The sequence below is a fragment of the Roseibium sp. genome (assembly GCF_048260565.1).
GTDB lineage: Bacteria > Pseudomonadota > Alphaproteobacteria > Rhizobiales > Stappiaceae > Roseibium.
In genome coordinates this window covers 975155-1016766 of sequence record NZ_JBLXGP010000001.1, presented here as the reverse complement: position 1 = coordinate 1016766, position 41612 = coordinate 975155, and the positions used below count along the sequence as shown (strand labels likewise).

The window sequence follows — 41612 nt, the reverse complement described above, 5'->3', positions numbered from 1 at the left end:
CCAAAGCCCCGAAACAAGCACCCGCGTAATGGGAATATGCGCGTTAAAGACCAAACTCTGAAACGCCGACAATCGCCACAAAACCTAATCCAAAATAACAAACCCGCCGAAATCGACGGGTTTGTCAGCGGTCTGAAGGGCGCCGTGGGGCGCCCTCTTTCGTATCTTGCGCGTTTGCGTGCTTAGCGCTGATCGATCGGCACGTAGTCGCGCTGGGTTGCTCCGGTGTAGAGCTGGCGCGGGCGGCCGATGCGCTGGGACGGATCTTCCACCATTTCCTTCCACTGGGCGATCCAGCCGACGGTGCGGGCCAGAGCGAACAGCACGGTGAACATGGTGGTCGGGAAACCGAGCGCACGCAGGGTGATACCCGAATAGAAGTCGATGTTCGGATAGAGCTTCTTCTCGATGAAATATTCGTCGTGAAGGGCGATCTTCTCCAGTTCCATCGCCACGTCGAGCAGCGGATCGTCCTTGATGCCGAGCTCGCCGAGCACTTCGTGGGTGGTCTTCTGCATGATCCGGGCGCGCGGATCGTAGTTCTTGTAGACCCGGTGACCGAAGCCCATCAGACGGAACGGATCGTTCTTGTCCTTGGCGCGTTCGATGAACTCCGGAATGCGGTCCACAGAACCGATTTCCGTCAGCATGTTCAGCGCGGCTTCGTTGGCGCCGCCGTGTGCCGGGCCCCAGAGGCAAGCAATACCGGCGGCGATGCAGGCGAACGGATTTGCCCCGGACGAGCCGGCCAGACGCACCGTCGAGGTCGACGCGTTCTGTTCGTGGTCGGCGTGCAAAATGAAAATCCGGTCCATGGCGCGCGCCAGAACCGGATTGACCTTGTACTCCTCGCAAGGCACTGCGAAGCACATGTGCAGGAAGTTCGCGGAATAATCCAGGTCGTTGCGCGGATAAACGAACGGCTGGCCAACGTGATACTTGTAGGCCATGGCTGCGATCGTCGGCATCTTCGCGATCATGCGCAGGGAGGCGACCATGCGCTGGTGCGGATCGGAAATATCCGTCGAGTCGTGATAGAACGCGGCAAGCGCGCCGACCGTGCCGCACATGACGGCCATGGGGTGCGCATCCCGGCGATAGCCGGAGAAGAACCGGTTCATCTGCTCGTGGATCATCGTGTGATAGGTCACACGCTGAACGAAGTCGTCCTTTTGCACCTTCGTCGGCAACTCGCCGTAAAGCAGCAGGTAGCAGGATTCCAGGAAGTCGCCATGGTTCGCGAGCTGGTCGATCGGGTAGCCGCGATAAAGCAACGTTCCTTCGTCACCGTCGATATAGGTGATCTTGGATTCGCACGAGGCTGTTGACGTGAAACCCGGATCGTAGGTGAACATGCCCGTTTCTTTGTAGAGCGAGGAAATGTTCACCACAGACGGGCCAATCGATCCGTCAAGAACGTCAAAGGCGTAATCGTTACCGCCCACGTTGAGCTTGGCGTTGTTATCAGCCATTCAGGAAACCCCCTTTGTTGAGAAGCCTAAGCACCGTCTGTTTTGCAGTTTCCTGCCTGTTTTCAAGGCATTGGAAAGGCCGGCGGACGGTACCGGAGGAATGGTCGCGTTCTGCGTATCCCATTTGTCGCACTGCCGCAAGCGGCGCTGACCTCGCGCTTTGGTCAAATAGTCTGAAAATTTAACCTGACGTTTAGCCGGACTGTTTTTAACCAATTGAATTCACGCCTTAATTGGCTTGATCCTTGATCCTGTTCAGGGATTCTTCCCGTCCCAGCGCAACAAGCACATCGTAGATACCAGGAGACGTTCCGCGGCCCGTAAGTGCAGCGCGCAATGGCTGTGCCACCTTGCCGAGCTTGAGTTCCTGTGCCTCGGCAAACGCCTTGACTGCGACTACCAGGGGTTCTGCTTCCCATGCCGGTACGGAGGCCAGGGTTTCATGCAGACCGGCCAACAGCCCGCGAGCCTCGTCGTTGAGAATATTCGCGGCCTTTTCATCGCAGTCCAGCGGGCGCTGACGCCACAGATAGGACGCGCTTTCCGTCAGTTCGACCAGTGTCTTTGCCCGCTCTTTGAGCCCCGGCAGCGCGGCCAGCGCAGTTGCCTCGTGTTCCGGAGCGTTGAGCCAGGTCAGGACGTCGGGACCGCCGTCGATGTGCTCCAGACAGGCTTTCCAGTGCTGCAACAATTCGGCGTCCGCCGTGGCGCGCATATAGTGGCCATTGAGGTTTTCCAGCTTCTTGAAGTCGAAGCGCGCCGGCGACTTGCCTACGGCCTCCATGCCGAACCATTTGATCATGTCTTCGGTGGACATGATTTCCTCATCGCCATGGCTCCAGCCGAGGCGGGCGAGGTAATTGCGCATGGCTTCGGGCAGATACCCCATGGCGCGATAGGCTTCAGCGCCCAGGGCGCCATGGCGTTTGGACAGCTTGGCGCCGTCGGGACCATGGATCAGCGGTATATGTGCCATGACCGGCACATCCCAGCCCATGGCCTGGAAAATCAGTGTCTGGCGGGCAGCATTGGTCAGGTGATCGTCACCGCGGATGATATGGGTGATACCCATGTCATGATCATCGACGACGACGGCCAGCATATAGGTCGGCGTGCCGTCGGAACGCATCAGGACAAGATCGTCCAGATCCTTGTTGGGAAACGTGACCCGGCCCTGAACCAGATCGTCGACGATGGTTTCACCTTCCAGCGGCGCCTTCAGCCGGATAGCCGGGGCGACGCCTTCCGGGGCTTCGGACGGATCCCGATCGCGCCACGTGCCGTCGTAGCGGGGAGGGCGACCCTCGGCCCGTGCCTTTTCGCGCATTTCGGCAAGGTCTTCCTGCGTCGCATAGCAGCGGTAGGCCTTGCCTTGCGCCAGCATCTGCTCAACCACTTCCTTGTGGCGGTCGACCCGGGAGGCCTGCGAGATCGGTTCGCCGTCCCAGTTGAGACCGAGCCAGTTCAGACCGTCCAGGATCGCATCGACCGCCTCCTGGGTGGATCTGGCCTTGTCGGTATCTTCAATCCGCAGCAGCATCTTGCCGCCGTGGTGCTTGGAAAACAGCCAGTTGAAAAGTGCGGTGCGCGCGCCGCCGATATGCAGGAAACCGGTCGGGGAGGGAGCGAAACGGGTGACGACGTCTTGGGCCATGGTGTTCTTTGCAGGTCTCTGCCAATATGGAGAAAAGGGGTTGGCATAAAGCCGGATTGCGCGGGTCTTAGCATAGCCGGGCGGCAGGCAAAACTGTTCCGTAAGATCCATTGCGCAAAGACTGCTTGAATGTGATGCATGAAGGGGCAGGTCTTGAGCGGTGGAGCGGGGCATTATCCGCTAAAGGATGACGTCGGCTCTTCGAGGCCGGATCAGCCGCAAGCTCTTTCTCATAAACGCATTTTTAGACGCTTACGCTGGCCTGCCGCTGGCTTTCCGTATCGGGGAGGAAAAGCCGACGCGGCCCTATCGGATTTTTCGCAGCGAAGACAAGTCCGCGCTGAATGGAGACGGAAGCTCGCGGAACAGAAGCTGCTTTGGGCTACGTTCGCTTTCGCGGCGGGGATCGCCCTGTACACGCTCCTGCCGGAGGAACCGGATTTTATTGTCGTTTCGGCCTTGTTCGCCGCAAGCGGCCTTTTCGTCCTTCAAGCATTTCTCAAGGCTCGCCTGAGGCCGGCCGGAATGCTGGTGTTTGCCGTTATCACCGGCGTCTTCGTTGCCGATCTTCGCACCATCATCGTGGATGCTCCCCGTCTTCAGGAAGCACGTACATTCACGCTCGTCGGTCGGGTCACCGATCGTGAAAACACGCAGCGGGGAATGCGCCTTACGATTGGTGTCGACAAGGTCGTGGATCTGCCCCGAAATAAATCGGGAGATGCATTTCCTCAACGTGTCCGGATAAGCGTGCCGGAAACGACGGCCTCAGGAATTGGCGATGCGGTTACGGTTCGTGCACGTCTGTTTCCGCCATCAGGCCCGGTTCGGCCGGGAGGGTACGATTTTTCCTTTCGCGCCTATTTTGACCGGATCGGGGCAACCGGGTTTTCGTACGGGGTACCTCAGGCGGCAGAGCTTGATGAACCTTCCCTGCTTTTGAAGGCCAAACGGCAACTCGGAGATCTGAGACGGGGAATTTCAGACAGGATCTCCGGGATCCTGGGTACTGGACATCGTTCGGCGCTGGCGGCCGCCCTGCTGGTCGGGGACCGGAGCGGCCTTTCTCCGGAAAGCGAAGAGGCGCTGCGCCAGTCGGGGCTGGCGCATATTCTGGCGATCTCCGGCCTGCACATGGCGCTTTTCGCCGGTGGGACCTATGCGGTGTTGCTGATGATCCTGTCCCTGAGCCAGGCCGCCACTCTGTATTATCCGACCCACCGCATGGCGGCTGCCGCTGCTCTCGTGGCGGCGGCCTGCTATCTCGGGCTTTCAGGCGCTTCGGTCGCGACTCAGCGCTCTTTCATCATGGTCTTTCTGGTGTTTCTCGGGGTACTGACCGGCCGGCGCGGCCTGACATTGCGCAGTGTGGCTCTCGCGGGACTGGTTCTGTTGTTGCTGGCGCCGGAGCGGCTTTTTTATCCCGGCTTCCAGATGTCGTTCGCTGCGGTGATCTGCCTTGTTGCAGCTTATGATTCTCTGAGGAATGTTCAGCGGGTGAACCTGCCGAAAGAGCGAAGCGCAGTCCCCGTTTTCCGGGGGATGCGGATCGTTTTGCGCTGGACGTTCGGTCTTTTCCTGACCGCGCTTATCGCGGGAACGGCGACCGGGTTGATCGGTGCCTATCACTTCGGTCGCATCGCGCCTTACGGGCTCATCGGCAATATGCTCGGCATGCCGGTATTCTCGCTCATTGTCATGCCCATGGGGGTTCTGGCCCTGATCCTCATGCCTTTCGGGTTGGCGAGCCTCCCATTGCAGATCATGGCCATTGGCCTCGATTTGCTTTTGGCGATCGCGGAGTGGACGGCCGGACTTGGAGCGCATAGCGGGGCTGTGCCGGTGCCGGATGCGATCACCACATTCCTTGCCACCGCAGGGCTCTTCGTTCTGCTGCTTCTGCCGGGAAAGTTGAAAGGCTTCAGCGCAATTCCTTTTGTGGCGGCTGTCGTTGCAGCCAACCTGTCGCGCCCGCCTGACGTTCAGATTGCCGAAAAAGGGGGATTGATCGCTGCACGTGATGATGGCGGCACCTTGCGCATTCATGCGGGCAGAGCAGGATTTGCGACCGACAACTGGCTTCAAATGGAAGGCCTTCCGGAAAGGGCCTTTCAGGAGCACAAGATGGTTGAGGGGCAATATGCCTGTGACGGGACCAGCTGCCTCTATCGGGCTTACCCCGATAGCGCCCGCGCCGCCTACAAGACTTTGTTCGGGTTATCCGATGCCGGCGAACAGGACATGGAGGCCGTAAGACGCGCGCCGCTTTTGATTGCGATGCCCAAGACTGCCGATGCGCTCCATCTGGACTGCCGTTTTGCGGATGTTATCGTCACGACACTCACCGTGCCGGCTGATTGCCGTGCAAGACTGGTGATCGATGGCCGAAACAGACATGCCCTTGGCGCAATCTCGATCTGGTTGGCGCTGCCGGAACAGAATCCGGAGTTGCATCATGCACAGATCGCTTATTGGCGGGCGGCGAAAACCTCACCGCCACGCCCATGGCACAAATAGCATTTTGGGCTTCAATACTGACGGAACAGAGCCACCAGGCGCCCTTGGACACGGACACGGCCAGGTCCGAAAATTCGCGTTTCATATACGGGGTTTGCGGCTTCGAGCGCAATCGAGTCGCCTTTCTTGCGCAGCCGTTTCAGCGTTGCTTCTTCGTCGTCCACCAAAGCGACGACGATATCGCCGCTGTCGGCCGTATCGCTCTTGCGGATCAGCACCGTGTCACCGTCGAGAATTCCGGCTTCGATCATGGAGTCGCCGCGTACTTCCAGTGCGTAATGCTCCCCCTTTCCAAGCAGATCCGCGGGGACGCTGATTGAGTGGCTATGCGTCTGGATTGCCTCGATCGGGACACCGGCGGCAATCCGGCCCATGACGGGCACTTCAACGCCGGCGTGATGATCATGAACAGCTGGAGCAGGTGCCGGTTCGGCCGGCGCAGACGGTTTGCCAAGAGATCCCTCGATGACCTCGGGAGAGAAGCTGCCGCGGGGTCGCGGAACACCGAGGCCGGGGGCAATGGAATCAGGCAGCCGGATCACTTCCATGGCGCGCGCCCGGTTGGGCAGGCGCCGGATGAAGCCACGCTCTTCCAGAGCAGTAATCAGGCGGTGAATACCGGATTTCGACCTCAGATCGAGCGCGTCTTTCATTTCGTCGAAGGACGGCGGTACGCCGGTTTCCTTCAGTCTTTCGTGGATGAACATCAGAAGTTCATATTGCTTGCGCGTCAACATCAGTCGGTCTCCCGTGCGAACCTGCGCCGGTACAAATCATGAACGTACCATACCTGTTCTCATTGTGTTCTGCAAGCATTAAGGACGCGTTAGCGGCGTAACCATCCGCAGTAGAGGCGCAAAAGCTAACTGAGTGGATGGCACCAACCAGGGCCGGGGTGGCAGGAATGTTCTAAAACGGCAAGGAGAAGGCAGCGCGTGCGCCTTGGTTCAGGGCTTTGGAACCGAACTCGCCCTGATAGCTGAAGGTGAACCTAGCACCGTTATCCAGATCGAAGTTCAGGCCCGCCTCGAACAGGGCCGTGTCGCGGTCGATCGGGCTGCCTGCGACGGTGAAGGCATTGCCGCCGGCAAAGCGCATTCTCGCGCCCGGAGTGACATCGCCGAAGGCATGACGCCAGCCGAGCATGCCGTGCAAGGAGGCCGAGAGGCTTTCTGTGGCGGCAAATTGCCGGTCCGCCCGCAGCCCCAGGGTCGTCAGCCCAAGCGTCTGCGATGACGACGACACGGTGAGCGCCGCCGCGCCGCCGGTCTCGGTAAAGCCATCGCTGTGCTGATGGATGAGGGCGGCAGCGGCGAAGGGCTCGAACCGGGCATAGACCGTGTCGATTTTATAGCCCAACTCGCCGAAGGCTTGCGCGGTCGCCGCAGCATAGTTGGCCTTCAGTGTATTGTTGAGTGCGCCGGCAGTGACGTTGCGCGTGGTAGACACGTCGTGCCAGGTCAATGACGTGCCGAGGTGCACGCCGAACGCGCCGGACTGACGGCCTGCGTAGGCGCCAATCGTATAGTTATCGGCATCACCGGAAGAGGTACGGGCATCGCTGTCGAACTGGGATGTGCCGAAGCCTGCGACGACACCGGCGCGCCAGCCGCTGAAGACATCCGCGTCCAGGCCGAGGAAGAAGCCGCCGCTGTTATAGTCCAGGGCCGCTGCATTGCCGTCGCTGCCGGTCCGGCCCCAGCTGCCATAGGCCTGGCCCCAAGCGACAGCCCCCTTGGCCGTCTCTAGTGCGCCGCCGTCTCCGTGAAAGGCAACCATCGGCATGTCGCTTGCTGCCAGCCCGTCGAAGGCCGAGCGGATCCGAGCGTTTACGGCATCACGGCCAAAGCGGCTTTCCTGAAGCAGCAGGCCGCTGGCGGACGGATGGATCTCGCCGGAAAGACTGTCGAAGGCAGCGCGTGCGCTGGCCTCGCCGAGCACGACGACCGCGTCATAGAGGCTGTTGCCACTGCCGAGACTGTCGAAGGCACCGGCCGTCGCACTCTGGTTCGATGTGCTTGCGACGGAGGCAAAGGTGTAGTCATTGCGCAGGAGTGTCAGATAGGCGTTTTGGGCGTCATAGCCAAGGGAAGCATCAAGAAAGGCGAAGCTGTCGGAGACCGAGTCAAAGGTGCCGGTCACGCCGCCAGCTGCGGTGAGGATCGTGTAGGTGGTGGACGTAGCATAGGTCGAGCCGTCGTCGGTGCCGTTTTCCGGCGAGACGCTGACCGTGGCGCCGCTGTCGATGGTCACGGCTCCTGTTGCGCTCAGCAGGTCGGAATTGCCGGCGTCGTCGACCTCGACCGCATAGGTGCTGCCGGAGGCAAAGTCGGCATTGCCGGCGACGTTGAGCGTGCCGATGGAATTACCCGGGGCAATGGTGCTGCCGGAAGTCGTGGTCACCGCGCCGACCGTGCCGGAGCCGCCGAGTGTGCCGCCGGAGAGGAGGTTGACGCTGCCGGCAAGGCTGCCGTTGACCGAGAGCGTTCCGGCAGAAACCGTCGTGGTCCCGGTATAGGTGTTGGTGCCCGTCAGGATCAGGTTGCCGGCTCCGGATTTGGTGAATGTGCCGGTGCCGGAGATCACACCGCCGTAGGTCAGCGCGTCTGAGCGGTTAAAGATCAGGGCGCTGTTGTTGGTGATGTCGCCGGTGAGGCTGCCACTGGTGCCGCCATCGCCGATCTGCAGTGTTCCGCTTGAGATCGTCGTGCCGCCGGAATAACTGTTGCTGCCCGTCAGTGTGAGCGTGCTGCTACCGGCCTTGGTCAGGCTGCCGGTGCCGGAAATGACACCGGCATAAGTCACGGCGTCGGAGCGATTGAAAGCGAGAACGCCGTTATTGGTGACGTCGCTAGAGATGCTGCCGGTTGTCCCGCCATCGCCGATCTGCAGTGTGCCGACTGAAATGGTCGTGCTGCCGGAATAGGTATTGGACCCTGTTAGCATCAGCGTCCCGGTGCCGGCCTTGGTCAGGCTGCCGGTGCCGGAGATATTGCCCGAGATAGCCGCGTTCGCCGAGTTGGTGATCGTCGCGTTGTCGCTGAGGACCATGGCGTTGTCGATGGTCGTGGCGCCGGTGATGGCAAGGTTGCCGCCGTTCAGGGTCAGTGTTCCTGTGCCCAGATTTCCGTCCGAACTGAGGGAGAGCGTGCCGCCGGTGATGGTCGTGGTGCCACTAAACGTATTGTTGCCCGAGAGCGTCAGCGTGCCGGAACCGGCCTTTGTCAGTCCGCCGCTGCCGGAGATCACATTGGAAAGGGTAACAGCCGCGCTGTTCGTGACCGTGGCGTCGGAGTTGAGCACGAAAGTCTTGTTAATGGTTGTAGCGCCGCCGATCTCCAGGTTACCGCCATTGAACGTGAGGCCGCTGGTCCCGTCGATGCTGCCACTATAAATCAGGAGGGTTCCGCCGCTGATGGTGGTGGCGCCCAAATATAAATTCGTGTTGGCCAGCTCCAGCGTTCCAGCCCCGGATTTGGTCAGTCCGCCGGCACCTGAAATGCTGCTTGCAACCCTGACAGTTTTCCCGCTGGCAACGTCGATGGTGCTTGAGGAACTCGTCGTCGAGATCGGGTTTGCGAAGGTCGTGGCGCTGGTTCCTGTCAGTGCCAGAGTGCCCCCCGCGAGCGTTAAGCCGCCGGATCCAAGTCTCTGTGCAAGATCTATGGATACGGTTCCGGAGGAAATCGTCGTTGTTCCGCTATAAGACGTGTTGTTGCCCGTCAGCGTCAGTGTACTTGAGCCGGACTTGGTCAGATTGCCGGAACCGGAGATCGCGCCCGAAAGGGTGGCATCCGCGCTGTTTGTAAGCGTCGCGTTGGAAGAGAGCGAGAGTGCATTGTATATGGTCGTGGCGCCGGTGATGGCGAGGTTGCCGCCATTAAGGGTAACAGCGCCAAAACCGAGATTGCTGTCGGAACTGACAGACAGGGTTCCGCCGGTAACGGTCGTGCCGTCGGAATAGGTGTTGTTGCCGGTCAGGGTCAGGATGCCGGCACCGGATTTGGTGAGGCCGTCAAAGCCGGAGATAACACCAGAGAGCGTGACGTCGGCGCTGTTGTTGATCGTGCCGCCGCCGTTGTCGAGGTTGATCTGATTGCTGATTGTGGTGGCCCCGGTGACGACAAGCGTGCCGTCTGAAAGGCTCAGTTTCCCGCTGCTAAGGGCAGCACCATTGCCAATCGATACAGTGTCCCCGCTTGTCACCCGTATGGATACCGGCGCCGGGGTATTACCGATGCCTACCGTTGTCTTGACCATCGTGTTGGTGCCGCCGAGCGTGACCGTGAGGTCGGAGTCCGAGTCGCCGATAAGCAGCGCCCCGCTGCCGGTAATGTTCGAGTTGATGGTCAGAGACAGCGGGGTCCCAGTTCCGGAGATGTTCAAAGTACTGTTGCTGATGTCGAGTGCTATGTCATCGCCTTCGATGGTCAGATCGTCCGTGCCGCCGGACAGCAAAAGACTAGTTGTCCCTGTGTTGGTAAGCGTGACCGCACCCGATGTCAGTGTAATCGTCTGGGCTCCGGTCAGTCCGGTGAAATTCAGGGCGTTCGAGCCCGCAGCCGCCCGGAACGAGCCAGTTCCGCTATCATTGGTATTTGTGATGCTATCGGCCAGGGCAGGGGCCATCATCAGCGGTACAAAAGAAAGGCTGCCGCCGGTCAGGGCCGTCGCCAGCAGCGCGGCACGGCGGACCGCTCGGGCGCTCGGAAACGACATTTGATGGCGAACGAGGAAGTCCCGCGAATTTAAAACCTGTAATGGATGCATTATTCTCCGTCAGCACTTAAAAATTCGGCTTGGATGCTGTGGTCCCGGGATCGGGCGCAGCTGAACTAGCCCCAAGGAATCAACACCTTGGCGCAAGCTAAAACGAGATTGGGAAGCCAGCTATCCGATTTCCGCAAAGCCGGAAAAATTTGGCCGGTTTGCACGAGTTTCAGGACGTCAGCGTTTCCGAAGGCGTGACGCCAAACATCCGCTTGAAGTCGCCGGCAAAGCGGCCGAGATGGAGAAATCCGAAGCGCATCGCCACCTGGGTGATCGTCGTGCTATGCGGATCTGCGGCCGCGAGCGCTGCGCGGACACGGTTCAATCGGCACCTGCGCAAATAGGCCAGCGGAGACAATCCGACATATTCGCGAAAGGCATATTGCAGCGTACGTTCCGACACGCGCAGCGCCTGGCAGATCTCAACGACCGTAGGCAACGTGTCCGCGTCCGGTCGATCATCGACGAAGCTGCGCGCCTCGCGGCCTATCTGCAGCGCCCGCACACGTTCGTTGAACGATGGTGCGATGTTGTCTTGCGAAACTGCCGCGATCTGCAGAACGGTCTGCAGGAGATGATTGCGCAGGATGGCCGGATCTAGGCTTTCGCCACGCAAGGCGACGTCCTGAGCGGTCTTCAGCCAGAGATCAACTGCCTCCTGGAAGTCGCTGCGCCGGCGGGAAATGAGCGGTACGACACCTTGTGGGGGGCGTTCCCAGAAGGCTGGATTGAGTGCCCGCGCGCTGCACAGGAACTCTTCCTGGCTGAGCCCGACATAGGCGGTCTCGCAACCGGCGGGAATATGGATATCGAACTCGACGTTGGCGGGCAGGAAGAAAACCGTATCGTCTTGCTCGCCGCAGTGTTCGGAGAAGCGGGCGGTCGGAATTTGGGTGCAGACAGAAACGGTACAGAAGTCCGCAGGCGTAATGCCCAGTTTCTGCACCGAGGTATCCTGATGCTCGCGGACGATCTGCTGGCTTCCGAGATCCAGGCTGTCCAGCCGAGCCACCTCGCGGCCGTCGCTTAGCTGGTAGCAATCCATAGAGACCCAGGGCTGCAGCGCTGCCTGGTCGGAGGCATCCTCGATCAGGCACGACTGCGGCTCCACGGCGCCTTGATGGGCGCTTTTGCGAGTGCCTGTATCGGGCTCTTTTGTCCGGTCTGATTTCATGGCTCGCCAGTCGGCCGTTATTGTCCGTCGGATGATGGACCAAGGATCGGCTGCAGTATAGGGATAATCAATTCGACGGCCATTGATGGACCAAGGCGCTGTAATGCTTTAACAATTGGACCAGGAATTTTCGTGCGAACCGGTGCTGCGGAACCGCATGATTTCCGAACTTTCCACCCCAGCAATCCCGGAGATTTGCCTTGTCCTTAGATCGCCTCGATTTCGATGCCCACCGGATTCTGGCCGGGCTCAAGCCCTGGGTCGAATGTGAAAGCCCGACCTATGATGCAGCCGCCGTCGACCGGATGATGGATCTGGCGACCTATGATCTGGTCGCCGCCGGTGCGGCCATCGAGCGAATTCCGGGCCGCATGGGATTCGGCGGATCCGTCCGGGCGACGTTTCCGCACAAGGATGCCGGCAAGCCCGGTATTCTGATTTCCGGCCACCTCGATACGGTTCATCCGATCGGCACGCTTGACGTGCTGCCCTGGCGGATAACGGAGGGCAAGTGTTATGGGCCGGGCATCATGGACATGAAGAGCGGCAACTATCTGGCAATCGAAGCGTTGCGCCAGATGGCGCTGGCGGGCATCGAGACGCCCTTGCCGGTGACGATCCTGTTCACGCCGGACGAGGAGGTCGGAACACCGTCCACCCGGGATCTGATCGAGGCCGAGGCGCGCAAGAACAAATATGTGCTGGTGCCGGAGCCGGCCAGCGCCGATGGCGGTGCGGTGACCGGGCGTTATGCCATTGCCCGCTTTAATCTGAAGGCTCAGGGCAAGCCGAGCCATGCCAGCTGGGCGCTGGAAGATGGACGGTCGGCAATTGCCGCCATGGCGAAGAAGATCCTGGAGATCGAGGCCATGACCACGCCCGACTGCACATACAGTGTCGGGGTCGTCCATGGCGGGCAATGGGTGAACTGCGTGTCGTCGCTGTGTGAGGCCGAGGTTCTGAGCATGGCGAAGCGTCAGGAAGACCTGGATGCCGGCGTGGAACGCATTCATGCGCTGAACGGCGAGGAAAACGGCGTCGTCTTCGAGGTCACGCCCGGCGTGACCCGGCCGGTCTGGGAGCCTGGCGAAGGGACCATGAGGATGTACGAACTCGCCCGGGATATATCTAAGGAGATCGGTTTCGATCTGTCCCATGGCAGTGCCGGCGGCGGATCGGATGGCAATTTCACCGGCGCCATGGGCATTCCGACATTGGATTCCATCGGCGTTCGCGGCCGGGGACTTCACACGCTCGACGAACACATCTTCATCGACAGTCTGGTGGAGCGGGCGAAGCTCATGGCCGGCCTGCTGACGCGGCTCACCTGAAGGTTGGCAATCCAGATGATGGAAACAAGTGGGGCGGGCTCTTGGCCCGCCCGTCTTGAACGATCTGTCTCTACGTCATCATCGTTCCATAGTGCGGATCACTGTTCCCGCATCATTCCTTGTCGGATTTCAGCCGGTACCGGAAATCGCAGTAGGGGGCGCCCTTCATGATGGTCTGGGTGCGGGTCAGTTCCATCTTCGGATTGTAGCCGATGCAGAAATCGCCATCGCGGTTGCAGGACAGGAGATGGCCGATGTCGCCGAGCCCCATGTCCTTGTAAACTTCCGAATAGCGGCAACGCTTCACGTTGAACTTCAGCTTGTCCGGCGCCTTTTCGAGCACCTCGATTTCCAGGGCATCGTCCATTTGCCAGAGCGGCAGCAGGTCGGCGAAGTCTTCCAGGGTCGGTTCGCTATCTTCCTTTTCCCGGAACTCCTTCCCCTGAGCGATGGCGGAATTGGAAACGGCCTCGCCGATGACGGCCTCTGCCTCTTCCCGTCCGTGACGCTCCACCAGAACGTCGAACACGCATTTCAGGATCTCCGCCTCGATGCGGCGTTTTTCGATCATGGGAAGCGCCATGGAACTTTCCTTTCGTTTAAATGTCTCCGGCAGATTCGATGGTCAGTTGCTTGCGGCAACATGGCCTCCGAGATAGGCGTCGGCTACACGGCTGTCGCTGGCGAGCTCCCGGGCCGTTCCCTCCATCACGATCCGGCCGCCTTCGATCACGGCGGCCCTGTCGGCGATCCGAAGGGCTGCCTTGGCGTTCTGCTCGACGAGCAGGATCGAATAGCCTTCGGTCCGGATCTTTTCGACGAGATCGAAGATGAAACGCACCAGCATGGGCGCCAGGCCGAGCGACGGCTCGTCAAGAAGCAGGACCTTGGGTTTGCGCATCAACGCTCTGCCGATGCACAACATTTGCTGCTCCCCACCGGAAAGGGAGCCGGCGCTCTGTTTCAAACGTTCCTTGAGCTTGGGAAACAGCTTCAGAACGTGATCGAGCTCTCTGGTTTTGAGCGGACCACCGCCGATGGTCAGGTTCTCCAGAACGCTCATGTTGGAAAAGATCTGCCGGCCTTCGGGGGCCTGCAGGATGCCCTTTTCCACGATCTGGTGGCTTTTCAGCCCGATGATGTTTGTTCCGTCATAGCGGATTTCGCCGCCGGTCGGATGATAAATCCCGGAAATGCAGCGCATCAGGCTGGTTTTGCCGACACCGTTCGCGCCGAGGATCGCGAGGATCCCCTTCTCGGGCAGGTTCAGGCTGACGTCATGCAGGATATCCTGAACGCCGATCCGCAGGGACAGGTTTTCGATCTCGAGAACGTTCATTCGTCGTCCACCCCCAGATAGGCTTCCAGGACTTCCCGGTTCTGCCGGACCAGGGCCGGCTCCGCATCGGCGATCTTGCGTCCCGAAGCAAGGACCACGATCCGCTCGCAGATGTTCATGACGAGACCCATGTCATGTTCCACGAGCATGACGGTAAGTCCCTGCGAATGCAGATCCTTGATGAAGGCGGCCAGTTCCGCCGTCTCGGAATCGTTCAGACCCGCTGCCGGTTCGTCCAGGATCAGGAGATCCGGTTTCATGGCGAGCGCGCGGCCGATTTCCAGATACTTGCGTTTGCCATAGGCAAGGTTCGCAGCGAGGTCGTTTGCGTATTCGGTGAGCTTCACCTTTTCCAGCGCTTCCCAACTGCGTTCGGAAATTGCCTGTGCTCGGCTTGAACCGGCGGCGATCGCCTGCCACGGGCTTTGGCCGATGGCGCCGACCGCGCCGACCGAAACATTGTCGAAGACGGTCATGTTCGGAAAGACACGCAGGTTCTGAAAGGTGCGCGAGATGCCCAGGTCGGCAATGGCGGAGGGTTTCAGTCCGCTGATCTTCCTGCCGCGATAGCGGATCTCCCCGGAGGAAACCGGCGTGAAGCCGGAGATCAGGTTGAACAGGGTGGTTTTCCCCGCGCCGTTCGGGCCGATCAGGCCGATCAGCTCGCCTTCACCGACCGTGGTCGTCACATTGTCGACGGCCATCAGGCCACCGAAGCGGCGTGACACGTTGTCCACTTCCAGCATCGCGTTCATTTCCAGCCCACCTTCTGCCTGTCGGGATTGTTCTGCCAGGCGCTGTTCAACTGTCGGCGGACGAAATTGAGCGCGGGAACTTCACCGAAGAGCCCTTTGGGCAGGAACAGGATCGAGCAGAACAGGACGACACCGACGACAATATTCCGTATGTCCCCGACCGCACGCAGGGCTTCCGGCAACAGGATCAGGAGCAGAGCGCCGATGATGGCGCCGGGAATGCTGCCCAGCCCGCCGACAACGACCATGGCCAGGATCAGGATCGATTCCGAGAAGTCGAAATCGCCCGGGGAGATATATCCGGTGGTATAGGCCCACAGCGCACCTGCGATCCCGGCAAAGAAGGACGAAATCATGAAGGACTCGATGCGCAGACGTACCGTGTCGATGCCCATGGCGTCGGCGCACTGGTCGTCCTCGCGCAGGCTGCGCAGGGCGTTGCCGTAATAGGAATGGCTCAACCGGTGCAGGATCCAGATGGATATGGCGACCGTGACCGCGACAACGAAGTAGGTGCCGATCTCACTTTCGACCGTATAGCCGAAGAGATCGATGCCCGAGAACAGAATGACCCCGTTCGGTCCCTTGGTCACCTCCACCCAGTTCTGCAGCACAAGATAGATCATCTGGCCGATGCCGAGGGTGGCGACGGCAAAATAGATACTGACCAGACGCATGGTTGGAAGGGCAACCACGAAGGCCACCGCAGCCGATCCGAGCCCCGCCAGCGGCAGGCCGATTGTGAAACCGATGCCATAGTCGGTGCCGGCAAGCGCCGCGATATAGGCGCCGACACCGTAAAAGGCCGCATGGCCGAGATGCAGGAGACCCGCGACGCCCGTTACGAGCTGCAACGACACGGCCAGCAGCGAAAAGATGAGTGCAATCGTCGCAATCTGATAGAGGTAGCCCTGATCGAGATAGGCGAGCAGCGCTGGAAGGGCGGCGAAGAGAAGCGCCAGAATGGCAATCTTCAAAAACGCCGATCGGAAGAAGTCCTTAGACACGTTCCCTCCTCGCTCCGAAGAGGCCTTGCGGGAAAAACACCAGGGTGACGATCAGAAACAGATAGGCGACCATATCCGCCCAGACGGAGGAGACGAATGTGGTCGACATGCTTTCCGCGACCCCGAGAATAAGTGCGGAAATCACGGCTCCTGGGATGGAACTCAAACCGCCCATGACCATGGCCACGAACGCCTTGATGCCCGGAATGAAGCCCATCGAGGGAAAGACGGCTCCGTAGTAAAGCCCGACGAGGATGCCTGCGAGCGCACCCATCATCGAGCCGATGACGAATGTCAGGACGATGGTTCTGTCCGTATTGATGCCGACATACCTCGCACCGAGCGGGTTGTTGGAGACGGCACGGATCGACAGGCCGATGGAGCTGTATTTCAAGAGATACTGCAGGCAGCCCAGCATCAGCACGGAAACAACGAAAATGATGATGTCGCCGTTCACGATCGTGATCGGGCCGAGTTCGATCGGCTTGTTGATCAGATAATCGATGTCAATGGTCTGGAATTCGGAACCGAATACGAGTTCCATGAATTCGCGCGCAATGATCGACATGGCGAGAGAGGACATGAGCGTGGCCTCGCGCATCGCCCGCGATTTGAGGGAGGCTTCGTCGGAGAACCTTCTGAACGGTCGGAACGCGATCCGCTCGAGACTGAACCCCGCCAGAGCGCCGACCGCCAGGACGATAAAGACGATAATGAGTAACGGCGGGCCGAAGGCCGCAATGGCCATGATGCCGGCAAAGGCGCCAATGGTGTAGACCTCGCCGTGGGCGAAGTTGACCACGTTGAGAACGCCGAAGATGAGCGTGAAGCCGATCGCCATCAGGGCATAAATCATGCCGAGCGAAATGCCGATCGTCAGCTGCTGCAGGTAATAGGGATCTATCACGGATGTCTGTCCTGACAAGCAAGGAACATGGGGCCGAAAGCACTCCCGCCCGGCTTGCTGCTCGGCCGATACCGGGCATGCCGGCAATCGGTCGGTCGCAAGTGCCGGTCAGTCCGGCCGGGTTGCGAATGTCCCGCCCCGAAGGAAGCCGATCGGGGCGGGAAATCCAAACGTGTTATTTGACCGGGACAAACGTTCCGCCGGAAACGGTCGCTTTCGTCAACTGTTTCAGGGCTTCGCCGTTCTCGTCGAAGGAGGTTACGCCGGTGATACCCGGATAGTCCTTGGTCTTGGCGAGTTCGTCGCGCACGTGCTCGCGGCTCAGGTCCGGATACGCACGAGCGACGGCTTCCAGCATGATATTGACCGCGTCATACGCCTGAGCCGGAAACTGTCCAGGCTCCTCGCCATCGCGGGCGGCTTTCCATTCCGTTACGAAAGCCTTGACGTTGTCCGCATCGCTGTTCGGCAGGAAAGTAGCGGTCAGATACAGACCTTCGGCCGCAGGACCGGCCAGTTCGACCAGTTTCTGATTATAGGCGGCGGACGTGGAGTGAACCGGAATGTCAGCGCCGAGCTGCTTCATCTGTTTGAGGAACTGCGCGCCGTCCTCATAGAAGAAGCCGGTGTAGATCGCATCCGGCTTGGCGCGTTCGATCTTGGTGATGATCGAGCGGAAGTCGGGCAGACCCCGGTTGAAGAACTCGGTGAAGACCACTTCGCCGCCGTTGGCCTCGACCTTTGCGGAGAAATCCTTGACCACCGACTGTCCCCAGTCGGTCTGTTCGGCGATGACCGCAATCTTCTTGTAACCGAGTTCATTCATCCAGTCGGCATTGAAAACGCCTTCCTGGGCCTGGGTGGTGATGTTTCGGAACTGCCACTTTGAAATCTTGGCATAGTCGGGATGGGAGGCCGTCTGACTGAGCTGCGCCATGCCGGCTTTCTTGTAGACCTGTGCCGCGGCCATGGAAACGGTCGAGGTGAAGTCACCGATGACCGCAACAATCCGCTTGTCGTCCACGAACTTCCGGGCGATTGCAACGCCTTCTTTCGCATCGGAGCGTGAATCTTCGAAAATGATCTCGACCGGAGCCTTGAGTTTCCCGGAGGCGTTGAAGTCCTTGAGTGCGATTTCCGCGGCGGTCTTGAAATCCTGGCCGTACTGAGCGGTATTCCCGGTAAGCGGGAGCTGATAGCCGAGGTATATCGTATCTTCGGCAAGAACGCCTGCCGGAGCCGCAAGTAAACCAACTGCTCCGCAAAGCAGGCCGAAACAATTTCTACGTGTGACGCTCATAATTTACTTCTCCTGTATCTGGAAGGGGTTATTTTCGTTTTTTATTAAATAGATGGATTCGGATGGTGATACCGAACAGCTTTACCCGATACTTGCGCCGGGCTCCACCTTAAGCAAGCAACAACCTGATTTTCCTTTGGTCCACGTTTCGCCTTTGAAGGTGAAACCCGCCCGGGTGAACAAGCCCCCGTCGATGGCGCCTGCCGCCTTGCACAGCAATTCGAGATCTTCCTCGTTCCGGCCCTGTTCCACCCACGTGTCTTTCAGAGGGCAGCGATGAAACTGGATTTCGAGTCGTTCGTCGTCGCATTTTTTGATTTCAGGCGCGAACATCTCGGAGGCGCAGGGTATGCCGGCGATGAATTCATCCTTCAGGCCGGACAGATCGTTCGGACCCAGGTGCTCGAACTTGCCGCCCATGTCCTTGCCGAGACGGCGGGTCGATTCCGCAATCAGTTCGACCGCCTTATCGGCTCCGAATTCCTCGCGCAGCACGTCGAACATATGGGCGTAGGCTTTCGCCCGCATGGCAAAGGCGGCCTTGAGCATATCCAGGGTAACGACCGGCTGGCTTGTTGTGTCTTGCGTCATCGGGGTGTCCTTCGGTTTCTTGTCTCACAGATTCAGTCGCGCCCGTCGCGCCACCGGTAGAGCGGCAGCATGACCGGTGGCGCGACAGTCTTGATGAGACTGTGGAGCGGGATCGGTTTGGGATCGGAAAGGGGCAGGGCGAGATCGGAAACCGGCTGTCCGGCAATCGCGGCTGCCAGTTCCCGACCGAGCGATACCGACAGGCCGACGCCGCGGCCGTTGCAGCCGGCCCAGCACCAGAAATCCGGACCGAGCTGACTGATGAACGGGAACCGGTCCTCGGTCATGCCAATATAGCCGTTCCATACGAAATCGAACTTCGGCATACCAAGAACCGGAAAGGCCTCCTGCAGCCTGCGGCCGACAAGGGGCTTCAAGCGTTCGGCACCGTTCAATCCGCAGGCGAGTGCGCCTCCGGTCACAAGGCGGTTGCGTTTGTCGAAGCGGAAGAAGCGCAGGTCGCCATGCGTGTCGGAAACGGCCTCGCGGCCGGGAACGATGGTCTTGCGCTGTTCGTCCGTCAGGGGAGCGGTGGCCATTTGCCAAGACAGGACCGGCACGACCGAGCGGGCGATTTTCGGAGCCAGGGCCGAGGTGAAATGCCCGGTATAGGCGTTGCTCGCGAGCATGACGGCGCGGGCCGTCACTTCGCCATTCGGCGTTCGCAGGCACCACTTGCCATCCCGGCGCTCCATGGAAGTCACCGGTGTTTTTTCATGGATCGTCACGCCGCGCTTCTCGCACGCAGCCGCCAGGCCCCGCGCCAGCGCAAGCGGATTGATGTGGCCGCCGGTCGGATTGTACATGCCGCCGTGCCAGAGATCCGAACCGAGCACTTCTTCGCATTCCGCCCGGTCGAGCAAGCGACAGGGCGCGCCGCGCTTTGCCCATGCCTCCACGCGCTTTCGGCTCAGGGCCAGCCGGCTTTCACGGTGCGCTGGTTGGAACCAGCCGGTCTGCTCTGCCTCGCAGTCTATGTTTTCCTCGCGGGCGGTATCGAACAGGTAGCTCGCGCTGTCCCTGATCAGTCCGACGAAACGCTCACCGGCTTCGCCAAACCGATCTTCGATCGCGTCCGGTTCCGCTGCGGTCATGGTCGGTATGACCTGGCCGTTGTTGCGGCCGGAGCCGCCGAATCCGACTTCCATGGCTTCAAGCAGCATCACCTGATGACCGGAACGGGCGAGATGAAGGGCCGTGGACAGTCCTGAGAATCCGCCTCCGATAACAGCGATATCGGTTTCGGTTCTGGCCTGGAGTTGCGCTGCAGCCTCGCGCGGAGGCGATACGTCCGCCCAAAGAGAAGCCGAGATCTGCTGACCTGAAATCATGTACCTGTCCCGTCATGAGTTCGCCGGGGAGATGGCGAGCTTTCGGATGACGCCCCACGGGATGTCGTCCAATGGATAGAATCTTGGGACCGTTCGATCAATTGATTGAGGACGGTTTCCGTCTCTTCCGGACGCCAGAAGAGGGAAAGGTCGTCCGGGGTCGGGACGGGGGGCTTTCGGGATACCTTGCCTGCTGCATGTTCGTTCGACTGCGAGGCTGCAAGATTCCCTGCCATGGCAAGGCACTGCGAATAATCCGGAGTATCGGCAACGCAAAGGCGTGCCGCCCTGCTTTCCATGAGCGCGTCGAAAAGGGTCGCCGGTTTTCCGTGAGTGCCGGTATCGGACGGTATGCTCCAAACGCCCGTTTTGGGGTCGGCTTTGTAAAGCGGCAGGAACGCAGCGCCGTGATCTGCAATGAAGCGGACGGCTTCGATAATGTAATCCTGTGTCGGCTCATCGAAGAAGTAATTGAAACCAAGCCTGACCCAGCCGGGCCGCACGATGCTTTGTCCATCGCTTACCTCAGCTTCATAACGGGCCGCATCGGTGTCGTCGATGTTCAAAAGCGCATGGCCGTATGGACCGGCACAGGAGCAGCCGCCACGTGCCTGGATTCCGAAGAGGTCGTTCAAAAGGGCGACCACGAAGCCGTAGTGCAGCCATTTCGAACCGCACCGAATATTGAATGCAAAGATACCGATACGCTCTGCATGGGCGGAGCCGAGAACCTCGATGTTAGGATACGCCGACCAGGCCCGCATCGCCCGTTGGGCCATGGTTGCTTCCCGCCGTTCGATTTCCCCGGCGCCGACACGGGATTGGAGTTCCAGCGCAAGACCGGCCTTGATATCGCCGACGATATTGGGCGTTCCGGCCTCTTCACGGCGCTCGATACCGGAAACATAGCGATGGCCGTCGGCCGTCACATAGCTCACGGTACCGCCGCCCGTCATTGTCGGCATGATTCCGTCAAAAACGGCCTTGTCGCAAATCAGCAGGCCCGAAGCGCCCGGTCCGCCGATGTATTTGTGGGGCGAGAGGAACACCGCGTCGATGTGATCTCCGCATCCGGGGGTCGTTTCAGCCATTGCAATCTGCATGTACGGCGCGCCTGCCGCGTAGTCGCAGCAGAACAGGGCGTCGTAGGCATGCAGCAGCCGAGCAAGGCGCCTGACATCGGTCTTGATGCCGGTCACGTTGGATGCTGCGGAAAAAACGCCGATTTTTGGCGCATCGGCCCCTGTGGATTTCAGTTCCCGTTCGAGAGTGGCGAAACATATGCCGCCGTCCGCATTCAAGGGGATCCGGCAGATTCTCGCACCGCTCTCGCGCCAGGGGAGATCATTGGAATGATGTTCGTACGGCCCGACGAAGACAACGGGCCTGGTGTCGTCCGATGTCGCGCGCGCGTCCGGTCTGCGCGGCAGGGTACCCTGCAGTTGAAGAGCCCGGCACAACTTGTTGACGGCAGCCGTCGCGCCGGAGCCCGTGAAAATGACGGCATGCCGGTCGCTTGCTCCGACCGCCTGGCGAATGGTTTCGCGGGCGAGTTCCCGGAGCAGCGTCGTTTGCCGGCCGGTATAAGAGGTTTCCGTGTGCGTATTGCCGTAGTCGGGAAGGACGACCTCGCGAATGAGATCCTCGATGAAGGCCAGGCCGCGTCCAGAGGCGACGTAATCGGCGTAAACCAGCGGCCGGTATCCGAAAGGGGTTTTAATGGGATGCGCCTCGCCGATGACGCCGGCGCGGATCGTCTCGATCAGAACGTCCGTATCAGCTTCTCGCAGCGTCGAGAGGAAGTTTGGTACTTCGCTTGATTTGTTCCATTGAGAAGCAGGAAGTGACATCATTGAGCTCGATCAGGTCGATGAATTTCTTGTAAAAGGCGTCGTATGAAGAGTTGCTCTTAGTTATTACTTTTAGAATATAGTCATATTCACCAGCCAGCCGGTTTACCTCTACAATTTCTGGGAATTTATTCACGGTTGCGTTGAACCTTTCCAACCAGGCGGTGTTGTGCTGGTTGGTGCGGATCATTACGAAAACCGTAAGTTCGAGACCGATTTTGCTTTGATTCAAAAGCGTTACGCGGCCATCGATATATCCCTCGCGCTCGAGCTTCTGAAGGCGACGCCAGCAGGGCGTCGACGAAAGACCTACGCGTTCAGATAGCTGAGCTACAGATAGACTAGCATCATCTTGTAATATGGAAAGTATCTTTCGGTCGAATTCATCAATTTGCATAGTTCGTCCTAAGAATGGAACTTTGTGAGGACATATATCCTATTCTTCTTTGGAATGGGGCTCAATGGGGAATGAGTCTTCTAATGTCTTATGCAGCACCGGATGAGATTGGCGCACGTCGCCGTTCGATTGGCTGCATGCCTGTGTGCTGAGAGGTATTTGTCGTGCCGATGCTCTAGGGTCGGGTGTGCCGTGCCGGTCTGCGCCCGGGCAGGAGCGACCATTTTTTCAACCATGGTGGAGACGCAGTTCGCCACTGATGGTCGTTAATTTTTATGTTCCGACCGGACATGTACGATTCAACAGGTTTACCGGGTGCGTGTCCGGCATGTCGCGATCATTCGGATTTACGCCACATGCTCTCTTGAATTGTTTTGCCGCATGTCTTTATCCCAAAACCGGCATCCACTTTTGGGAGACATGCACTAAATCCGTCGCAATCTGGTCAGATCTTTGTTCGCGGCTCCGCCGGTCACGATTTCCCGAGTTCGTCGCGGCTGGCCGTCAGATAGATTTCCGCGTTGTTCGACAGGGACGGACCGAGATAGCCGCCTTCCTGGATGAGGGCGGTCGGCAGGCCCATGCGGACGATCTCGCGCGCCATGATCTCGAACCCGGCGCCGGTCATGCCGACTTCCGACAAGGGATCGTCCTGGGCCATATCGAAGCCGAGGGAAATGACCAGCGCTTCGGTGCCAAAGTCCTGAATGGCCTTGATGCCTTCCCGGAACCGTTCAAGAATTTCAGCTTCCGTTGCGCCCGGCTTCAGCGTGAGGTTCAGGGTCGCGCCCTTGCCCTGGCCTTCGCCGGTCTCATCGGCATAGCCGAGGTAGTAGGTCGGATAGATGTCCGGATCCACATGCAGGGAACACAGGAAGACATCGCCGCGCTCGTAGAAGATATCGAGCGTGCCGTTTCCGGTGTGGGTGTCGATGTCGAAGACGGCGACTTTGCCGTAGTCCTGACGCAGCACCTGCGCGGCAACGGCCGCGTTATTGAAAAAGCAGAAACCGTTGGCGCCATTCGACATGGCATGGTGTCCGGGAGGACGGCACAGGCCGTAGACCATCCGGTCACCGGAAATAACCCTGCTGGCCGCCTCGATGGCTGTCTGCGCCGACCAGTAGATCGCTTCCCAGGTGTTTTCCGTCAACGGCACCGAAGTGTCGGTCGCATACCATCCGAGTTGGCCGTAGATCGACGAGGAACACCGGCCGGCACGCCGTCCCGGGTGATAGGTCGGAATGGGCTCGGCATCGCCGGCGGCTTCCCGCCAGCGCGCATAGGCGTCTTTCCAGAAATCGACGTAGTCGGGATCGTGGACGGCCTTGATCGGTTCTTCTCCATGGTCCTGCGGCGGCTCGATCTCAAAACCGTTTTTCAGGAGCATGTCGCGGATCAGGATCGCGCGTTCCGGCTGTTCCGGGTGGGGGATATAGGCGCCCCGGCGGAAGTAGCGCTCCGGATTGTGCTTGAGCTGACGTTCGTCGAAGATCGCTTTCATGGGGGAGACTGCCTTAATACCCTATGGTCCGGTCGACCGTGTTGCGTGGATTCCTGCCCGCTGCCACGTCGCACGCGGCCTGGACGACCTGCTCCGCCATCAGCCTTCGTGAGGAATCGCTGGCCTGGTGGGGCGTGATCAGAATGCGTTCGTCTTTCCACCATGGATGGTCGGACGGCAGAGGTTCTGTGTGAAAGACATCCAGCGATGCGCCGCCGATCCGGCCGCTGTTCAAGGCCGCATCCAGGTCCTCGTCGACGAGATGTTCGCCGCGTCCGAGCTGGATCAGGCGTGCACCGGGAGGCATGGCGGCAAAGAGTTCCGCATTCAGAATGCCTTTCGTCGCGGCCGTCAGGGGGAGGACGTTGACCAATGCCTGAGACTGTGCGGCCGTGCGCATCACTGCGTCATCACCGATCTCGAAACGAATGCCTGGATGCTGTTCGTCTTCAGGGGCATTTCGAACCGCCGCAACAACGGGAAAGCCCATGGCGGCAATCGCCCGGCCGATCGCCTTTCCCATGAGGCCGTAACCGAGCAAGCCGACCGTGTAATTGCGCGGGGATGGGGCAATGTCGAAATTCTGATGTTTCCAGATCCCCTGTGCCTGGTTCTTCAGATAGAAACCCATATTCCGGTGGTGCCAGATGACATGCCAGGCCGCGAAGCCGGCCATCAGGTCTGCCTGGTTATCGTCCTGAACACGGGTGACGTAAGCTTCCGGCGGCAGGCTCGGGCAGCCGACAATGCTGTCCACTCCGGCGGCGATCGAGCAGGCCAGTTTCAGATTGGGGTAGGGCGTAAAGGCATCCGCCGCCGGATACCAGGTCAGGGCGAAGCGAACGGCTTCCGGGTTGTCGATCTCCTTCGGCCTGCGCAGGCGGACCCGGTCGGCATGGGGTTCGAAATACCGGCTGTAGAACGCTTCCAAATCGTAGCGCTCACCCAGGTAAACGCCTTCCACCAGCGTCGAAGTCGCGTCAACGTGGTTCATTGCCGATCCGCTCCAGGCCGCACCAGTCGGCAATAAACAAGGCGATTGCCCCCGTGACGCACTTGATTGAGGACAGGCTGACCCGTTCGTCGAAGCCGTGGATGTTTTCCGTAATCGGTCCATAGACGAGACAGGGCATGCCGGCATAGATCACGAAGACACGGGCGTCGAGATAGCCGGGGGTGACGAAGCTCTCCAGCGTGTTTCCGGTGGCATGCCGGTGGGCCTCTGCGAGCGCCTTTTCCGCATCGGTGTTTTCCTCCAGAACATAGCCGCGGGCGAAGAAGCCGTTCCAGGTCACCTGGGGAGGACGGTTGCCGAGGAAACTGTCGTTGCCGAGATCGGCTGCCAGGTAGTCCTCGATCTGTTTGGCGCGGTCTGCCGGGTCGTCTCCGGGATAGATGGCGATGCGGCAGTGGAGCTTGCACCAGGCGGCGACTGTGGACGCCCAGTCTCCGCCCTCGATCTTGCCGACGTTGAAATTGATCGGGTGATCCAGGTCCTCGAAATAGGGATAGTTGATCTTCTCCGCATTCCATTCCTCGGTCATGCGTTTCAGGCTTTCGATGACCCGGTAGCTCGCCTCGATCGCATTGGCGCCGGTGCCGGCTTCACGCACATGGACCGGATGGCCCGCGACCAGAATTTCGAACCAGAGCACGCCGCAGTTGGCGCGCACCAGCATCTCGTCTTCCGGTTCCGGGATGATAGCGGCATCGGCGGTGTAGCCTTCCACCAGACAGGCAAGAGCGCCGTTGCCGGTGCACTCTTCTTCCACCACGCTCTGGATATGAACCTTGGCTGCGGGCTGAAAGCCGAGACGCTTCAGGGCATCGAGCGCGGAGATATTGGCGGCTATGCCTGCCTTCATATCGCCGCCGCCCCGGCCGTAGAGCCAGTCACCGACGCATTTGGGCTCAAAAGGAGGGGAGACTTCCCACATGTCATGCGGGCCTTCCGGCACCACATCCATATGGCCATTGAGGATCAGGGATTTGCCCCGGATTTCCTTCGGCATGTGGGTCGCAACGACATTCAACGCGTCGGTGTAGTCGACCGTCACCGGAGAGAAGCCTGGATGATCGTGGATCTTGCCGATGTCTATGGCGAAGGTCTCGACTTCATAGCCGCGCTCCGCCAGTTCCTTGTGAATGAATTCCTGGGCCGGCTTCTCCTGACCGCGCAGGGACGGAAAGCGGATCAGGTCGGAGGTGAAGGCGATTTGCTCTTCGAAGCCGGCGTCCACGGACTCCAGTATCGCTTTGCGGAAAGTGTCATCCACGTTCAAGGTATCCCGTCATGTTGTTTAGCCGGCGGCCGCCAGTTCCTTTTCGCGGCCGGGGATGGCCTCGATCAGGGACCGGGTGTAGTCGCTCTTGGGATTATTGAAGATCTCGTCGGCCGTGCCCAGTTCGACCAGGTTGCCCTTTTGCATCACGGCGATCCGGTCGCTGATCTGGGCGGCGACCCTGAGATCGTGGGTGATGAAGACAAGAGACAGATTGAGACGTTGCTTCAGTTCCGCCAGCAGGTCGAGAACCTGGGCCTGGATGGAAACGTCCAGCGCGGAAACGGCTTCGTCGGCGATGATGATCTTCGGTTCCAGGGCAAGCGCCCGTGCAATGCCGATCCGCTGACGCTGTCCTCCCGAGAACTCGTGCGGATAGCGGTCGATGGCCGACGGGTCTAGGCCGACCAGTTCGAGAAGTTCCGCGGCCCTGTCGTAGGCTTGTTTTGCGGGCGTGCCGTGGGCGATGGGGCCTTCGGCGATGATACGGCCGACCCTGCTGCGCGGATTAAGCGACGCGAAGGGATCCTGGAAGATCATCTGGATCGATTTGCGCGCGGTTCGGAGCCTTTCCCCAGCCAGCGCGGCCATGTCTTCGCCGTTCAGAAGGACGGAGCCTTCGTCCGGATCCTGCAGGCGCACCAGGCAGCGGCCCACGCTGGACTTGCCGGACCCGCTTTCGCCGACGACGCCGAGCGTTTCACCGACACCCAGCTTGAAGCTGATTTTGTTGACGGCATGCACCACACGTTCCGGACCGCCGAAGAGACCTCCGCCGGACCGATAGGTCTTGGTCAGTCCGACCACTTCCAGAATGGGTTTGCTCTTTATCGCTTCCTGAGTCTCACCTGAGTGGAGCTTGGGGATCGCCGCGATCAGTTTGCGCGTATATTCGTGCTGGGGGTTGTCGAGCACGTCATCTGCGTTGCCTTGTTCCACGATCTTGCCGAATTGCATGACCGCGACCCGGTCGGCGATTTCCGCCACGACGCCGAAATCATGGGTGATGAACATCACCGCCATGCCATGCCGGTCCTGAAGATCTGCGATCAATTCCAGGATCTGTGCCTGCGTTGTGACATCAAGGGCCGTGGTCGGCTCATCCGCGATCAGGATCTCCGGCTCAAGTGCCAGCGCCATGGCGATCATCACGCGCTGGCGCTGCCCGCCGGAAAGCTGGAACGGATAGGCTCTGGCCGCTTTTTCCGGATCGGGGATGCCGACTTCCGTCAACAGCTCGATGGACCGGGCCCGGCGCTGGGCCGGGGTCAGAAGATTGTGGGCTTCGAACACTTCCGCGATCTGGTCGTCCACCCGCATCAGCGGATTGAGGGCGGACATGGGTTCCTGGAAGATCATGGCAATCTTCCGGCCGCGCAAATCGCGCAACTCGTCTTCCGACAGTTTCAGAAGATCCATGTGGTCGAACAGGATCTCACCCGCCGTGGGGTGTACCAGATCGGGCAGGAGGCCCATCATGGCATTGGCGGACATGGACTTGCCTGAACCGCTTTCCCCGACGATGCACAGGATCTCGCCCGCGTTCAGTTCCAGGGAAACGCCGTCGACGGCAAAGGGACGGTCGGCGCCTTCCGGCAGGGCGATCTGAAGCTCGTTGATGCGCAAAACCGGTTTGGATTGGGTCATGACCTATTTCCCCTTTCTCGACAGACGCGGGTTCAGGGCGTCGTTCAGACCTTCGCCGATGAGATTAAGCGCAAGCACCGTCATCAGGATGGCGAAACCGGGGAAGAAGGAGAGCCACCAGGCCTGTCGGATCACAGTACGTGCGGCACCGATCATGTAACCCCAGGACATGAGATTGGGATCACCCAGCCCAAGGAAGGAGAGGGAGGATTCCAGGAGGATGGCCGTTGCCACCATCAGGGAGGCAAGCACGATGATGGGGGACAAAGTGTTGGGCAGGATCTGGCGCCAGATGATGGTGCTGTTCTTCTGGCCCGACAGGATCGCGGCCTCGACATATTCCCGGGAGCGCAGGGAGAGCACCTCGCCGCGGACCAGGCGGGCGACCGGCGGCCAACTGACGATGGCAATCGCCCCGATGATCGACTGTACGCTCGGCTCGAAAATGGCGACGAGCACGATTGCGAGGGCGAAATTCGGCACGGTCTGGAAGAACTCCGTGAACCGCATCAGGGCGTCGTCGACAATACCGCCGAAATATCCGGCCAGAGCGCCAATCGGAATGCCGATCAGCAGGGAGACCACCGTGGAGACGAGCCCGATGAGAAGGGAGACCTGCGCGCCATAGGCCAGCCCGGAAAGCACATTGCGGCCGAGCGTATCCGTGCCGAGCGGCAGGGCTTCCATGGTGAAGGGCGGCAGGAACGGGCGCTGGACCATCTTCCACGGCGATTGGGGGAACAGGACCGGCGCAAGGATGGCAATCAGGATCACGAGGATGAGAATGCCAAGGCCAACCACGGCGCCGCGATTGCGTTTGAAGCGCTTCCAGAAATCCTGCATCACGACGCCCTGATTCTGGGATCAACGACCCGGTAGAGGATGTCGGTGATCAGGTTGAAGAGGAGCACCATGGCGGCGGAAATGAAGAAAACGCCAAGCAGGACATTGTAGTCGCGCTGGTTCAGGGCGTCGAACATCAGTCGTCCGATCCCGGGCCACGCGAACACCGTCTCCGTCAGGATCGCGCCGCCGACAAGTTGTCCCGCCTGAAGGCCAGCGAGAGTCACGACGGGAAGCATGGCGTTGCGGAAGATATGGCGCCATTGGATGACGCCGGGCTTCAGGCCCTTGGCGCGGGCGGTCTTGACGAAATCGAGTGAGGAGACCTCCAGCATCGAGGCGCGGGTCATGCGCATGTAGACCGCCATAAAGAACAGGCCGAGGGTCAGGGCCGGCAGGATCAGGTGCTCGCCGATATCAAGCACACGGGCAAACCCGGTGTAGCCGCCGCCCACGGTTTCGTATCCGAAACCGGGCAACCAGTTCAGTTCCACGGAAAAGAGCAGAACCGCCATCAGCGCGGCCCAGTAGAGCGGTGTGGCGTAGAAGAGCAGGGCAATGGTGGAAATGATGGTATCGGACCACTTGCCGACGCGCGCGGAGGCAAGCACGCCGGCGAGCACCCCCAGGAGGAGGGAGATCACGAAGGCGGTAATCGTCAGGAGCAGCGTCGCCGGTAACCGGTCCAGAATGAGATCCGCCACGGGCATTTGCTGACGGTAGGAAAAGCCCAGGTCCAGCTGCACGACGCCACTGAGATAAATCCCGAGCTGGGTGAGGAGCGGCTTGTCGAGGCCGAATTGCTCCTTGAGCTGATCAAGGAAGATCTGGTCCGCGGCACCGGCTTCCCCGGCCATCACGGCGGCGGGATCGCCGGGAGCGGCGTGGATCAGGAAGAAGTTCAAGGTGACGATGGCTATCAAGATGATCGCCGCCTTGACCAATCGCAGGGCGATAAAGCGCAGCATCGGGCCTCTGGTGTATTTTTATTGTTGGGAAGTCCCGCGCGGATTCCGGGTGGACCCGCGCGGGCTGTGCCTTACTTCTCGATGTAAGCGTCGCGGAAGCCGTCGTTGACACCGATGGCGGTGGTCACGAGGTCCTTGACGTTGCAGCGATAAATGGTCGGAAAGCCGAGTTCCAGGAGCCATGCGACCGGAACGTCGTTGGTCAGGATCTGCTGGGCTTCGGTGTAGAGCTTCTGGCGCTCTTCCTTGGTGACCGCAACGGCTGCCTTCTCGAAGAGTTCGTCGATCTTCGGGTTCTTGTATCCCTCGACATTGTTCCAGGGCGAGCCCTTGGCGATGTTGGAGGAGATATAGGTCCGGGCAACGCCCAGCGCCGGATCGCCGTACTGGTAGAGATAGGTGAAGGCGAGATCGTAATCCCATTCACTGATCTTCTGGTTCCAGCCGGCGACATCGGTCGCAACCATCTCGACGCTGATACCGACTTCTTCCAGGTTCTGCTTGATGGCTTCGGCCCAGCGCTGCCAGGTTTCGCCGTAGGGTAGGGGCAGCAGACGCACCGGCGTGCCGTCGTAGCCCATTTCCTTCAGGAGTTCCTTGGCTTTCTCCGGATTGTAGTCGTAGTGGGTCACGTCATCGGTGTAAAACCGCGTGGACGAGGACACCGGGCTCTGGGCGACGGCGCCGAGGCCGTTCCACAGGGCGTCCTTGGCGAATTCCCGGTCCATGGCGTACATGACCGCCTGGCGGAACCGTACGTCCGCGGTCGGGCCTTCCCGGTTGTTCAGCCACAGCCAGGACAGCGGACCGATGAATTCCCAGCCCTTGTCGGTGATACAGCTGTTGTCCAGGTTGGCGAGACGGCTGACGTCGAAGTTCTCGACGGAACCTCCCGGCAGAACGTCGACGACACCGGTTTCATAGGCCACGGCGCGCGAAGCCGCGTCGGGAATGACGTGCCAGTAAATCTCGTCGAGGTAGGGAAGACCGTCGACGTAATAGTCCTCGTTTTTCTTCAGGAGGATGTGAGACCCCTTGACCCATTCGACGAACTTGAATGGCCCGGTTCCGATCGGATGATTGTTGGCGGGGTTCGTCTTGTAGTCGGTGCCATCGTAGATGTGTTTCGGAACGATCGGCATGGTGCCGCCTTCGAAGATGCCGATGAACGGTCCGAACGGCTCTTTCAGCTTGAAGACAACGGTATTGGCGTCGGGCGCGGTGATCGATTCCACATGCTCGAGCGAGGTCCGAAGGCGCGCATGGGTCTCACGCAGGAAAACGTCTGCAGAAAAGACCACATCGGCGGCGGAAAACGGCTCGCCGTCATGCCATTTCACGTTGTCGAAGAGGTGAAAGGTGTAGGTCAGGCCGTCATCGGAAATTTCCCAGGACTTCGCCAACTGAGGCATCGGCTCCAGGTTTTCGTCGTAACGCAACAGGCTTTCGTAGATATTGCCGGCGACCATCTGGGTCGGGCCGTTCTGAACCAGGCCGAGCATCAGGCTGGGCGGCTCGGGCTGGATGACGACGTTCGCTCGTCCTCCTGAAACCGGTTCGGCATGAGCCGTACCGGCGGCCACGATCAAGGTCGCAGCCAAACTGGTCAGTTTTTTCAGCATGTTCGATTTCCCCTCGTTGACCGGCGTACGGATCTTGTCTCTTTTCACGCCGTTTGCTGATGGATTGGAAGGTGTCGGACTGGTTTGTCAGTTCACCAGGTCCGGGTAATGCTTGATTGCGAGACGCTGAAAAGCGTCCCACTGAGGATCCGGTTTGTTGCCGGAATGCTGCTTGTCCCAGCCTTCGTATTGCTGGGCCGTCTTTTCGGCGAGATCCGTGCCGAGTTTGCGGGGCGTGCCGCCGGAGGACATGATCGCAAGCTGGGCCTTGCAGGCCCGCTCCAGGTTGAACATTAGCGCAAAGGCTTCACCGACGGTTCGACCGCAGGTCAGCAGTCCGTGGTTCCGGAGCACCATGACATTGCTGTCACCGAGGTCGGCAACCAGTCGTTCGCGTTCGGCGAGATCGAGCGCGATGCCTTCATAGTCGTGGAATGCGGTTCGGTTGTAAAACTGCAGGGACCATTGGTTCAGCGGCAGAATGCCTTCTTCCATCGAGGAGATGGCGACCCCGGCCACCGTATGCGTATGGAGGACGCAGTGAACCTCCGGGCGGGCTGCATGGACCGCGCTGTGGATGGTAAAGCCTGCCTTGTTGATCCCGGCACCGTGGGTGTCCCGCAGGATGTTGCCGTCGACATCGACCGTGGCCAGGCTGCTGGCGGTGACTTCATCGAAGCGCAGACCGTAAGGATTGATCAGGAACGCGTTCTCGCCTTCTTCCTGAGGGGCCTTGGCGGAAATATGGGTGAAGATACTGTCGTCCATCTTGAAATGGGCGATCAGCCGATAGGCGGCGGCAAGGTCGATGCGCTCCTTCGGCTGGTCGGTGGACGATGGGATCGCTGAGATCTGAGTCATTGCCTTCTTTGCCCCGATGCCGCTGGTTCGCGGCGTTCTGTTCGAACAAGCGGACCGAACTGTAGAATCCGCTTCCGTATAACTACGTGCTACGCAAACATGGGAGCCTGCCTGTGTCAATTGTCGACAATAATCAATTTTTGAGCAAGGATAGGGGCAGATAACCAGCTGTTTGGGTGCGATTGCACGTGCTTTGGGCAGACAATTGCTCGTCAAATAGGTCCTGCCGCAGCTGGAAAACGGTGCGTTTCGTGGTATCGGGGCCGAACGGACGGCTCGATTACGCGGACCGGACAAGAGGGGCGACAGTGAATTTGGATCTGCCGCTTTGACAAACAACAAGGCCGGTCGCGCGAAACATTGGTGCGATTGAGACAGGGTGTCCACAGGGGATGTTTTCAGCTCTTGAAACCACGGATCTCGTCCAGCAGATCGCGAGACAGATTATCAATGCCGTCGCGGATGGCCAATTGAAGCCGGGAGAACGGCTGACGGAATTGCGGCTGTCCAAGGAATTCGGGACGAGCCGGGCTCCGGTACGGGAAGCATTGAGGCTGCTGGAGAGCCAGGGACTTGTTGTTTCCAGTCCGCGGCGCGGGTTTTTCGTGCGGACCCTGACCTCCGACGATCTTCGAGACATATACGAATTGCGCATCGGTATGGAGATCCATGCAGCTGATCTGGCGCTGCAGCGGATCAGCGACCGGGAGTTCGGGCTGCTCAGGGCCCAGGCGGACAAGCTATACGAACTCGCAGAGGAAGGGTCGATCGGCGAACAGATCTTTGCCGACTTCACCTTCCATCGCATGTTGTGCGCCTTCGGCGGCAATGCCCGGCTCTTGAAGGTCTACGACGATCTCGCGGTCGAGATGCGCGCAGGCATCACACTGATCGGAAAACTATATGACGATCCCCACAAGATCGCCGAGACCCATGAGCCCATTCTGGAGGCCTTGAAGAACAAGGACCGGGCGAAATTACGGGAAGCCCTGCGTTATCATATCGGGGTAGCACGGGACGAAGTCGTAAAACTGTTCAAGGACATGGGCGCCTGAGCTCGAAAAAGCGGGCCGACGCCTGTGGGAACAATGTCATTTCCAGCGCGCTTAAGAAACAGAGCGCTTAATCCGTGCTCCTCCGCAAGTGCTATGCCGTGGTTCGTGCCCAGGACCATCAAGGCCGTCGCCCAGGCGTCGGCTTCCATACAGGTTTGGGCCACCACCGTGACTGAAGCCGGCGCGTCTTGAAGCGGCCCGCCACGGCGCGGGTCCATCGTGTGCGACAGGTGTCTGCCGCCAACTTCAATCCAGTGACGATAGTCGCCGGATGTGGCGACGGCCGCATCCTGAAGGGCGAGAATGGAGTAAGGCGTCCGGATCCGGATGTCCGGTTCTTCCACCGCGATCACCCAGGGACTGCCGTCCGGCTGAAGGCCGAGCGCGCGCAGTTCACCGTCGATCCCGACGAGCGCATCGCGGATGCCGAATCCGATGAGCGTTTCCGCCAGACGGTCAACGCCGAACCCCTTGGCAATACCGGACAGATCGAGCGCCAGGGGCGCGTGTTTGCGCATCCGCCGGCCTGCGTGATCTAATTCGAGAACCTCATGGGCGGCATGGCGTTTCATTCCAAGGGCGGCCTGGATTCGGACCGGATCCGCGTCCTCTGAGCCGAAGCCCCAGGCCCTCACCGCATCGCCCATTCCGATATCGAATGCGCCACCGGACATGCGCCCGATCTCAAGCCCGGTTTGGAGGACATGGAAGAGTTCTTCAGGCACTGGTGTCCATGTGTCCGTCGGGGCAGCATTGAGACGCATGAGGTCACTGTCCGGTTTCCAGGTGGACATCTGCATGTCGACTTTTTCCACCGCCACCTGAAGCGCCGCCTTGACGGGAGCGATCTCAAAACCCGATGGAGCAAGAAACAGCGCCGACCAGCGCGTGCCCATGGTCGGGCCGTTCAAGGCATGACGGTACAGGTCAGTATACGTCTTCGACATAACGTCCCTCCGTTTTGAGCATTGCCGGGGTCAATCCGGAAGGTGCCAGGATATCGGTCAGGCTTTCGGCCACTCCGCGGGCCATGTCGCGCCCTCCGCAAACCATGACCCTTGCTCCATTTGCGATAAGCCGCGTGATCTCGGCTGCATCCCGTCGCAGGGCATCCTGAACGTAGATTGGCGACTTGCCGCGTGAAAAAGCGGTTGCGAGCCGGCTGAGCCGTCCGTCCCGCGACCAGTCGGCGAGGTCATCGGAATAGAGAAAATCGCTTTCCGGATGCCGCGCGCCGAAAAACAGGTGAATGGGACGTTTGGCGGTGTTGTTGCGTATGAAGCCGGCCAGCGGTCCTATGCCTGTTCCGGCACCGATCAGGATCAATGGCGCCTTGCCGCCTACCGGATGGAAATCCGGATTTCGGCGAATGAAGGCCTTGACCGTTTCGCCGGGTTCGAGCCCTATCAGTTGGCCCGAGCAGAGACCGCCGGGATGTTTGCGGACTGCGATCTCGACGAAGCCGTCACCAGTGCCGGAGGCGAGGGAATAGAAGCGGGGCAAGGTGGATCCTTCCGGGACGATGCCCAGCAGGTCTCCGGGGGCGAATTTCGGAAAACCGCGCCCTGTGAGGCGTCTCCACAGGGAGGTGCGGGGGATTTGGAACCGCAGGATTGCAGTCGGGGCCTGTACCTCGGCACCATAGTCTCGTCTCGACATCAGGGGCAGGCCTGTTGCGGCCGGTTGTTGAGACTGATGGTTGAGGGTGAGCTCGAAGCCGATCGCCGCGCCGAAGTTTCGGCCCCAGCGGGCAAAGTCCTGCGGCGACTGCCGGTCGACGGTCTCCATGGGGATCAGGGTCTGCCAGCCCTTGGCTTGTGCCGCTTGCATGACATGTTCGGCAAAGGCGCAGAATGCGGGGAAGTTGCGATCGCCGAAGCCGAGGACGGTAAGCGGTGCTTCGGGAGCCCTGTCCATGACCGAGAGCTGCTCAAGAAAACCTTTTGCGGAAGCCGGAGCATCGCCATCACCGTAAGTCGCGGCAAAGATCACGAACCTGCAGGCATTCGCATAACGAGCCGGATTGAACGACGACATCGCGGCCGTGTGAACCGATTGTCCCGCAGCCTTGAGTTCAGCGTGAAGCGTAGCGGCAAACCCCCATGTGCTGCCGCCTTCGCTGCCCACGAGCACAATTGTTTCCGCTTTGTTAGCTGGCGTATTATTTCTGATCCGAGGGCGTCCCCTCCGTCCGGCTGCCCACACGACAAGCCCGGTTCCGCCCATGACGGGTACACCCAGCGCCATGAATCCCAGGACAAGTCCGAGCAGGGAGGCCCCTTGTCCGGTATGCAGCATATAGATGGTTTCCGAGACACTGTCCCATGCGGTCAACTCCGCCCAGATCAGCAAATCGCCGGTGCCCTGGTCGATGTATCCGGTTCCGCTGTCCGTCTTTAGGGTGAAAACGTCGGTGGTATCTCCCGGATAGGGGAAGGTCAGGTCACGAAACTCTGCGACCGGGGTCTGAACGAGGACCGGTATTTTCGTCAAGGCGAAGCCGGCTGTGCCGCTTACCTCGGCTGGGAGGGCGGGTTTGACGGGGCCGTCGGGCAAAAGGTCAAAAGTGGAGGCTGCCATCCAGATAGCCGTTGCCGACGAGATCAGGAGGCCTGCGAAAGTGAGCCGGGCGATCTCGATATGCAGCCGGCCGGAAAATGGACCCTTGAGCGGGGAGAACCACCGGCGCCAACCGCCGGCGCGGCGTGCGACCAGAAAGATACCAGACACGGTCAGCACCAGGAGCGTACCTGCGCCCAGCGCCGCGACGAGACGACCGGAATCATCGAGGAACAGCGAACGGTGCAGGTTTTTAAGCCAGCGTTCGACCTGGTTCGGGTCTGCCGACGCGACGCCGGTTCCCGTTGCAGGGTCGATGACGGCCGATTCGGGCCGGCCGTCCGCGAACCAGTAGGCGGTGATCCGGCCCGATGGAGCACGCCGGATCTGTTCGACACCGGGGTAGGTGTCCTGAATGCGTTGCGCGAGCTCCGCCACGGACAGGCTCGCTTCTGTTTTTGGCGCCGAGAGGGTTTCCGCCGCCGGGAAAAGCGACAGCGCGGTGCCGCTCAGGGCAAGAACGGTCAGAAGGAGTGCCGCCAGAAGACCCGGCCAGCGGTGGAGCGCGCGGATCATGTCCGTCTCCTCAGAAATCGTAGCTAAAGGAGTTGATGTAGCGACGGCCGTGTATCGAGGTTCCTGCGCCGGCGGTTGTCAGCGGCACGGTGACTTCGTTGGGGCTGTCGCGCATGTCTTCAACCGCGGCATCGATGTGCAGTTCGTAGCCCGCGTCGAACAGTGTATCGGCAAGATCCAACGTGATCTTGAGGGATTTGCCGGCTCCGACACTGGCGCCCGTAATGCCGTTGATTTCCGCCGTATTGCCACTGGTGGCACGGAACCAGTCATTTAGATGCTCGTAGTATTTGGATTTGGGGCCGGCCATCCAAAGGCTGCCGACATACGCCCCTTTGGCGTCTGTTACGTAAAGGGCAAGATAAGCACCATCACCGCCGTAGTTGTTGAGTGTCGTCGTCAGGGTCACGGGTTTGGCGGTGGCGAGGGTTGGGAGTGTCAGTGCGGTTGTCAGCGCGAGGGCTGCAAGAAGCGACTTCATGATCTGTTTGCCTTTCAAGTCTTAGGGGGTGAATTCCAGGGGCCGGCGGCGAGCGTCTTTGGTTCTCCACCGTCCGGCCCCGGGTGCTTTCAGTTGACCTGAACCTTCGGTCCGGCGCCGTTGCCGAAAAGACCGTTTTGCGGCGGGGCGACCGTTCCGGCGGGAGCCGGATTGGCCCGTGCGCCGTAACGGCCGTCATCGTCATCATCGTCGTCATCGTCATCGTGGCGGGATCGGCCGTAGCTGCGGTGATCGTCGTCGTGACGTGAGCGCCTGTAATCGCCGCGTTCATCATCGTCGTCGTCACTTGCCAGCATCAGATATGCCGGCCGCTTGCCGTGTTCGGCGAAATGGCGGCCGTAACCGCCTTCACCGAAAAAGGCGCTATAGGCGGGCAGGGCGATGACCGCGGTCAATGCTGTGCCGGCTGCGAAGATTGCGAGGGTCTTCTTCATCGGAAATCTCCTTCCATGTGATCCAATGAAGTCAATCTCGTCCTTCAGCCTGAGCGCAGCCTGACGGCAATCGATTTTCTGCTTCAGCTTGCGTTCAGGAAAATGCCCCGCCCGGAGTGTCTTCCGGACGGGGCATTGGTTGCGGACGGAACTGAACGGTTGTGGGAGATGATATCAGGCGATATCGCCGGGTTCCGGCGGCCGTTTTCTGCCAGTAACCATGGCGTGGGCGAGATTTTCCCGATGACGGACTGAGGCAAATGCGACACCGCCCAAATGCAGGGCGATCAGAAAGAGCATGAGGTTGGCGAAAACTTCGTGCATTTCTTCGAGGACTTCCTCTCGCTCTCCACCTCTTTCACCGGATTCGCCGTATTCATCCTCATCGGCCTGGGCCGTGGTTACGATTGGCGGCAGTTCGGGCTGGAGCGCCTGCCGGGACGGGTCGGCTATCAGCCAGCCGGTGAAGGCAGTGCCTGACAGGGTGAGCAGGATTGCCACGATCATGACCGCACCAGCCGGATTATGTCCGAGGTAACGGGCCTCCCGTCCGCGCAACGCATCGGAGAGATAACGGACGGTGGTTCCCGGTCCGCGCAGGAACTGAGTGAAGCGGGCGTAGCGGGAACCGAAGAGGCCCCAAAGGATGCGAAACGCGATCAGGCCTGCAACAATATAACCGAAGATCTCATGAAGCGGTTGGAGTTCGTCAGCGGTCAGCCATGCGGTAGCGAATGCCGCAACCAGCCCCCAGTGGAAGATCCGAACCAGCGGGTCCCAGACGCGAACCGCATCAGTCATCGTGTCCATCCTTCCTCTTTTTGCGGGAGTGGGAATCACCTTCGCCCCGGTACTCAAGTTCGAGCACATCGAGTGTTGCCGGATGAACGGTTGCTTCGATGGAACGGCCTTGTGCGTCCTGCCCGATTATCTCGTAGCAGCCGTCGTGGATCTTGATGCGGCGGACGGTCCAGCCATGATCGTTGGCCAGTTGGGTGACGGCTTCGCGCGGTTGCCAGTCGGTCATGGGAACGAAACAATCGTCATCCGCACTGGCGGAACACGTCCAAAGGATTGCGCCCGCAAATGCCAGAATTGTCAGGGGCTTTTTCATAGGCCAAACTCCGTGTCCGGGCCATTCATTCGATTCTGACTAGACTGATGCACTATGAATCTGACGGGATCCTGAAGCAGGTTCCGCCGTTGCTTCAGCTACGTGTCAGCCGCGCGTTCGAAAGTATACTGGCTTGATATTAGAGGTAATGCGGACGATGCGGATACTCCTGATCGAAGATGATACGGTCCTGGGGACCGCGGTGCGAGACCAGATCGCGGGTGATGGCCACTCGGTCGACTGGGTACTTCGTCTGGATGAGGCTCGTGAGGCCATTGCCGGCACGGGATACGACCTCGTCCTGCTTGACCTGATGCTCCCGGATGGCCGGGGCGTTCCCTTTCTGAAGGACCTTCGGTCAAGGGGAGATGTGACCCCTGTCATCATTCTCACGGCACTCGATCAGGTTTCGGACCGGATAGACGGGCTGAATGCAGGTGCCGACGACTATATGGTCAAACCGTTTGATCTTGCCGAGCTTTCGGCGCGGATCGGCTCCGTTGCGCGGCGTTATACGGGTAATCCCAATCCGATCATCGTTCATGGACCTCTGGAGGTCGATCTTGCCGCCCGCAGCATTCGCAAGGACGGAAAGCCGGTACAACTCACCGCGCGTGAGTGGGTGTTGTTCGAGGCCTTCCTGCAGCGGCCGGGACAGCTTCTGTCCAAGGGGCAGTTGGAAGAACGACTCTATTCGTTCGACAAGGAAGTGGAGAGCAACACGATCGAGGTGCATGTCAGCCGTCTTCGCAAAAAACTGGGTGCGGGTATCATCGAGACCGAACGCGGCCTTGGCTACAGATTGGGGGCGGCATGAGGGTGCCGCACACGCTTCAGGTCCGGCTTGCCCTGGGTATCGGTCTCCTGCTGACTTTACTCTGGATCGGTGTCGCCGCGGTAACGGCTGTGAAGCTGCAGCACGATCTGGATGAGGTATTCGATTCTACGTTGCAGGAAACCGCGCAGCGGATTTTGCCCCTGGCGGTTGTCGATATCATCGGGCGAGAGGAAGAGGGTGTCACTCAACACCTTGCCTCCATTCGGCCGCACAACGAGTATTTTACCTATATCGTGAGGGACCGCGACGGCCGGGTCCTGGTGCAGTCCCATGCCGCGGATCCAGCCATTTTCCCAGCTTACGACGGTCCCGGATTTCGGCAGACGTCCGCCTACAGGTTCTACAATGACGAAGCCTTGAGAGGCAGTGTCCGGATATCCGTCGCCGAGCCGCTTGCACATCGGGTTGAAGCTGCGCGGGAGCTGCAGATCGGTCTCGGCTTACCCTTGCTGGGCGTGATTCCGATTACGCTGATTGCCGTCGCGCTCGTCCTGCGGCGCAGTCTGGCCCCGGTGCGCCAGTTCCGGGATGGACTGGCCGCCCGTGGCATTCGCGATCTGTCTCCAGTGGAGACCAGCGGGCTCCCGGGAGAAATTGCACCCGTTGCCGACACTTTGAACACGCTGCTGTCGCGGCTTCAGGCGGCCTTTGATGCGGAACGAAGCTTTGCCGCCAATGCGGCGCACGAGTTGCGAACACCTCTGGCCGGAGCGATCGCCCAGGCGCAGCGATTGCAGTCGGAGACCTCCGATCCGGAGGCGCGGAGGCGTGCAGCTGAGATTGAAGCGTCGCTGAAACGTCTGACCCGTGTTTCTGAACGGTTGATGCAGATGGCACGGGCTGAAGGCGGGCGTCTTCGGAGCGAGCAAGCCTCCGACCTGAGACCGGTCCTGCGCATGGTCGTCGAGGATTTTGCCAGACTTTCATCGTTCGACCGCCTTGCTCTTACTCTTCCCGATCTGCCGGTCCTGTCCGATATCGATCCGGATGCCTTTGGGATCGTGATCAGGAACCTGGTCGAGAATGCACTGCGCCATGGAACTCCGGATACGGCGATCGAGATTAAACTGTCGCCGGACGTCAGCCTCTCTGTTTCCAATGATTGTGACGTCATTCCCGATGAGATCCTTGACCGTCTTACCCAGCGTTTTGAACGGACGAATTCCTCAAATACAGGTAGTGGCCTTGGTCTTGCCATTGTCGCGACCATTGCCGAACGGGTCGGTGGTGAACTGAGGCTTCAATCACCCATTCCCGGGAAGGTGTCGGGTTTTCGCGCCGAAGTTCAGTTTCCGCCTGCTTGAGCGCCGAATGGGCCGGCCGAGAGCGTGGATGTATAAATGGAGGCTTGAGGCCACCCGCTTGGCATGATGAGGTATACTCAATGCCATAGGCACCTCATCCGAACCGATTTCTCCTGACGATTGAAATATGCAAGATAATTCTTGAATCGCTGTTGGTGATGTGTATTAAATTGCAGAAACCGAAAGAGGGAAGAGTCTGTAGGCAATATAATACATAAAATTTGGTGCGGCCGCGAACAGATGGAATAGCGTGCCGCTTTTTTCTGGGAGGAGAAAACATGAAGAACCATCTGATGGCCGCGCTGATGGCGTGCGCATCGGCGGCATTTGTCGCGAATACCGCTCAGGCTGCCGACATCAAGATCGGCCTGCTTCTGCCGAAGAGCGGTCCTTACGCCGCGCTCGGCAAGGAAATCGAAGACGGTTTCACCATGGCCCTCGAAGAGGGTGGGAAGTCCGAAGAATTCAAGATCGTATCCGAAGACAGCGAAGCCAAGCCGCAGACCGGCGTGGCCAAGGCGCGCAAGCTCGTGCTTCAGGACGAGGTGGATGCCATGGTTGGTATCGTGTCCTCTGCTGTTCTGGGTGCTGTCCGCGACTTCGTTGACAGCTCCAAGGTGCCGCTGGTCGTTGCCAATGCGGGCAATGATCAGGCTACGGGCGCGAATTGCAGCCGTTATATCACCCGGGTATCGTTCTCCAACGGACAGGTTAATCGCCCGATGGGCGAGTGGATGGCCCGAATCGGCATCAAGAAGGTCTATACGATGGCGCCGGACTATGCGGCCGGTCATCAGATGATCGACACGTTCTCGGAAGCCTTCAAAGCTGCAGGCGGTGAGATCGTCGGCTCCGAGTATACGCCTTTCGGCAAGACCCAGGATTTCGGTCCCTATCTGACCAAGGCAAAGGCGGCCTCTCCGGATGCGATCTACGTCTTCTATGCCGGCAAGGAAGCGATCACCTTCGTCAAGCAGTACGACTCCTTCGGGCTGAAGAAGGATATTCCGCTTTACGGCTCCGGCTTCCTGACGTCTCCGCTCTATGTTGCGGCAGAAGGTCCGGCAGCAATCGGCGTGACGACGGCACTGCATTACGTCCCGACCAT

The 41612-nt window shown here is 59.9% G+C and carries 36 protein-coding genes (1 of these 36 cut by a window edge); 7 read left to right on the top strand and 29 right to left on the bottom strand.

Features of this window, described 5'->3' with window-relative positions; translation table 11 throughout:
• Positions 1–186, top strand: a 186-nt coding sequence (locus ACN0SO_RS04635) for a hypothetical protein (RefSeq protein WP_417674988.1), incomplete at its 5' end; no start/stop codon positions are given.
• On the opposite strand, the gene gltA is transcribed toward ACN0SO_RS04635, so the two are convergent.
• Positions 183–1472, bottom strand: coding sequence for a citrate synthase (gene gltA, locus ACN0SO_RS04630; protein ID WP_417674986.1), 1290 nt, complete (start codon positions 1470–1472; stop codon positions 183–185). The two genes, ACN0SO_RS04635 and gltA, sit on opposite strands and share 4 nt — an antisense overlap.
• Before the next feature lie 229 nt (positions 1473–1701).
• Complete coding sequence (gltX, locus tag ACN0SO_RS04625) at positions 1702–3126, bottom strand: glutamate--tRNA ligase (protein ID WP_417674984.1); 1425 nt, start codon at positions 3124–3126, stop codon at positions 1702–1704.
• 138 nt (positions 3127–3264) lie between these two features.
• On the opposite strand from gltX, the gene ACN0SO_RS04620 reads away from it, so the two are divergent.
• Positions 3265–5643, top strand: a complete 2379-nt coding sequence (locus ACN0SO_RS04620) for a ComEC/Rec2 family competence protein (RefSeq protein WP_417674982.1) — start codon at positions 3265–3267, stop codon at positions 5641–5643.
• Positions 5644–5654: 11 nt separating this feature from the next.
• Here the strand turns inward: ACN0SO_RS04620 and lexA are convergent, their stop codons facing one another.
• The 3 genes from lexA to ACN0SO_RS04605 form a co-directional block, all read right to left on the bottom strand.
• Positions 5655–6380, bottom strand: coding sequence for a transcriptional repressor LexA (gene lexA, locus ACN0SO_RS04615; RefSeq protein WP_417674980.1), 726 nt, complete (start codon positions 6378–6380; stop codon positions 5655–5657).
• Positions 6381–6552: 172 nt separating this feature from the next.
• Positions 6553–10362 (bottom strand): autotransporter outer membrane beta-barrel domain-containing protein, encoded by a 3810-nt coding sequence (locus ACN0SO_RS04610; RefSeq protein ID WP_417674978.1) that lies wholly within the window; start codon positions 10360–10362, stop codon positions 6553–6555.
• A 220-nt stretch (positions 10363–10582) separates the two neighbouring features.
• Complete coding sequence (locus tag ACN0SO_RS04605; RefSeq protein ID WP_417674976.1) at positions 10583–11524, bottom strand: helix-turn-helix domain-containing protein; 942 nt, start codon at positions 11522–11524, stop codon at positions 10583–10585.
• 263 nt (positions 11525–11787) lie between these two features.
• Between ACN0SO_RS04605 and ACN0SO_RS04600 the strand changes: the two genes are divergently transcribed.
• Positions 11788–12918 (top strand): M20/M25/M40 family metallo-hydrolase, encoded by a 1131-nt coding sequence (locus ACN0SO_RS04600; RefSeq protein WP_417674974.1) that lies wholly within the window; start codon positions 11788–11790, stop codon positions 12916–12918.
• 112 nt (positions 12919–13030) lie between these two features.
• On the opposite strand, the gene ACN0SO_RS04595 is transcribed toward ACN0SO_RS04600, so the two are convergent.
• From ACN0SO_RS04595 to ACN0SO_RS04510, 18 genes are all read right to left on the bottom strand, one after another.
• Complete coding sequence (locus tag ACN0SO_RS04595; RefSeq protein ID WP_417674972.1) at positions 13031–13501, bottom strand: L-2-amino-thiazoline-4-carboxylic acid hydrolase; 471 nt, start codon at positions 13499–13501, stop codon at positions 13031–13033.
• A gap of 42 nt (positions 13502–13543) precedes the next feature.
• Positions 13544–14257, bottom strand: coding sequence for an ABC transporter ATP-binding protein (locus tag ACN0SO_RS04590; protein ID WP_417674970.1), 714 nt, complete (start codon positions 14255–14257; stop codon positions 13544–13546).
• Complete coding sequence (locus ACN0SO_RS04585) at positions 14254–15012, bottom strand: ABC transporter ATP-binding protein (RefSeq protein ID WP_417674968.1); 759 nt, start codon at positions 15010–15012, stop codon at positions 14254–14256. Before ACN0SO_RS04585 ends, ACN0SO_RS04590 begins: the two co-directional genes overlap by 4 nt.
• The gene (locus ACN0SO_RS04580) at positions 15009–16019 is read right to left on the bottom strand and encodes a branched-chain amino acid ABC transporter permease (RefSeq protein ID WP_417674966.1); all 1011 of its coding nucleotides are present in this window, start codon (positions 16017–16019) and stop codon (positions 15009–15011) included. Before ACN0SO_RS04580 ends, ACN0SO_RS04585 begins: the two co-directional genes overlap by 4 nt.
• Positions 16012–16926 (bottom strand): branched-chain amino acid ABC transporter permease, encoded by a 915-nt coding sequence (locus tag ACN0SO_RS04575; protein ID WP_417674964.1) that lies wholly within the window; start codon positions 16924–16926, stop codon positions 16012–16014. Before ACN0SO_RS04575 ends, ACN0SO_RS04580 begins: the two co-directional genes overlap by 8 nt.
• 175 nt (positions 16927–17101) lie before the next feature.
• The gene (locus ACN0SO_RS04570) at positions 17102–18226 is read right to left on the bottom strand and encodes an ABC transporter substrate-binding protein (RefSeq protein WP_417674962.1); all 1125 of its coding nucleotides are present in this window, start codon (positions 18224–18226) and stop codon (positions 17102–17104) included.
• A gap of 81 nt (positions 18227–18307) precedes the next feature.
• Positions 18308–18817, bottom strand: coding sequence for an L-2-amino-thiazoline-4-carboxylic acid hydrolase (locus ACN0SO_RS04565; RefSeq protein WP_417674960.1), 510 nt, complete (start codon positions 18815–18817; stop codon positions 18308–18310).
• A gap of 32 nt (positions 18818–18849) precedes the next feature.
• Positions 18850–20148, bottom strand: a complete 1299-nt coding sequence (locus ACN0SO_RS04560) for an NAD(P)/FAD-dependent oxidoreductase (RefSeq protein WP_417674958.1) — start codon at positions 20146–20148, stop codon at positions 18850–18852.
• Positions 20145–21998, bottom strand: coding sequence for an aminotransferase class V-fold PLP-dependent enzyme (locus ACN0SO_RS04555; RefSeq protein WP_417674956.1), 1854 nt, complete (start codon positions 21996–21998; stop codon positions 20145–20147). The genes ACN0SO_RS04560 and ACN0SO_RS04555 overlap by 4 nt, the downstream gene beginning before the upstream one ends.
• Entirely contained in the window at positions 21925–22389 is a 465-nt protein-coding gene (locus ACN0SO_RS04550; protein ID WP_417675050.1) for an Lrp/AsnC family transcriptional regulator, read from the bottom strand. The genes ACN0SO_RS04555 and ACN0SO_RS04550 overlap by 74 nt, the downstream gene beginning before the upstream one ends.
• A gap of 478 nt (positions 22390–22867) precedes the next feature.
• Entirely contained in the window at positions 22868–23899 is a 1032-nt protein-coding gene (locus ACN0SO_RS04545) for a histone deacetylase family protein (protein ID WP_417674954.1), read from the bottom strand.
• A 13-nt stretch (positions 23900–23912) separates the two neighbouring features.
• Entirely contained in the window at positions 23913–24893 is a 981-nt protein-coding gene (locus tag ACN0SO_RS04540) for an NAD(P)-dependent oxidoreductase (RefSeq protein ID WP_417674952.1), read from the bottom strand.
• Positions 24880–26181 carry an ArgE/DapE family deacylase gene (locus ACN0SO_RS04535; protein ID WP_417674950.1) on the bottom strand — a complete coding sequence of 434 codons (1302 nt, stop codon included), beginning with the start codon at positions 26179–26181 and terminating at the stop codon, positions 24880–24882. Before ACN0SO_RS04535 ends, ACN0SO_RS04540 begins: the two co-directional genes overlap by 14 nt.
• Positions 26182–26199: 18 nt before the next feature.
• Positions 26200–27828 (bottom strand): ABC transporter ATP-binding protein, encoded by a 1629-nt coding sequence (locus ACN0SO_RS04530; protein ID WP_417674948.1) that lies wholly within the window; start codon positions 27826–27828, stop codon positions 26200–26202.
• Between the two features lie 3 nt (positions 27829–27831).
• Positions 27832–28671 (bottom strand): ABC transporter permease, encoded by an 840-nt coding sequence (locus ACN0SO_RS04525; RefSeq protein ID WP_417674946.1) that lies wholly within the window; start codon positions 28669–28671, stop codon positions 27832–27834.
• Positions 28671–29639 (bottom strand): ABC transporter permease, encoded by a 969-nt coding sequence (locus ACN0SO_RS04520; protein WP_417674944.1) that lies wholly within the window; start codon positions 29637–29639, stop codon positions 28671–28673. The genes ACN0SO_RS04525 and ACN0SO_RS04520 overlap by 1 nt, the downstream gene beginning before the upstream one ends.
• Before the next feature lie 71 nt (positions 29640–29710).
• Complete coding sequence (locus ACN0SO_RS04515) at positions 29711–31261, bottom strand: ABC transporter substrate-binding protein (protein WP_417674942.1); 1551 nt, start codon at positions 31259–31261, stop codon at positions 29711–29713.
• Positions 31262–31348: 87 nt separating this feature from the next.
• A complete protein-coding gene (locus ACN0SO_RS04510) occupies positions 31349–32122 on the bottom strand; it encodes a class II aldolase/adducin family protein (protein WP_417674940.1) in 774 nt (257 codons plus the stop codon).
• 392 nt (positions 32123–32514) lie between these two features.
• On the opposite strand from ACN0SO_RS04510, the gene ACN0SO_RS04505 reads away from it, so the two are divergent.
• Entirely contained in the window at positions 32515–33177 is a 663-nt protein-coding gene (locus ACN0SO_RS04505; protein ID WP_346912260.1) for a GntR family transcriptional regulator, read from the top strand.
• Here the strand turns inward: ACN0SO_RS04505 and ACN0SO_RS04500 are convergent.
• The 6 genes from ACN0SO_RS04500 to ACN0SO_RS04475 all read right to left on the bottom strand — a co-directional run bounded on the left by ACN0SO_RS04500 (position 33120) and on the right by ACN0SO_RS04475 (position 38362).
• A complete protein-coding gene (locus tag ACN0SO_RS04500; protein ID WP_417674938.1) occupies positions 33120–34124 on the bottom strand; it encodes an FAD:protein FMN transferase in 1005 nt (334 codons plus the stop codon). The two genes, ACN0SO_RS04505 and ACN0SO_RS04500, sit on opposite strands and share 58 nt — an antisense overlap.
• Positions 34105–36312 (bottom strand): PepSY domain-containing protein, encoded by a 2208-nt coding sequence (locus ACN0SO_RS04495; RefSeq protein ID WP_417674936.1) that lies wholly within the window; start codon positions 36310–36312, stop codon positions 34105–34107. The genes ACN0SO_RS04500 and ACN0SO_RS04495 overlap by 20 nt, the downstream gene beginning before the upstream one ends.
• Before the next feature lie 10 nt (positions 36313–36322).
• On the bottom strand, positions 36323–36793 hold the full coding sequence (locus ACN0SO_RS04490) for a DUF2271 domain-containing protein (RefSeq protein ID WP_417674934.1): 471 nt from the start codon (positions 36791–36793) through the stop codon (positions 36323–36325).
• A gap of 89 nt (positions 36794–36882) precedes the next feature.
• Positions 36883–37248, bottom strand: a complete 366-nt coding sequence (locus ACN0SO_RS04485) for a hypothetical protein (protein WP_417674932.1) — start codon at positions 37246–37248, stop codon at positions 36883–36885.
• A gap of 174 nt (positions 37249–37422) precedes the next feature.
• Positions 37423–38049: a cytochrome b/b6 domain-containing protein gene (locus ACN0SO_RS04480; protein ID WP_417674930.1), complete on the bottom strand. Its 627-nt coding sequence runs from the start codon at positions 38047–38049 to the stop codon at positions 37423–37425.
• Positions 38042–38362, bottom strand: a complete 321-nt coding sequence (locus ACN0SO_RS04475) for a PepSY domain-containing protein (protein ID WP_417674928.1) — start codon at positions 38360–38362, stop codon at positions 38042–38044. Before ACN0SO_RS04475 ends, ACN0SO_RS04480 begins: the two co-directional genes overlap by 8 nt.
• Before the next feature lie 157 nt (positions 38363–38519).
• Here ACN0SO_RS04475 and ACN0SO_RS04470 point away from each other — a divergent pair, with 157 nt between their 5' ends.
• From ACN0SO_RS04470 to ACN0SO_RS04460, 3 genes are all read left to right on the top strand, one after another.
• Positions 38520–39179, top strand: a complete 660-nt coding sequence (locus ACN0SO_RS04470; RefSeq protein WP_417674926.1) for a response regulator transcription factor — start codon at positions 38520–38522, stop codon at positions 39177–39179.
• Positions 39176–40504 carry a sensor histidine kinase gene (locus ACN0SO_RS04465; protein ID WP_417674924.1) on the top strand — a complete coding sequence of 443 codons (1329 nt, stop codon included), beginning with the start codon at positions 39176–39178 and terminating at the stop codon, positions 40502–40504. The genes ACN0SO_RS04470 and ACN0SO_RS04465 overlap by 4 nt, the downstream gene beginning before the upstream one ends.
• A gap of 278 nt (positions 40505–40782) precedes the next feature.
• A protein-coding gene (locus tag ACN0SO_RS04460; RefSeq protein WP_417674922.1) for an ABC transporter substrate-binding protein crosses the window boundary here: on the top strand, positions 40783–41612 show its 5' portion. 334 nt of this gene lie beyond the right edge of the window; only the first 830 of its 1164 coding nucleotides appear in the window; its start codon is at positions 40783–40785; its stop codon lies off the right edge, out of view.

Coding starts and splice junctions, on each gene's coding strand:
- ACN0SO_RS04480 (WP_417674930.1), bottom strand. CDS start 38,049: ATGACTGATGCGGTTCGCGTCTGGGACCCGCTGGTTCGGATCTTCCAC.
- ACN0SO_RS04525 (WP_417674946.1), bottom strand. CDS start 28,671: ATGCAGGATTTCTGGAAGCGCTTCAAACGCAATCGCGGCGCCGTGGTT.
- ACN0SO_RS04555 (WP_417674956.1), bottom strand. CDS start 21,998: ATGTCACTTCCTGCTTCTCAATGGAACAAATCAAGCGAAGTACCAAAC.
- ACN0SO_RS04540 (WP_417674952.1), bottom strand. CDS start 24,893: ATGAACCACGTTGACGCGACTTCGACGCTGGTGGAAGGCGTTTACCTG.
- ACN0SO_RS04545 (WP_417674954.1), bottom strand. CDS start 23,899: ATGAAAGCGATCTTCGACGAACGTCAGCTCAAGCACAATCCGGAGCGC.
- ACN0SO_RS04470 (WP_417674926.1), top strand. CDS start 38,520: ATGCGGATACTCCTGATCGAAGATGATACGGTCCTGGGGACCGCGGTG.
- ACN0SO_RS04465 (WP_417674924.1), top strand. CDS start 39,176: ATGAGGGTGCCGCACACGCTTCAGGTCCGGCTTGCCCTGGGTATCGGT.
- ACN0SO_RS04505 (WP_346912260.1), top strand. CDS start 32,515: ATGTTTTCAGCTCTTGAAACCACGGATCTCGTCCAGCAGATCGCGAGA.
- gltX (WP_417674984.1), bottom strand. CDS start 3,126: ATGGCCCAAGACGTCGTCACCCGTTTCGCTCCCTCCCCGACCGGTTTC.
- gltA (WP_417674986.1), bottom strand. CDS start 1,472: ATGGCTGATAACAACGCCAAGCTCAACGTGGGCGGTAACGATTACGCC.
- ACN0SO_RS04520 (WP_417674944.1), bottom strand. CDS start 29,639: ATGCTGCGCTTTATCGCCCTGCGATTGGTCAAGGCGGCGATCATCTTG.
- ACN0SO_RS04485 (WP_417674932.1), bottom strand. CDS start 37,248: ATGAAGAAGACCCTCGCAATCTTCGCAGCCGGCACAGCATTGACCGCG.
- ACN0SO_RS04570 (WP_417674962.1), bottom strand. CDS start 18,226: ATGAGCGTCACACGTAGAAATTGTTTCGGCCTGCTTTGCGGAGCAGTT.
- ACN0SO_RS04500 (WP_417674938.1), bottom strand. CDS start 34,124: ATGTCGAAGACGTATACTGACCTGTACCGTCATGCCTTGAACGGCCCG.
- ACN0SO_RS04620 (WP_417674982.1), top strand. CDS start 3,265: ATGAAGGGGCAGGTCTTGAGCGGTGGAGCGGGGCATTATCCGCTAAAG.
- ACN0SO_RS04590 (WP_417674970.1), bottom strand. CDS start 14,257: ATGAACGTTCTCGAGATCGAAAACCTGTCCCTGCGGATCGGCGTTCAG.
- ACN0SO_RS04595 (WP_417674972.1), bottom strand. CDS start 13,501: ATGGCGCTTCCCATGATCGAAAAACGCCGCATCGAGGCGGAGATCCTG.
- ACN0SO_RS04490 (WP_417674934.1), bottom strand. CDS start 36,793: ATGAAGTCGCTTCTTGCAGCCCTCGCGCTGACAACCGCACTGACACTC.
- ACN0SO_RS04530 (WP_417674948.1), bottom strand. CDS start 27,828: ATGACCCAATCCAAACCGGTTTTGCGCATCAACGAGCTTCAGATCGCC.
- ACN0SO_RS04510 (WP_417674940.1), bottom strand. CDS start 32,122: ATGACTCAGATCTCAGCGATCCCATCGTCCACCGACCAGCCGAAGGAG.
- ACN0SO_RS04585 (WP_417674968.1), bottom strand. CDS start 15,012: ATGAACGCGATGCTGGAAGTGGACAACGTGTCACGCCGCTTCGGTGGC.
- ACN0SO_RS04515 (WP_417674942.1), bottom strand. CDS start 31,261: ATGCTGAAAAAACTGACCAGTTTGGCTGCGACCTTGATCGTGGCCGCC.
- ACN0SO_RS04565 (WP_417674960.1), bottom strand. CDS start 18,817: ATGACGCAAGACACAACAAGCCAGCCGGTCGTTACCCTGGATATGCTC.
- ACN0SO_RS04610 (WP_417674978.1), bottom strand. CDS start 10,362: ATGTCGTTTCCGAGCGCCCGAGCGGTCCGCCGTGCCGCGCTGCTGGCG.
- ACN0SO_RS04475 (WP_417674928.1), bottom strand. CDS start 38,362: ATGAAAAAGCCCCTGACAATTCTGGCATTTGCGGGCGCAATCCTTTGG.
- ACN0SO_RS04560 (WP_417674958.1), bottom strand. CDS start 20,148: ATGATTTCAGGTCAGCAGATCTCGGCTTCTCTTTGGGCGGACGTATCG.
- ACN0SO_RS04495 (WP_417674936.1), bottom strand. CDS start 36,312: ATGATCCGCGCGCTCCACCGCTGGCCGGGTCTTCTGGCGGCACTCCTT.
- lexA (WP_417674980.1), bottom strand. CDS start 6,380: ATGTTGACGCGCAAGCAATATGAACTTCTGATGTTCATCCACGAAAGA.